At 70.4% G+C, this 56,970-nt stretch carries 52 protein-coding genes and 2 tRNA genes (2 of these 54 only partly in view); 34 read left to right on the top strand and 20 right to left on the bottom strand.

Annotation, left to right across the window (positions count from 1 at the left end):
* The 5 genes from OC490_RS00850 to nudC all read left to right on the top strand — a co-directional run.
* A protein-coding gene (locus OC490_RS00850; protein ID WP_262055795.1) for an MGMT family protein crosses the window boundary here: on the top strand, positions 1–187 show its end. It extends 200 nt beyond the left edge of the window; the window shows 187 of its 387 coding nt (coding positions 201–387); its start codon lies off the left edge, out of view; it ends in the stop codon at positions 185–187.
* A gap of 257 nt (positions 188–444) precedes the next feature.
* Complete coding sequence (locus OC490_RS00845) at positions 445–3,792, top strand: ATP-dependent helicase (protein WP_262055794.1); 3,348 nt, start codon at positions 445–447, stop codon at positions 3,790–3,792.
* A gap of 100 nt (positions 3,793–3,892) precedes the next feature.
* Entirely contained in the window at positions 3,893–7,420 is a 3,528-nt protein-coding gene (locus tag OC490_RS00840; protein ID WP_262055793.1) for an ATP-dependent DNA helicase, read from the top strand.
* A 70-nt stretch (positions 7,421–7,490) separates the two neighbouring features.
* On the top strand, positions 7,491–8,903 hold the full coding sequence (locus OC490_RS00835; protein ID WP_262055792.1) for a dipeptidase: 1,413 nt from the start codon (positions 7,491–7,493) through the stop codon (positions 8,901–8,903).
* 154 nt (positions 8,904–9,057) lie between these two features.
* Positions 9,058–10,002: an NAD(+) diphosphatase gene (gene nudC / locus OC490_RS00830; protein ID WP_019058345.1), complete on the top strand. Its 945-nt coding sequence runs from the start codon at positions 9,058–9,060 to the stop codon at positions 10,000–10,002.
* A gap of 87 nt (positions 10,003–10,089) precedes the next feature.
* On the opposite strand, the gene OC490_RS00825 is transcribed toward nudC, so the two are convergent.
* On the bottom strand, positions 10,090–10,332 hold the full coding sequence (locus OC490_RS00825) for a mycoredoxin (protein WP_019072117.1): 243 nt from the start codon (positions 10,330–10,332) through the stop codon (positions 10,090–10,092).
* Between the two features lie 184 nt (positions 10,333–10,516).
* Here OC490_RS00825 and OC490_RS00820 point away from each other — a divergent pair, with 184 nt between their 5' ends.
* From OC490_RS00820 to OC490_RS00800, 5 genes are all read left to right on the top strand, one after another.
* A complete protein-coding gene (locus tag OC490_RS00820) occupies positions 10,517–12,715 on the top strand; it encodes an ATP-dependent DNA helicase UvrD2 (protein ID WP_262055791.1) in 2,199 nt (732 codons plus the stop codon).
* 168 nt (positions 12,716–12,883) lie between these two features.
* The gene (locus OC490_RS00815) at positions 12,884–13,201 is read left to right on the top strand and encodes a hypothetical protein (protein ID WP_262055790.1); all 318 of its coding nucleotides are present in this window, start codon (positions 12,884–12,886) and stop codon (positions 13,199–13,201) included.
* Between the two features lie 174 nt (positions 13,202–13,375).
* A complete protein-coding gene (locus tag OC490_RS00810) occupies positions 13,376–13,744 on the top strand; it encodes a WhiB family transcriptional regulator (protein WP_019072119.1) in 369 nt (122 codons plus the stop codon).
* On the top strand, positions 13,741–14,070 hold the full coding sequence (locus OC490_RS00805) for a hypothetical protein (protein ID WP_262055789.1): 330 nt from the start codon (positions 13,741–13,743) through the stop codon (positions 14,068–14,070). The genes OC490_RS00810 and OC490_RS00805 overlap by 4 nt, the downstream gene beginning before the upstream one ends.
* A 134-nt stretch (positions 14,071–14,204) precedes the next feature.
* Entirely contained in the window at positions 14,205–14,414 is a 210-nt protein-coding gene (locus OC490_RS00800) for a hypothetical protein (RefSeq protein ID WP_262055788.1), read from the top strand.
* 31 nt (positions 14,415–14,445) lie between these two features.
* On the opposite strand, the gene OC490_RS00795 is transcribed toward OC490_RS00800, so the two are convergent.
* Both OC490_RS00795 and OC490_RS00790 read right to left on the bottom strand, forming a co-directional pair.
* The gene (locus OC490_RS00795; protein ID WP_262055787.1) at positions 14,446–15,819 is read right to left on the bottom strand and encodes an ABC1 kinase family protein; all 1,374 of its coding nucleotides are present in this window, start codon (positions 15,817–15,819) and stop codon (positions 14,446–14,448) included.
* Complete coding sequence (locus tag OC490_RS00790; RefSeq protein WP_262055786.1) at positions 15,812–17,026, bottom strand: TOMM precursor leader peptide-binding protein; 1,215 nt, start codon at positions 17,024–17,026, stop codon at positions 15,812–15,814. Before OC490_RS00790 ends, OC490_RS00795 begins: the two co-directional genes overlap by 8 nt.
* Before the next feature lie 219 nt (positions 17,027–17,245).
* Here OC490_RS00790 and OC490_RS00785 point away from each other — a divergent pair, with 219 nt between their 5' ends.
* The 4 genes from OC490_RS00785 (at position 17,246) to OC490_RS00770 (ending at position 21,062) form a co-directional block, all read left to right on the top strand.
* A complete protein-coding gene (locus OC490_RS00785) occupies positions 17,246–17,842 on the top strand; it encodes a M48 family metallopeptidase (RefSeq protein WP_262055785.1) in 597 nt (198 codons plus the stop codon).
* 114 nt (positions 17,843–17,956) lie between these two features.
* The gene (locus OC490_RS00780; protein ID WP_262055784.1) at positions 17,957–19,597 is read left to right on the top strand and encodes a TerD family protein; all 1,641 of its coding nucleotides are present in this window, start codon (positions 17,957–17,959) and stop codon (positions 19,595–19,597) included.
* Between the two features lie 11 nt (positions 19,598–19,608).
* A complete protein-coding gene (locus OC490_RS00775) occupies positions 19,609–20,289 on the top strand; it encodes an AIM24 family protein (protein WP_093629034.1) in 681 nt (226 codons plus the stop codon).
* A 17-nt stretch (positions 20,290–20,306) separates the two neighbouring features.
* Positions 20,307–21,062: an AIM24 family protein gene (locus OC490_RS00770; protein WP_019072126.1), complete on the top strand. Its 756-nt coding sequence runs from the start codon at positions 20,307–20,309 to the stop codon at positions 21,060–21,062.
* A gap of 55 nt (positions 21,063–21,117) precedes the next feature.
* On the opposite strand, the gene OC490_RS00765 is transcribed toward OC490_RS00770, so the two are convergent.
* Together OC490_RS00765 and OC490_RS00760 are read right to left on the bottom strand one after the other, a co-directional pair.
* Positions 21,118–21,639: an NUDIX hydrolase gene (locus OC490_RS00765; protein WP_262055783.1), complete on the bottom strand. Its 522-nt coding sequence runs from the start codon at positions 21,637–21,639 to the stop codon at positions 21,118–21,120.
* Complete coding sequence (locus OC490_RS00760; protein ID WP_019072128.1) at positions 21,636–23,048, bottom strand: zinc-dependent metalloprotease; 1,413 nt, start codon at positions 23,046–23,048, stop codon at positions 21,636–21,638. The genes OC490_RS00765 and OC490_RS00760 overlap by 4 nt, the downstream gene beginning before the upstream one ends.
* Positions 23,049–23,240: 192 nt before the next feature.
* Between OC490_RS00760 and OC490_RS00755 the strand changes: the two genes are divergently transcribed.
* From OC490_RS00755 to OC490_RS00740, 4 genes are all read left to right on the top strand, one after another.
* On the top strand, positions 23,241–24,353 hold the full coding sequence (locus OC490_RS00755; protein ID WP_019058329.1) for an SDR family oxidoreductase: 1,113 nt from the start codon (positions 23,241–23,243) through the stop codon (positions 24,351–24,353).
* A gap of 113 nt (positions 24,354–24,466) precedes the next feature.
* On the top strand, positions 24,467–24,928 hold the full coding sequence (locus OC490_RS00750) for a molybdenum cofactor biosynthesis protein MoaE (protein WP_262055782.1): 462 nt from the start codon (positions 24,467–24,469) through the stop codon (positions 24,926–24,928).
* Between the two features lie 111 nt (positions 24,929–25,039).
* Positions 25,040–25,204, top strand: a complete 165-nt coding sequence (locus OC490_RS00745) for a hypothetical protein (RefSeq protein WP_169389425.1) — start codon at positions 25,040–25,042, stop codon at positions 25,202–25,204.
* A 65-nt stretch (positions 25,205–25,269) separates the two neighbouring features.
* Positions 25,270–26,367, top strand: coding sequence for a PDZ domain-containing protein (locus OC490_RS00740; protein WP_262055781.1), 1,098 nt, complete (start codon positions 25,270–25,272; stop codon positions 26,365–26,367).
* Between the two features lie 124 nt (positions 26,368–26,491).
* Here OC490_RS00740 and OC490_RS00735 read toward each other — a convergent pair whose 3' ends face one another.
* Positions 26,492–27,034 (bottom strand): PPA1309 family protein, encoded by a 543-nt coding sequence (locus tag OC490_RS00735; protein WP_262055780.1) that lies wholly within the window; start codon positions 27,032–27,034, stop codon positions 26,492–26,494.
* A gap of 174 nt (positions 27,035–27,208) precedes the next feature.
* On the opposite strand from OC490_RS00735, the gene OC490_RS00730 reads away from it, so the two are divergent.
* From OC490_RS00730 to OC490_RS00715, 4 genes are all read left to right on the top strand, one after another.
* Positions 27,209–30,178, top strand: a complete 2,970-nt coding sequence (locus OC490_RS00730) for a UPF0182 family protein (RefSeq protein ID WP_262056279.1) — start codon at positions 27,209–27,211, stop codon at positions 30,176–30,178.
* A 60-nt stretch (positions 30,179–30,238) separates the two neighbouring features.
* Positions 30,239–30,312 (top strand) — tRNA-Met (locus OC490_RS00725).
* Between the two features lie 206 nt (positions 30,313–30,518).
* A complete protein-coding gene (locus tag OC490_RS00720) occupies positions 30,519–32,504 on the top strand; it encodes a tetratricopeptide repeat protein (protein WP_262055779.1) in 1,986 nt (661 codons plus the stop codon).
* 212 nt (positions 32,505–32,716) lie between these two features.
* A tRNA-Met gene (locus OC490_RS00715) sits at positions 32,717–32,790 on the top strand.
* A 48-nt stretch (positions 32,791–32,838) separates the two neighbouring features.
* On the opposite strand, the gene OC490_RS00710 is transcribed toward OC490_RS00715, so the two are convergent.
* The 6 genes from OC490_RS00710 to hisN all read right to left on the bottom strand — a co-directional run bounded on the left by OC490_RS00710 (position 32,839) and on the right by hisN (position 37,622).
* On the bottom strand, positions 32,839–33,981 hold the full coding sequence (locus OC490_RS00710) for an ABC transporter substrate-binding protein (protein ID WP_262055778.1): 1,143 nt from the start codon (positions 33,979–33,981) through the stop codon (positions 32,839–32,841).
* Complete coding sequence (locus OC490_RS00705; protein WP_262055777.1) at positions 33,978–34,841, bottom strand: ABC transporter permease; 864 nt, start codon at positions 34,839–34,841, stop codon at positions 33,978–33,980. Before OC490_RS00705 ends, OC490_RS00710 begins: the two co-directional genes overlap by 4 nt.
* A complete protein-coding gene (locus OC490_RS00700; protein ID WP_262055776.1) occupies positions 34,838–35,605 on the bottom strand; it encodes an ABC transporter ATP-binding protein in 768 nt (255 codons plus the stop codon). Before OC490_RS00700 ends, OC490_RS00705 begins: the two co-directional genes overlap by 4 nt.
* Before the next feature lie 157 nt (positions 35,606–35,762).
* Positions 35,763–36,179 (bottom strand): Fur family transcriptional regulator, encoded by a 417-nt coding sequence (locus OC490_RS00695; RefSeq protein WP_200689012.1) that lies wholly within the window; start codon positions 36,177–36,179, stop codon positions 35,763–35,765.
* Positions 36,180–36,276: 97 nt separating this feature from the next.
* Positions 36,277–36,669 carry a cyclic nucleotide-binding/CBS domain-containing protein gene (locus OC490_RS00690; RefSeq protein ID WP_262055775.1) on the bottom strand — a complete coding sequence of 131 codons (393 nt, stop codon included), beginning with the start codon at positions 36,667–36,669 and terminating at the stop codon, positions 36,277–36,279.
* A 152-nt stretch (positions 36,670–36,821) separates the two neighbouring features.
* Positions 36,822–37,622 (bottom strand): histidinol-phosphatase, encoded by an 801-nt coding sequence (gene hisN, locus OC490_RS00685; RefSeq protein ID WP_019072141.1) that lies wholly within the window; start codon positions 37,620–37,622, stop codon positions 36,822–36,824.
* A 226-nt stretch (positions 37,623–37,848) separates the two neighbouring features.
* Between hisN and OC490_RS00680 the strand changes: the two genes are divergently transcribed.
* Positions 37,849–38,454 (top strand): TetR/AcrR family transcriptional regulator, encoded by a 606-nt coding sequence (locus OC490_RS00680; protein WP_262055774.1) that lies wholly within the window; start codon positions 37,849–37,851, stop codon positions 38,452–38,454.
* A gap of 2 nt (positions 38,455–38,456) precedes the next feature.
* On the opposite strand, the gene OC490_RS00675 is transcribed toward OC490_RS00680, so the two are convergent.
* The 4 genes from OC490_RS00675 to OC490_RS00660 all read right to left on the bottom strand — a co-directional run bounded on the left by OC490_RS00675 (position 38,457) and on the right by OC490_RS00660 (position 42,065).
* The gene (locus tag OC490_RS00675; protein WP_200710829.1) at positions 38,457–38,780 is read right to left on the bottom strand and encodes a DMT family transporter; all 324 of its coding nucleotides are present in this window, start codon (positions 38,778–38,780) and stop codon (positions 38,457–38,459) included.
* Between the two features lie 86 nt (positions 38,781–38,866).
* The gene (gene rsgA, locus OC490_RS00670; protein ID WP_262055773.1) at positions 38,867–39,877 is read right to left on the bottom strand and encodes a ribosome small subunit-dependent GTPase A; all 1,011 of its coding nucleotides are present in this window, start codon (positions 39,875–39,877) and stop codon (positions 38,867–38,869) included.
* A 12-nt stretch (positions 39,878–39,889) separates the two neighbouring features.
* Positions 39,890–41,218 (bottom strand): 3-phosphoshikimate 1-carboxyvinyltransferase, encoded by a 1,329-nt coding sequence (gene aroA, locus OC490_RS00665; protein WP_262055772.1) that lies wholly within the window; start codon positions 41,216–41,218, stop codon positions 39,890–39,892.
* Positions 41,219–41,342: 124 nt separating this feature from the next.
* Positions 41,343–42,065: a M50 family metallopeptidase gene (locus OC490_RS00660; RefSeq protein WP_043674494.1), complete on the bottom strand. Its 723-nt coding sequence runs from the start codon at positions 42,063–42,065 to the stop codon at positions 41,343–41,345.
* Between the two features lie 50 nt (positions 42,066–42,115).
* Between OC490_RS00660 and OC490_RS00655 the strand changes: the two genes are divergently transcribed.
* The 10 genes from OC490_RS00655 to OC490_RS00610 all read left to right on the top strand — a co-directional run bounded on the left by OC490_RS00655 (position 42,116) and on the right by OC490_RS00610 (position 52,109).
* The gene (locus tag OC490_RS00655) at positions 42,116–42,931 is read left to right on the top strand and encodes an SOS response-associated peptidase (protein ID WP_262055771.1); all 816 of its coding nucleotides are present in this window, start codon (positions 42,116–42,118) and stop codon (positions 42,929–42,931) included.
* Position 42,932: 1 nt separating this feature from the next.
* Positions 42,933–43,574 carry an alpha/beta family hydrolase gene (locus OC490_RS00650; RefSeq protein WP_262055770.1) on the top strand — a complete coding sequence of 214 codons (642 nt, stop codon included), beginning with the start codon at positions 42,933–42,935 and terminating at the stop codon, positions 43,572–43,574.
* Between the two features lie 236 nt (positions 43,575–43,810).
* Positions 43,811–44,494: an RNA polymerase sigma factor SigR gene (gene sigR / locus OC490_RS00645; RefSeq protein WP_019058309.1), complete on the top strand. Its 684-nt coding sequence runs from the start codon at positions 43,811–43,813 to the stop codon at positions 44,492–44,494.
* On the top strand, positions 44,491–44,793 hold the full coding sequence (gene rsrA / locus OC490_RS00640; RefSeq protein WP_262055769.1) for a mycothiol system anti-sigma-R factor: 303 nt from the start codon (positions 44,491–44,493) through the stop codon (positions 44,791–44,793). The genes sigR and rsrA overlap by 4 nt, the downstream gene beginning before the upstream one ends.
* Before the next feature lie 115 nt (positions 44,794–44,908).
* Positions 44,909–46,216: an HD-GYP domain-containing protein gene (locus tag OC490_RS00635; RefSeq protein ID WP_262055768.1), complete on the top strand. Its 1,308-nt coding sequence runs from the start codon at positions 44,909–44,911 to the stop codon at positions 46,214–46,216.
* Positions 46,217–46,220: 4 nt separating this feature from the next.
* Positions 46,221–47,471 carry an HD-GYP domain-containing protein gene (locus tag OC490_RS00630; protein ID WP_262055767.1) on the top strand — a complete coding sequence of 417 codons (1,251 nt, stop codon included), beginning with the start codon at positions 46,221–46,223 and terminating at the stop codon, positions 47,469–47,471.
* 104 nt (positions 47,472–47,575) lie between these two features.
* The gene (locus OC490_RS00625; RefSeq protein ID WP_019072153.1) at positions 47,576–48,556 is read left to right on the top strand and encodes a tetratricopeptide repeat protein; all 981 of its coding nucleotides are present in this window, start codon (positions 47,576–47,578) and stop codon (positions 48,554–48,556) included.
* A gap of 148 nt (positions 48,557–48,704) precedes the next feature.
* Positions 48,705–49,355 carry a peptide deformylase gene (gene def, locus OC490_RS00620; protein ID WP_262055766.1) on the top strand — a complete coding sequence of 217 codons (651 nt, stop codon included), beginning with the start codon at positions 48,705–48,707 and terminating at the stop codon, positions 49,353–49,355.
* A 289-nt stretch (positions 49,356–49,644) separates the two neighbouring features.
* Entirely contained in the window at positions 49,645–50,742 is a 1,098-nt protein-coding gene (gene cyc1, locus OC490_RS00615) for an epi-isozizaene synthase (RefSeq protein WP_262055765.1), read from the top strand.
* Positions 50,739–52,109, top strand: a complete 1,371-nt coding sequence (locus tag OC490_RS00610; protein ID WP_262055764.1) for a cytochrome P450 — start codon at positions 50,739–50,741, stop codon at positions 52,107–52,109. The genes cyc1 and OC490_RS00610 overlap by 4 nt, the downstream gene beginning before the upstream one ends.
* A 16-nt stretch (positions 52,110–52,125) precedes the next feature.
* Here OC490_RS00610 and OC490_RS00605 read toward each other — a convergent pair whose 3' ends face one another.
* Positions 52,126–53,088 carry a GlxA family transcriptional regulator gene (locus tag OC490_RS00605; RefSeq protein WP_262055763.1) on the bottom strand — a complete coding sequence of 321 codons (963 nt, stop codon included), beginning with the start codon at positions 53,086–53,088 and terminating at the stop codon, positions 52,126–52,128.
* A gap of 93 nt (positions 53,089–53,181) precedes the next feature.
* Between OC490_RS00605 and OC490_RS00600 the strand changes: the two genes are divergently transcribed.
* On the top strand, positions 53,182–53,340 hold the full coding sequence (locus OC490_RS00600) for a hypothetical protein (protein ID WP_262055762.1): 159 nt from the start codon (positions 53,182–53,184) through the stop codon (positions 53,338–53,340).
* On the opposite strand, the gene OC490_RS00595 is transcribed toward OC490_RS00600, so the two are convergent.
* The 3 genes from OC490_RS00595 to OC490_RS00585 all read right to left on the bottom strand — a co-directional run.
* Positions 53,315–53,776: a hypothetical protein gene (locus OC490_RS00595; protein WP_262055761.1), complete on the bottom strand. Its 462-nt coding sequence runs from the start codon at positions 53,774–53,776 to the stop codon at positions 53,315–53,317. The two genes, OC490_RS00600 and OC490_RS00595, sit on opposite strands and share 26 nt — an antisense overlap.
* A 142-nt stretch (positions 53,777–53,918) precedes the next feature.
* Positions 53,919–56,003 (bottom strand): putative Ig domain-containing protein, encoded by a 2,085-nt coding sequence (locus OC490_RS00590; protein ID WP_262055760.1) that lies wholly within the window; start codon positions 56,001–56,003, stop codon positions 53,919–53,921.
* A 294-nt stretch (positions 56,004–56,297) separates the two neighbouring features.
* Positions 56,298–56,970, bottom strand: the 3' portion of a protein-coding gene (locus OC490_RS00585; protein WP_262055759.1) for a ribonucleotide-diphosphate reductase subunit beta. Its footprint extends 341 nt past the window's final position; 673 of the gene's 1,014 nt are visible here — the last part of the coding sequence; its start codon lies off the right edge, out of view; it ends in the stop codon at positions 56,298–56,300.

The following is a 56,970-nucleotide window of genomic DNA, read 5'->3' as shown; positions in this document are numbered from 1 at the left end:
GTGGTGGCGGGTCGTCCGCGCGGACGGCGTGCTGCTCCCCGGCCACGAACTGGAGGCCCTCGCCCGCTACCGCGAGGAGGGCACCCCTCTGAAGGAGGCGAGCAGGGCCACCGAGGGCCACCTGCCGCGCGTCGACATGAAACGGGCGCGATGGGACGGCGGCGAACGCGCGGACGGTCACACCTGACAGCTTCCGCCATCGGACCCGCCCGGGTGCGGCCTGTGATCCGTACGGGGGAAACGGGGCACGTCCGTGGCATGCCGTACGTTCGAGGGGCGAGGGACACACGGGTCGTGAGAGCCCCGCGGGAAGAGGCGGAAGTCCTGCTCCCGTACGACCCGTCGGCGTAGCGTCGGCTGCACGCGTCCCCCTCACCCCGCTGCCACCGACCTCGACGCGCGGCAGCCTGCCAACCAGTACACCCACCAGGACCGGCGAACCACGTGAGCTCCTCTTTCTCCACCAGGCGCCTGTCGCACCCCCAGGTGCGACAGGGGAACCGTGGCGCTTACCGACTGGTGCGTACCCCGCCGACCCGGCCGACTCCCCCTCACCTGGACGCGCCACAGCGCTCCGTGGTTGACCACCGGGCCGGCCCGCTGCTCGTCCTCGCAGGTCCCGGCACCGGCAAGACCACCACACTCGTGGAGTCCGTCGCGGCACGGATCGCCCGGGGTGGTGACCCCGCGCGGATCCTCGTGCTGACGTTCAGCCGCAAGGCCGCCGTCGAGCTGCGCGACCGCATGGCACTGAGCATCGGCGCCGCCCGCGCGCCCCGGGCCACCACCTTCCACTCGTTCTGCTACGCCCTGGTCCGCGCCCACCAGGACAGCGAACTGTTCGTCGAGCCGCTACGGCTGCTGTCCGGCCCCGAACAGGACGTCGCCGTACGTGAACTGCTCGCGGGCCAGCCCGACCTGGAGCGGCTCGGCCTCGCCCATGTGCGCTGGCCGGACGAACTGCGGGCCTGCCTGACCACCCGCGGCTTCGCCGACGAGGTCCGCGCGGTCCTCGCCCGCAGCCGCGAACTGGGCCTGGACCCCGCGGCCCTGGACGCCTTCGCCCGCCGCATCGGCCGCCCCGACTGGCGGGCAGCCGCCGCCTTCCTCGCCGAGTACCTCGACGTACTCGACCTCCAAGGAGTGCTCGACTACGCGGAACTGGTCCACCGCGCGGTGCTCCTCGCCCACCGCCCCGAGGTCGCCGAACGGCTCGCCGCCCAGTACGACGCCGTGTTCGTGGACGAGTACCAGGACACCGATCCGGCCCAGGTACGACTGCTGCACGCCCTCGCCGGCGGCGGCCGCACCCTCGTCGCCTTCGGTGACCCCGACCAGTCGATCTACACGTTCCGGGGCGCCGACGTGAACGGCATCCTGGACTTCCCGAGCGCCTTCCCGCGCGCGGACGGCAGCGCCGCCCCCGTAGAGGTGCTCCGGACCTCCCGCCGCTCCGGCGCCGGCCTGCTGACCGCCACCCGCCTACTGACCCAGCGCATGCCCCTGACCAGGCTCCCGGCCCAGAAGGTGCGCGCCCACCGCGAGCTGTCCCCGGTGCGCGACGGCGGGCGCGTCGAGGTGTACACGTACCCGACGCCCGGCACGGAACTGGACAACATCGCCGACATCCTCCGCAGGGCACACCTGGAGGACGGCGTCCCCTGGAACGACATGGCCGTCCTGGTGCGCGCCGGCTCCCGGACGATCCCCACGGTCCGCCGCGCCCTCACCGCGGCCGGCGTCCCCCTGGACATCGACGGCGACGACCTGCCCCTGCGCCACGAGCCGGCGGTGGCGCCGCTGCTGACGGCGCTGCGGGCGGTGGCCACGGCCGAGGCCTCGGGGCACACGGAGGACGACGCAGGGGTCGTAGGGGATGATCCCGCAGAGGAGCTCGCCCCTGCTCCCTCCTGGCTCGACACCGAGACCGCCCTCACCCTGCTCGCCTCGCCCCTTGCCGCCATGGACGCCGCCGATCTGCGCCGCCTGGGCCGGGCGCTGCGCGAGGAGGAACGGGCCGGTGGCAACCCCGTGCCACCGCCCTCCGACGAACTGCTCACGCGGGCGCTCGCCGAGCCGGAGCGGCTGGTCGCGCACGACCCCACGTACGCGCGTGGCGCCCAGCGCCTGGGCGCGCTGCTGCGCAAGGCGCGCGAGCGCCTGGCGGGCGGCGGTACGGCCGAGGAAGCGCTGTGGGACCTCTGGCAGGGCACCCCCTGGCCCGGGCGCCTGGAACGGGCCACCCTGCGCGGCGGCGCGGCCGGGCGCAACGCGGACCGGGACCTGGACGCCGTCTGCGCGCTGTTCGCGACCGCGGCCCGCGCGGAGGAGCGCACCGGGGGCCGGGGCGCCCTCAACTTCCTGGAGGAGATCGACGCCGAGGACATCGCCGCCGACACCCTCACCCGGCGTGCCGTGCGACCCCACGCCGTACGCCTGATGACCGCGCACCGCTCCAAGGGCCTGGAGTGGCGCGTGGTCGTCGTGGCCGGTGTCCAGGAGGGCCTGTGGCCGGACCTGCGCCGACGCGGCTCGCTCCTGGAGGCGGACCGCATCGGCCGCGACGGACTCGCCGAACCACTCACCCCGGGAGCCCTGCTCGCCGAGGAACGCCGCCTGTTCTACGTCGCCGCCACGCGCGCCCGTGAACGCCTCGTCGTCACCGCCGTGAAGGCACCCGCGGACGACGGCGACCAGCCGTCCCGCTTCCTCACCGAACTCGGCGTCGAGCCCAAGGACGTCACAGGGCGTCCCCGCCGCCCGCTGTCCGTCGCCGCACTGGTCGCCGAACTGCGCGCCACGACCGTCGACCCGCGCGTGTCCGACACCCTCAGGGAAGCCGCCGCGCGGAGGCTGGCCCGGCTGGCCGCGCTCGCCGACGAGGACGGCCGCCCGCTGGTGCCGTCCGCGCACCCGTACCGCTGGTGGGGCATGTTCGAGCCGACCGAGAGCAAGGTGCCGCTGCGCGACCGCGACCAGCCCGTCGTGCTCTCCGGAAGCGCCCTCGACCAGCTCGCCAACACCTGCGCCCTGCAATGGTTCCTGGGCCGCGAGGTGAAGGCCGACGCCCCCGCGACCGCCGCCCAGGGCTTCGGGAACGTGGTGCACGTCCTCGCCGACGAGGTCGCCTCCGGCCGCACCCCCGCCGACCTGGCCGTCCTCATGGAACGCCTCGACACCGTGTGGAACGCGCTCGCCTTCGACGCGCCCTGGAAGTCGGCGCAGGAGAAGGACAACGCGCGCGTGGCGCTCGAACGCTTCCTGAAGTGGCACGTCGACTCCAACAGCCTCCGCGCCGGCCGCACACCGGTCGCCAGCGAGCACGACTTCGACGTCACCCTCGAAGCGGGCGACTACGAGGTGCGCATCCGCGGCTCCATGGACCGCGTCGAGACGGACCACGAAGGGCGCGCCTACGTCGTCGACTTCAAGACCGGCAAGCAGACGCCGACCGCCCGCGAGGTGGAGCGCCACCCCCAGCTCGCCGTCTACCAACTCGCAGTCCAGGAAGGCGCCGTGGACGAGGCCTTCGACGGGGTGCGCCCCGAACCGGGCGGCGCCGAACTCGTCCAACTGCGCCAGGGCGCCGCCGTACGGGACGGCGGCGAAACCCTGCCCAAGGTGCAGGCCCAGGAGCCCCTGGAGGGGGAGTGGGCCGGTGAACTGCTGGCCACGGCCGCGGGCAAGGTCCTCGACGAACGGTTCTCGCCGAAGGCCGGCCAGCACTGCGCGCACTGCGCGTTCCGGGCCTCGTGCAGCGCGCGGCCCGAGGGACGGCATGTGGTCGAGTAGCGCGCGTGACACATCGCACCACCTGTGCTGACCTGCGCTTCTTCTTCCCCTGAGGGCGATTGGTCCTCGACTGTCAGTGGCCGCCGCTAGCCTCTCCGACATGCCCGCCCGTATCACCGATCCCGATCAGCTCAAGGAGCTCCTCGGCATCCCCTTCACCCCGGAGCAGACGGCCTGCATCATCGCGCCGCCCGCCCCGCAGGTGATCGTGGCCGGAGCCGGGTCGGGCAAGACGACGGTGATGGCGGCCCGCGTGGTGTGGCTGGTCGGCACCGGCCAGGTCGCCCCCGAACAGGTCCTCGGCCTGACCTTCACCAACAAGGCCGCCGGCGAACTCGCCGAGCGCGTCCGCAAGGCGCTCATCAAGGCGGGCGTCACCGACCCCGACGTCATCGACCCGGACAACCCTCCGGGCGAGCCGGTGATCTCGACGTACCACGCCTTCGCGGGTCGCCTCCTGACCGACCACGGTCTGCGCATCGGCCTCGAACCGACGGCCCGCCTGCTCGCCGACGCCACCCGCTTCCAGCTCGCCGCGCGCGTACTGCGCGAAGCCCCCGGCCCCTACCCGGCGCTCACCCGCTCCTTCCCGGACCTCGTCAGCGACCTCCTCACCCTCGACGCCGAGCTCGCCGAACACCTCGTACGGCCCGAGGAGTTGCGCGCGTACGACGCCGAGCTGCTGCGCGCCCTGGAGAGCGTCAGACTCAGCAACCCCGAGCTGCGCAAGGTCCCCGAAGCAGCCGCCGCCCGCCGTGAACTCACCGAACTGGTGGGCCGCTACCGGATCGCCAAGCGCGAGCGCGACCTGCTCGACTTCGGCGACCAGATCGCCCTGTCCGCGACCCTGGCACGCACCCGCCCCGAGGTCGGCGAGATCCTGCGCGACGAGTTCCGAGTGGTGCTGCTGGACGAGTACCAGGACACCTCGGTCGCCCAACGCATCCTCCTGGCAGGCCTGTTCGGCTCCGGCACGGGCCATCCGGTGACCGCCGTCGGCGACCCCTGCCAGGCGATCTACGGCTGGCGCGGCGCGTCCGTCGCCAACCTCGACGACTTCCCCGAGCACTTCGCGCACGCCGACGGCCGCCTCGCCGCCCGCCAGGCGCTCAGCGAGAACCGCCGCAGCGGCGGCCGTCTCCTCGACCTAGCCAACGGCCTCGCGGAACCCCTGCGCGCCATGCACGCGGGCGTGGAGGCCCTCCGCCCGGCCCCCGGCGCCGAGCGCGACGGCATGGTGCGTTGCGCGCTGCTGCCCACCCACGCCCAGGAGATCGACTGGCTGGCCGACTCGATCGCCCACCTCGTACGGACCGGGAGGGCACCCGGCGAGATCGCCGTCCTGTGCCGCACGGCCACCGACTTCGCCGAGATCCAGGGCGCCCTGGTGGCCCGTGACATCCCGGTCGAGGTCGTCGGTCTCTCCGGGCTGCTGCACCTGCCCGAGGTCGCCGACCTCGTCGCCGTCTGCGAAGTCCTCCAGGACCCCGGCGCCAACGCCTCCCTGGTCCGGCTGCTGACCGGCCCGCGCTGGCGCATCGGCCCCCGCGACCTCGCCCTCCTGGGCCGACGCGCCCGACTCCTCGTGGCCCACGCGCGCGTGGGGGCCGACGACGACCCCGACCGCAGGCTCGCCGAGGCCGTCGAGGGGGTCGACCCCTCCGAGGTGATATCGCTCGCCGACGCCCTCGACACCTTCCTGGAGACACCCCTCTACGGCTCCGACGGCGCCGGGGACGACGACGGGCTGCCCTTCTCACCGGACGCGCGCGTGCGCTTCGCCCGCCTGGCCACCGAACTGCGCGACCTGCGCCGCTCCCTGTCCGACCCTCTGATGGACGTCCTGCACCGCGTCCTGGCCGTCACCGGCCTGGAGGTCGAACTCGCGGCGTCCCCGCACGCGTTGGCCGCCCGCCGCCGCGAGACCCTGTCGAACTTCCTGGACGTCGCGGCCTCCTTCGCCGCGGGCGACGGCGAGGCGACCCTGCTCGCCTTCCTCGGCTTCCTGCGCACCGCCGCCCAGTACGAGAAGGGCCTCGACAACGCCCTGCCCGGCGGCGAGAACACCGTCAAGGTCCTCACCGCGCACAAGTCGAAGGGCCTGGAGTGGGACGTCGTAGCCGTCCCCGGCCTGGTCACCGGGACCTTCCCCAGCAGCCAGGGCCGCGAGAAGTGGACCGCCCAGGGCAAGGTCCTCCCGCACGCGCTGCGCGGCGACACCGCCACCCTGCCCGACGTCGTCTCCTGGGACTCCAAGGGCATGAAGGCCTTCCACGAGGCCATGAAGGACCACCAGCACACCGAAGAACTCCGCCTCGGCTACGTCACCTTCACCCGCCCCCGCTCCCTGCTGCTCGGCTCCGGCCACTGGTGGGGCCCCACCCAGAAGAAACGCCGAGGACCGTCCGACTTCCTCCAGGCCCTCTACGACCACTCCGCGGCCGGATACGGCGAGATCGAGGCCTGGGCGGACGAACCCGAAGAGGGTGAGGAGAACCCCGCCCTGCGGACCGCCACCGTCGACCAGGCCTGGCCACTGCCGTTGGACGACAGGGCGATGGCCCACCGTCACAAGGCCGCCAAGCTGGTCATGGACCACCTGGAGCGCCTCGCCTCGCACGACGAGAGCCACCCCGCGGCCACTCACGACCCGAACGCGCACGACGACCCGGACTGGCCCCCGCCACCGGAGGACGACGAGCCGCCCTACGACGAGCCCCTCTACGAGGAAACTCCCCTCGACGCCGAAGGCGGCCTCCTGGAGGACGACCCCGCCGACTGGGACGCCTGGACCACGGACCGCCCGACCGTCCCGCACCAGGCGACGGCCCCGGACCCCGCCGAACACCCCAGCGCGCCGGGGGACGCCCGCCCGCACCCCACGGAACCACCCGGCACCCGCCTCACCCCCGAGGAAGCCCGAGCCATCGCCTCCTGGGACCGCGACCTCGACGCGCTCACTGGGGAGCTTCTGCGTGCCCGCCGAGGCGTCACCGACGTTCCCCTGCCGGCCTCCCTGACCGCCACCCAGCTGCTGCACCTGGCCGCCGACCCGGACGGGCTCGCGCAGGAACTCGCGCGCCCCATGCCGCGCCCTCCGCAACCCGCCGCACGTCGAGGCACCCGCTTCCACGCCTGGGTGGAATCACGCTTCGAAGAGCTGACCCTGCCCATGCTGGAGCCGGAGGAACTGCCCGGCAGCGAAGCCGAGATCGCCGACGAACGAGATCTGGAAGCACTCAAGGACGCCTTCGAACGCACCGAGTACGCCCGGCGCACGCCCTACCGCGTCGAGGCCCCCTTCCAGCTCGCGATCGCAGGCCGCGTCGTACGGGGCCGTATCGACGCCGTCTACAAGCAGGGCGACGGCGACGGGGCGACCTACGAGATCCTCGACTGGAAGACCAGCAGCACCCGCACTGCCGACCCGCTCCAGCTCGCGATCTACCGGCTCGCCTGGGCCGAGCGGCAGGGCGTGCCGCTGGAAGCGGTCACGGCAGCGTTCCTGTACGTGCGCGGCGGCGAGGTCGTCCGGCCGGAGGGCCTCCCGGACCGGGCCGCACTGGAGCGACTGCTGCTGGAGGAGCCGGGCGCGCAGGTGGAATCACCGGGCGCGCAAGGGGAGTAGCCGGCCGCGCAAGCAAACTGTGAGGAACCGCCCACCGAGGATGTCAGCGCGGGCCGATAGGCTCGTGACCATGAGCCACACCGTTGACAGTGCCGTCAGCGCGGTCCGCACGTACATCGAGCAGCACCGCGCAGCCTTCCTCGACGACCTCGCCGAGTGGCTGCGCATCCCGTCCGTGTCGGCACAACCCGACCACGCGCCCGACGTCCGGCGCAGCGCGGACTGGCTCGCCGCCACACTCCGGGAGACCGGCTTCCCGACCGTCGAGGTCTGGCCGACCCCGGGCGCACCGGCCGTCTTCGCCGAGTGGCCCTCCGACGACCCCGAAGCACCTACGGTCCTCGTCTACGGCCATCACGACGTACAGCCCGCCGCCCGCGAGGACGGCTGGGACAGCGAACCCTTCGAGCCCGTCGTCCGCGGAAACCGCCTCTACGCGCGCGGGGCCGCCGACGACAAGGGCCAGGTGTTCTTCCACACGCTCGGCGTCCGCGCCCACCTCGCCGCCACCGGCCGTACCGCCCCGGCCGTGCACCTGAGGCTGCTCGTCGAGGGCGAGGAGGAGTCCGGCTCCCCGCACTTCCGGGCCCTCGTCGAGGAGCGTGCCGACCGGCTCGCCGCCGACGCCGTGATCGTCTCCGACACCGGCATGTGGTCCGAGGACACCCCCACGGTGTGCACCGGCATGCGAGGTCTCGCCGAGTGCGAGATCCGGCTGCACGGCCCCGACCAGGACATCCACTCCGGCTCCTTCGGCGGCGCCGTGCCCAACCCGGCGACCGCCGCCGCCCGCCTCGTCGCCGCGCTGCACGACGAGCACGCGCGCGTGGCGGTCCCCGGCTTCTACGACGGCATCGTCGAACTCACTGAGCAGGAGCGCGAGCTCTTCGCCGAGCTGCCCTTCGACGAGCAGGAGTGGCTGCGCACCGCCAAGTCGTACGCCATCCATGGCGAGGCCGGTCACACCACCCTGGAGCGCATCTGGGCCCGCCCCACCGCCGAGGTCAACGGCATCGGCGGCGGCTACCAGGGCCCGGGCAGCAAGACGATCATCCCGTCCTCGGCCATGGTGAAGCTCTCCTTCCGGCTGGTCGCGGGCCAGGACCCCGACCACATCGAGAAGGTCGTCCATGACTGGGCCGCCGGGCAGGTGCCCGAGGGAATCCGGCAGGAGATCACGTTCAGCGCGGCCACGCGCCCGTGCCTGACCCCGCTGGACCACCCGGCGCTGCAGTCCGTCGTCCGTGCCATGGCCCGCGCCTTCGAGAAACCGGTCCTCTTCACCCGCGAGGGCGGCTCCGGACCGGCCGCCGACCTCCAGGAAGTGCTCGGGGCACCCGTCCTCTTCCTGGGCATCTCCGTTCCCTCCGACGGCTGGCACGCCCCGAACGAGAAGGTCGAACTCGATCTCCTCCTCAAGGGCGTCGAAACCACCGCCCACCTGTGGGGAGACCTCGCCGACACCTGGCGCCGCGCGCCCTGACGAACCCGCGCGATCCGGAACGGCGACGCGTGCGAGGCACACTGGAAGAACCGCCCCGCACACCCGTCCCGCCGGACCCGGTCGCCTCCTGCCGTACGTCCCGCTGAACCGCCCGCCGAAACAATCCGCATTGCCGGGGGAGTTGGAAGCACCCGTGACCACCTGGACCGACCACACAGCCGACCGACCCATCTCGCTCACCGCCCCGAGCGGCATCGACCGAGCCGCCCACCACCGGCTCGACGAGGCCTGGCTCGCCGCGGCGTGGAGCCACCCCACCACCCGTTGCTTCGTGGTCTCCGGCGGTCAGGTCCTCATCGACGAGACACCCGACGGCAAGACCGAACTCGTCATGACCCCGTCCTTCGAGGCCCCCCTCACCGAGGCACACCGCTACTTCCTGGGCACGGACGACGACGGCGTCAGCTACTTCGCCCTCCAGAAGGACGCCCTGCCCGGCCGTATCGACCAGTCGGCACGGCCCGCCGGCCTGCGCGAGGCGGGCCTGCTGCTGTCTCCCCGGGACGTGGGCCTGATGGTGCACGCGGTCGCCCTGGAGAACTGGCAGCGCCTGCACCGCTTCTGCTCGCGCTGCGGCGAGCGCACGGTGATCGCCGCGGCCGGCCACATCCGCCGCTGCCCGGCCTGCGGTGCCGAGCACTACCCGCGCACCGACCCTGCCGTGATCATGGCGGTCACCGACGAGGAGGACCGGATCCTGCTCGGCCGCCAGGTCCACTGGCCCGAGGGCCGCTTCTCGACGTTGGCCGGCTTCGTGGAGCCCGGCGAGTCCATCGAGCAGTCGGTGCGCCGCGAGGTCTTCGAGGAGGCCGGCATCACCGTCGGCCACGTCGAGTACGTCGCCAGCCAGCCCTGGCCCTTCCCGTCCAGCCTCATGCTCGGTTTCATGGCCCGCGCCACCTCGACCGACATCAACGTCGACGGTGACGAGATCCACGAGGCCCGCTGGTTCTCCCGCGAGGAACTGCGCGCCGCCTTCGAGTCCGAAGAGGTGCTGCCGCCCTACGGCATCTCGATCGCGGCCCGCCTGATCGAGCTCTGGTACGGCAAGCCGCTGCCGACGAGAACTTTCGTCTGAGGCCGACAAGCAGAAGCAGACAGCAAGAAGGCGGCCCCTGAGATACCAGGAGCCGCCTTCCGCGGAGCCGCGTGCGTCGATCGTCGATCAGGCGCCGACCTTCTGCTTGACCTGGGCCAGCGAAGGGTTCGTGAGCGTCGAACCGTCCGCGAAGAGCAAGGTCGGGACCGTCTGATTCCCGCCATTCGCCTTCTCGACGAACGCCGCGGAATCCGGGTCCAGTTCGATGTTGACCTCGTTGTACGCGATGCCCTCGCGGTCCATCTGGCTCTTCAGCCGACGGCAGTAACCGCACCAGGTGGTGCTGTACATCGTCACGGTGCCCGACATTCTCTCGCGCTCCTCAACAGCTCAGGGAATAGGTCCACGCAGTGGAGGAAACGTACGCGACGCACCCGCCATTCCCGCCGGGGGTATCCCACGGCACGTGACGCCTGCCGCATTAGTACGACTGCGGATACCTCCCTGTGGACAACCGGCTCACCCGTCTCCGGCGACCTGGCAGCATGGCCGTGTGACAGCAGCAACGCACTCCCCCCTCTTCCCGCAGGTACCGGACTCGGCCGACGCGGTGCTCGAAGGGCTCGACCCCGAGCAGCGCGAGGTGGCGACCGCCCTGCGCGGTCCGGTGTGCGTGCTGGCGGGCGCCGGCACGGGCAAGACCCGGGCGATCACCCACCGCATCGCCTATGGAGTGCGGGCCGGGGTCCTGCAGTCCTCCAGTGTGCTGGCGGTCACCTTCACCAACCGCGCCGCCGGCGAGATGCGCGGTCGGCTGCGCCAACTCGGCGCCACGGGAGTGCAGGCACGTACGTTCCACTCGGCCGCCCTGCGTCAGCTCCAGTACTTCTGGCCGAAAGCGATCGGTGGCGGCATGCCCCGGCTCGTCGACCGCAAGATCCAGCTCGTCGCCGACGCGGCGGCGGCCTGCCGCATCCGACTCGACCGCGGTGAACTGCGGGACGTCACCGCCGAGATCGAGTGGTCCAAGGTCACCCAGACCGTCCCCTCCGACTACGCCGCCGCGGCGGCCAAGGCGGGCCGTGACGTCCCCCGCGCGCCCGCCGAGATCGCTCAGCTCTACGCCGCCTACGAGGACGTCAAGCGCGACCGCGCGGTCATCGACTTCGAGGACGTCCTGCTGCTGACCGTCGCCGTGCTCCAGGATCGGCACGACATCGCCGAACAGGTCCGCTCGCAGTACCAGCACTTCGTGGTCGACGAGTACCAGGACGTCAGCCCGCTCCAACAGCGCCTCCTGGAGTTGTGGCTCGGCGATCGCGACAATCTGTGCGTCGTCGGCGACGCCAGCCAGACGATCTACTCCTTCACCGGGGCTACCCCCGACCACCTCCTCGACTTCCGCACCCGCCACCCCGGCGCCACAGTCGTCAAGCTGGTCCGCGACTACCGCTCCACGCCTCAGGTCGTGCACCTCGCCAACGGCCTGCTCTCCCAGGCCAGAGGCCGGGCCGCCGACCACCGACTGGAGCTGATCTCCCAGCGCGCCGCGGGTCCCGAGCCCGTCTACGCCGACTACACCGACGAGCCCGCGGAGGCCGAGGGTGCCGCGCGCCGCATCCGTGACCTGATGGCAGCGGGCGTGCCGGCGAGCGAGATCGCGATCCTGTTCCGCACGAACTCCCAGTCCGAGACCTATGAACAGGCCCTCGCCGACGCCGGAGTCCCCTACCAACTGCGCGGCGCCGAGCGGTTCTTCGACCGCCCGGAGGTCCGCAAGGCCGGCGTCGCCCTGCGCGGCGCGGCCCGCTTCGGAGGCAACGACTCCCTCCTGGACGACGTCGTCGACCTGCCCTCCCAGGTCCGTGCCGTCCTCTCCGGCGAGGGCTGGACCACCGAGCCACCGGCCGGCTCCGGAGCGGTCAGAGAGCGCTGGGAGTCCCTGGCGGCCCTGGTCAACCTCGCCCAGGACTTCGCCGCGGCCAGACCCGGAGCCACCCTCGCCGACCTGGTCGCCGAACTCGACGAGCGCGCGAACGCCCAGCACGCCCCGACCGTCCAGGGCGTCACCCTCGCCTCCCTGCACTCGGCCAAGGGCCTGGAGTGGGACGTCGTCTTCCTGGTCGGCGTCGCCGAGGGCATGATGCCGATCAGCTACGCGAAGACCGACGAACAGATCGAGGAGGAGCGCCGCCTCCTGTACGTCGGGGTCACCCGCGCCAGGGAGCGGCTCCACGTCTCCTGGGCCCTCGCCCGCTCACCCGGCAGTCGCCCCAACCGCCGCCCCAGCCGTTTCCTGGACGGCCTGCGCCCCGGCTCGACCGGTGCCGCGGGCAGACCCGGCCTGGTCGCCCCCGGCGGCATCGAGCGCGGCTACACGGGCACCGGCCCCACAGTCGTCCCACGGAGGACACAGCGCACCGTGGCCCGCTGCCGGGTCTGCGGTCGCACGCTCACCGACGCCGGCGAGATGAAACTGATGCGCTGCGAGGACTGCCCCTCCGACATGGACGAGGGCCTCTACGAGCGGTTGCGCGAGTGGCGGGAGGTCCAGGCGCAGCGCAGCGGCCAGCCGGCGTTCTGCGTCTTCACCGACAAGACGCTGATGGCGATCGCCGAGACCGTCCCCGACGACGAGGGCGAACTCGCGCGGATCCCGGGCGTCGGAGTGCGCAAGCTCAACCGCTACGGGGCCGATGTCCTGGCCATCTGCGGCGGTCAGGAGCCTGCGGAGGGTGCTGCGGGGGACTGATGAAAACTCGTCGGAAAAATAGTTTGCGCATGCCCCAGCGATCCCCATAGGTTCTAAGCCACGGGAACAGAAGGCCTTCTCGGAGGCCCTGATTCCGTGATGTACTTGCATATCCGAAGGATCGGGCTCACCCCCGGTCCCCCGAGACGCCGAGAGGAGGCGATTCCAGTGATCAGCATCAACACCAGCTCCGCCAGCACCGTGAAAATGACCGATCCCTCGGTCGTCTCCCTGTGCATGCTCGGCGTTTCGAACCTGGGCACCGGTCTGTCCGGCATTTCTGCCGCCCGTCCGGCGTCCGCCGTGTCTCTCGCGGTTCTTCCCATCCGTGAGCGCAATGAGCGACCGACCAAGGCACTGGAAGCAGTAGGAGCACAGGCGCAGGCCTATGCCTTTGCGCCCGGTGCCGGAAGCCGGAAGCAGACGACGCAGCACCACCAGATGTGGGCCTTCCGTGGGCCAGAACCCTGGAGTGATCCAGCCTGATTGATCAGGCCGGCGCCTTCAGGGCCGCGGAACCCCATCCGGGATCCGCGGCCCTTCTGTTTGTCCCCGAACGGGGATGACGGAGCGAAGGGGCCTCGGGACAAGAAAAGAACCCGGTACCAAGCCGACACCCGGCCCAACAGGGCCGGACCGACCAGACGAGGAAGAACAACCGTGCAACTCGAAGCGCACGCCCCGTCCGTACCGCCTTCCGAAACGATCCCCCCGCCCGGCCTCACGGAGGACTCCACCTTGACTCCGCTCACTGCGCTCACCGCGCTCGACGACGCCATCGAGAACCTCGGCGTGCCCGTCCCCTGCCGTTCCTACGACCCGGAGGTCTTCTTCGCCGAGTCGCCGGCCGATGTCGAGTACGCCAAGTCCCTCTGCCGCACCTGCCCGCTGATCGAGGCCTGCCTCGCCGGCGCCAAGGAGCGGCGTGAGCCCTGGGGCGTCTGGGGTGGCGAGCTCTTCGTCCAGGGTGTCGTCGTGGCCCGCAAGCGGCCGCGTGGCCGTCCGCGCAAGAACCCGGTCACGGCATGAACACCATCTTCGGAACGATCGACCGCCCCCTCACGCACGACCCCAAGAAGCAGGCCCCGATGAAGCCGTCCACTCCCAGCGAGCCCGCGGGCTCCGCGATCCCAGACTTCACCACCACCGGTGCGACCGAGTCGCGCCAGAACAGGACCCGAGAGATGCAACTCATCCCAGAAGCCCTGGCCCGTGCGCATATGCACGAGCGCCTGCAGGAGGCCGAGCGGGAACGGCAGGTCACCCACCTGCTGGTCGCTCGCCGGATGCAGCGCAGAGCCGAGCGTGCCTCGATGCGCGCCCGCCGTGCGCTCGCCGCGGCCGTCATGCAGTAATCGATCACACCTGAAGCGGTGGCCTCCCCAGCCCGGGAGGCGAATGCTCCCCGCGGGGGCCGGTCCGTCCGAACGGACCGGCCCCCGCGGTGCGTTCCGCCCCCGATCCCCGGACGCGGCGATATCGTCGCCGCGTGACGAGTCTTCCCGGAGGCAGTGACACCAGCGCCTCCACCGCGGAGCCCCAGCCCCTCGTGTGCGCCCGCTGCGGCACCCGGTCCGAAGATCCCCAACCCACCTGGACCTGCTCCGTGGAGAACGGAACCCGGCACTACTTCTGCGACACCTGCGCCAGGGAGAACCTCAGGGCGATCGAGGGTCGGTTGGACTCCGACTGGTGGTAGGCCCCACTCGCGCCTGTCCTCGCGGTGGGGCTCAGGCCTCCGCCGCCGGTTCCTCCTCGTACTCGTCCGGCTCCTCCGGCACGAACCCCGGCAGCCACTCCTCCAGCTCCTCGCGCAGTCGCACCGTCGCACCCAACTGACACAGAACGCCGATTGTGCTCAATGTCACTCGGTGTATCAGGAGGTACGCCGGAGGAAGGTTGAGCTGCTTGCCCAACTGGTGGGCAGGGGAACGGGGATCCGCGATACGGGCGGCCTGACTGCGCATCCAGCCGCGGGTGAAGGTGAACTCGTCGACCTGGGCCGGCTCGATGATCGGCACCAGGTAGTCGAGAACGGCGTCCGGGTCCAGCTCTATCGAATCCTTGACGAAGCCCTCTGTGCACAGGAGCTCGTAGACCGCCTCGGCGTCGCCGTCGAGTGTCATGCGCAGGGAATCGCCGATAGGGGTCGGCAGACCACCGGGCAGCCGGTCGACCGTGCCGAAGTCCAGAACCCCCAGGCGCAAGTCATCCTTGCCGTCCGGGTCGGCGGGCAGCAGACGGAAGTTGCCCGGATGGGGGTCCGCGTGGAGGAGGCCAGTACGGGCCGGGCCGGAGAAGAGGAAGCGGGCCAGGAGCTGGCCTGCCCGGTCGCGCTGTTCCTGGGTGCCGTCGGCGATCACCTCCGACATGGGAATCCCGTCGATCCACTCCGTGACCAGAACCTGGTCGCACTGGTGGACCACGGCGGGCACCACGACATCCGGGTCGCCCTCGAACTCCTCCGCGTGCACCCGCTGGGCCTGCGCCTCCAGGCCGTAGTCCAGTTCCTCGGAGACCCGGTCGCGGAGCTCGGCGATGAGGGGCTTGATGTCCATCCCGGGGATGAGCGGGCCCAACAGGCGGGCGAAACGGCTCAGTTGGGTCAGGTCGGAGAGGAGGGCCTCGCCGGCGCCCGGGTACTGCACCTTGACCGCGACCTCGCGGCCGTCGTGCCACACAGCCCGGTGCACCTGGCCGATCGACGCCGCGGCCGACGGCTTGTCCTCGAACTCCACGAACAACTCGCGCCAGTCCTCGCCGAGCCGCTCCGTCAGCACACCGTGCACGGTGCGCGTCGGCATCGGCGGCGCCGCCTCCTGGAGCTTGGTCAGCGCGGCACGGTAGGGACCGGCGACCTCCTCGGGCAGCGCCGACTCGAAGACGGACAGCGCCTGCCCGAACTTCATCGCCCCGCCCTTGAGTTCGCCGAGCACCTTGAACAGCTGCTCCGCCGTGCGCTGTTGCAGCTCACGGCTGACGATCTCCGCGGACTCGCCCACGATCCGTTTCCCGAGCCCCCACGTGGCTCTCCCGGCGAAGCCGAGCGGGAGCGCGGCGAGCTTGGCGGTACGGGTGACCGCCTTGCGGGGAAGATCAGACATGCGCCCTCCAAGTCCCAGCCGGCCGGGCCGAGTCTGCCTTACGGCGCACATCCCTCGACGGCCGGTCCTCTGCCATTGTCGCGTGTCGATCCTCGTCCGTAGAGGTGTGTCCCTCCTCACCTTTCTCCGCGGCTCCGCAAGGGCATGCGGAATGCGCCCAGACCGGCCGCGCGTGCCAGTGCAGACCGGGCAGCGAGACCTCCCACCGGGCGCCCGCGCTCGACGGCGACTGCCCGTCCAGGAAGGCGAGCGCATGGGTGGCCGCCAGCCCGGCAACGGTCGTGGCCAGCGCCAGATCGCAGGGCCGTACCCGGGGCTGCTTGCCGGAACGCCACTGTGCGACCAGCCGGGGCCAGGTCGGGTCACGGTCGGTGCGCGCATGGTGCAGACAGCCCGCGCAGGCCGACTCGCCGGGCAGCACCAGCGGGCCCACCGTTCCCGTGCCCTCCACGACACCGGCGTACAGATGAGGGGTCCCCGAGGCGATCAGGTCGGCAGCGGCGGACGGGTCCGGCGCGTGCACGGCGACATCGTCGCGGGGAGTGAGGATCACCAGGGAGAAACCGGGGTCGCTCTCCTCCCGTGCGGTCCCCGAGGTCCGGCGCGGCGGACGGTCCGGGGCGGCCCGGCGTACCGCGCGCCGCGCTGCCTCGTCCCGGCGCTCTCCGACGGCCTCGGCGGGCAGCCCGCCCGGAGCGACGTCCCAGGGCTCGGTGTGACCGCCGTCGCGCACGTCGATCTCGCCGACCCCCGCGCCCGACAACAGCGCGGCCAGCACCGCGCCCACCCGGCCCGCGCCTCTCACCTGCACGCGCAGTTCGCGACGCGCCGCCAGTCGGCCCATCGCCGCGCCCGGCTCGCAGGTTGTCAGGGAGAGCGACGCGAGGTCCGGGCGCAGCCGGTCCAGGACGTCCTTCTTCGCGCGGAGCGCGTCGGCCGCGGGACCGCCCCCTTGCGCGTCGTCGAGCAGACCCGCGTGCGCGAGCCCCTTCACCAACTGGTCGACATGGCCCTCGGGCAGATCCATCCGGTGCCCCTCCTCACGCAGCAGCGGCAGTCCGCGCGTGCCGTTGAGCAGGTCCAGGAAACTGCCTGTGGCCGTATCCATCGGGCCGAGCGTCATCGCGTGCGCCGGTGTCATCCCGAACTGCACGGTGTTGAGATCACGCCAGCCGCGCCGCAGCGCGGGCTTCACCATCGGATGCATGACAGGCCCCCGTAGCCGTAGGAAGTACGTCCCGTGTGCCGGTGGAGCTGGTCGGTGCTCCGCCGGTGGTGCCAGCCTGCCCGGCCCGGCCGTCGGTCGCCGAAAGTTGTCCACAGGTAGTGGGGATTCGTCGTACGAATCAAACGCTTGGTGGGGGATCGACACCGAAACCGTCCCGGAGTCGGGACTTCCCGCGTGTGCAGAGGGTAACGTCATGGCGTGCCCGCCGACCCACTGCACAGCGCCGGAAAACCACAGCGCAGTACGACGAGCCAGCCGCCAAGCGGCTCGGGGGCGAGCGCGATCGAGGTTCGCAGGAGTGCGCGTCGGCGCAGAACGGTCTCCGCGTACCGCGAGGGCGATCGCACCGTCGTGCTGATCCCCGCCCGCATGTCCGAGGCGGAGGAGAAGCGCTGGGTCACCGTCATGCTCGACAAGCTGGCCGCGCAGGAGAGCAAACGCGTGCTCGGCGACGCGGAGCTGTCCGAGCGCGCCGAGCGCCTGTCGGCCCAGTACTTCGACGGCCGTGCCCGGCCCACCTCGGTGCGCTGGGTCACCAACCAGAACACGCGCTGGGGATCCTGCACGCCCTCCGAGGGCAGCATCCGGCTCTCCCACCGGCTGCAGGGCATGCCCGAGTACGTCGTCGACTACGTGCTGCTGCACGAGCTCGCGCATCTCCTGGTGCCCGGGCACGGGCCGCGTTTCTGGCGGCTCCTGGAGGCGTATCCGCGCACCGAGCGCGCCAAGGGGTACCTCGAAGGCGTGGTCGCGGCCGAGCGGCTGCCCAATCCTCCGGGCGCCCGCGACGAGTGACCGTCCCCTGTGGGGGATTGTGTACCGGGTCTGTACCGACTTACTCCGGTGTCGGAGATTGCCGTTAGCCTGACGCGACGCACATCGCATCGGGATGGGGGACGGTCGTTACGCATGGCCAGGGAATTCCAACGCGGCCACAAGGCCAAGATCAGTGACCTCACCGCGGGCACCGATCTGTACGTAGGCGTACAGATCACCGGCCCCGGACTCACGTTCGACATCAGCTGCTTCGGTCTCGACGCCGAGGAGCGGCTCTCGGACGACCGGTACTTCGTGTTCTTCAACCAGCCGAAGTCCCCCGAGGAGTCCATCCAGCTCCTGGGCGCCCAGGCGGGCGACGCCGAGTCCTTCCGGATCACGCTCGACAAGATCCCGCCGCAGATCCACAAGCTGGCGTTCACGGCCACGCTCGACGGCGCCGGACAGATGTCCCAGATCGCCCCCGGGTACGTCCGGATCGTCGCGGGCGGCGAGGAAGTGGCCCGCTACTCGTTCAACGGTTCGGAGTTCACCACCGAGCGGGCCGTGATGCTGGGCGACTTCTACCTGAAGGACGTCTGGCGGTTCGCAGCCGTCGGCCAGGGCTTCGACGGTGGCCTCGAAGCGCTGCTGAAGAACTTCGGCGGCGAGGTCATGGAGGAGGAGGCCCCGGCCGCGCCGCAGCCGCAGTCCGGCGCCACCCCGGGCTTCGCCCCGCCCCCGCAGACCTCCGCGCCGCCCGCGTTCGGCGCCCCGCCCGCCCCGGCACCCGCGCAGGGCTTCACGCCCCCGCCGGCCCCGGCACCCGCACCCTCCGTGCACGCCGCGCCGACGATCATCGCCCCGATGACCCCGCCCGGCCCCGGAACCGTGCCGCCCCCGGGCCCCGCTCCCGCCCCCTACGGCCAGCCCCCGCAGCCGTACGGGCAACAGGCGCCCGGCCAGACCGCGCCGCCGCCTCCCGGGTACGGCCGGCCACCACAGGCACCGCCGCCCCCGCCCGGCTACGGCCAGCCGCCTGCGCCGCCCGGTTACGGGCAGCAACAGCCTCCCTTCGGGCAGGTCCCGGGCCAGGCCGCCGGCTATGGAGTGCCCTCCGGCGCTCCCCAGGGCGCCGGTGTGTCGGCCGCGCTGCAGAAGTTCAAGGAGACGCCCACCGGGCAGCGCTGGACGCAGCAGAACAAGAAGCTGATCCGCGTCGACCTCGGCATCGGCGGCCAGCCCGTACTGGCCCGTCAGGGCAGCATGGTGCTCTACCAGGGCAAGGTCGACTTCGGCTACAAGGGCGCCGGGTTCGCCGGCCGGATCGTCGGCAACGCGACCGGCCAGGAGATGCAGCTGATGCGCTGCACCGGCCAGGGACAGGTGTTCCTCGCCGAGAACTCCACCAACCTGCACCCCGTCGAGCTCCAGGGCGACGCGATCTGCGTCTCCGCCGAGAACGTCCTCGCCTTCGACGAGAGCCTCCAGCACGAGGTCAGACGCATCGAGGGACACGGCATCCCCGGGGGCGCGCTGTTCACGATGCAGTTCCAGGGGACCGGCACCATCGTCGTGAAGACCCACGGCGAGCCCGTCGTCCTGCCGGTCACGCCGACCACGTTCGCCGACTGCAACGCGGTCGTCGCGTGGTCCGCCGCCGCCCAGGTGATCGTCTCCAGCCAGGTCCGGATGCGCCGCAACGCGTACCCCGGAGACACCGGGGAGAGCGTCAACCTGCAGTTCCGGGCCGCCCCCGGCAACTTCGTCGTCGTCCAGCCTTACGAGGTCTGAGGGAGCCCGTCATGAACCAGCCGCTCGCGGGCTACGCCCCCGCACCCGTCACCGCCCGTATGGAGAACCACGGCAACAACATGCTGAAGGTCGCCATGCAGACCGGAAGCGACCTCTTCGCGCGCGTGGGCTCGATGATCGCCTACGAAGGCTTCATCCAGTACGAACCCAACCCGCCGGCCGTGCGCCAGATCGCACGCGACTGGATGACCGGTGAGGGCGCTCCCTTGATGAAGTGCTCCGGGGACGGACTGCTCTACCTCGCCGACTACGGCGCGGACGTTGTCGTGATCAACCTCAACGGCGACGGGATCTCCGTCAACGCCACCAACCTGCTCGCCTTCGACACCTCCCTCACCTGGGGTGTGGAGCGGGTCAAGGGACTGGCCAAGTTCGCCGGGCAGGGCCTGTGGAACACCAAGATCAGCGGCCAGGGCTGGGTCGCGCTGACCTCCCGCGGCAAGCCGATCGTCGTCGACTGCGGCGGCGGCGATGACGAGACCTACGTCGACCCGGACGCGCTCGTCGCCTGGTCCCCGAACCTCAAGGTGAAGGGCAAGCGCAGCTTCAAGGCGCAGTCGCTGATCGGCCGCGGCAGCGGCGAGGCCTACCAGATGGCCTTCTCCGGGCAGGGCATCGTCGTCGTCCAGCCCAGCGAGGACAGCACCGACCGTCTCCGGTTCCGGGGCTGAGGGGGGAACACGACACCATGCAGAGCCCGCTTTTCGCGTTCAACGACTCGCAGTCCCAGGACCGCTACAGCCTCCAGAACAAGCAGATGCTGCGCATCGTCCTGGAGGGCCACGACGACATCCTCGCCCGTAAGGGCACCATGGTCGCCTACCAGGGGCTCGTCGAGTTCGACGCCGAGTACCAGAACACCCAGCAGGCCTACGCGCGTGCGGCCACCGGCGAGGGCCTCAGCCTCATGCGCTGCCACGGGCAGGGCACGGTCTTCCTCGCCAACCTCGCCCAGCACATCCACGTAGTGGATGTGGAACAGGACGGCCTCACCGTCGACAGCAGCTACGTCCTCGCGATGGACTCCTCGCTGCACCACGAGGTCATCGCCGTGGACAGCCAGTACGGCATCTCCGGTTCGGGGAAGTACCAGCTCAACATCACCGGCCGCGGCAAGGTCGCCCTGATGACCTCGGGCGCGCCGCTGATGATGCAGGTCACGCCCGACAAGTACGTCAACTGCGACGCCGACGCGATCGTCGCCTGGTCCACCGGCCTGCGCGTCCAGATGCAGGCCCAGACGCACTCCTCGGGCGTGTGGCGGCGCCGCGGCAACACCGGCGAGGGCTGGGAGCTGAGCTTCATGGGCAGCGGCTACGCGCTCGTCCAGCCCAGCGAACTCCTGCCACCGCAGAACGCCGGGATCGGCCAGGGCCTCGCCGCGCAGTACGGCATGGGCCAGCACGGCGCCCACGCCCAGAACCAGGGCAACGCCTGGAGCTGAGCGTCCAGTAGTCGAACGTAAGGGGCGCCCGCAAGTGCGGGCGCCCCTTACACGTTCACAGCCCGGCGCGCGTCGCCTCCAGCAGCCGCACGACCGACTCGTCGGCTACGGCCGCCACCTCGTCGTACGCGAACCAGCGCAGCTCCAGGGACTCGTCGCTGATCTCCTGGACGGCGCCGGGGGGTGCCACGACCGCGTACTGGACGTCGTAGTGGAAGTGGCACGGTGCCGGGATGGGATGGAGGTCGAGGCGGACCGGGCCGCCCGGCAGCAGGGTCAGTCCGGTGATGCCGGACTCCTCCCTGGCCTCGCGCAGGGCCGCCGCCTCCAGGGAGATGTCCTCCGGCTCGCAGTGGCCGCCCATCTGGAGCCACATCCGCAGCTTCTTGTGCAGGGTCAGCAGAACGCGACCCTGCACAGGGTCGATCACCAGGGCGCTCGCCGTGACATGTCCGGCGTGGCAGGACTTCCACATGCCGTCCGGGTGAGCGGCCAGGTGGTCCAGGTAGGCCTGGCGCAGGTCCGTCTGGTCCTCGTAGCTCTTCAGTACGAGGACCGCGTCGTCGTACAGGCTCACTCGGTGTCGTCGTCCTTCTTCAGGTCAGGCTTCTCGGCCGCCTCGCCGAGCAGCTTGTCCAGCTCGGAGAAGTCCAGCTGCTCGCGGTGCACGAAGCCGTCCGGGTCGTCCAGGTCGGAGGCCGTCGGCAGCATGTCCGGGTGGGCCCACAGACCGTCACGGCCGTCGACACCGCGCGCGTCCGTGAGCGAGGCCCACAGCCGGGAGGCGTCGCGCAGCCGGCGCGGGCGCAGCTCCAGGCCGATCAGCGTGGCGAACGTCTGCTCGGCGGGACCGCCCGTCGCACGACGGCGCCGCAGGGTCTCGCGGAGCGCGTCGGCCGACGTCAGACGCGGCTTCGCGGCGGCGTGGACCACCGCGTCCACCCAGCCCTCGACGAGCGCCAGAGCCGTCTCCAGACGGGCCAGAGCGGCCTTCTGCTCCGGTGTGTCCTCCGGCTGGAACATGCCCTGCTGAAGGGCGTCCTGCAGCTGCTCCGGGTTCTGCGGGTCGAACTGGCCGACCACGTCCTCCAGCTTGGCGGTGTCGACCTTGATCCCGCGCGCGTACCCGTCGACCGCGCCGTACAGGTGCGAGCGCAGCCACGGCACGTGTGCGAACAGGCGCTGGTGGGCTGCCTCGCGCAGGGCGAGGTAGAGCCGCACCTCCTCCTGCGGAATGCCCAGGTCCTTGCCGAACGCCTCGATGTTCAGCGGCAGCAGCGCGGCCTTGCCGACCGGGCCGAGCGGCAGGCCGATGTCGGTCGAGCCGACGACCTCGCCCGCGAGCACGCCCACGGCCTGCCCGATCTGGGTGCCGAACATGGCGCCGCCCATGGAGCGCATCATGCCGATCAGCGGGCCCGCCATGGCCTGCATCTCCTCCGGCAGGACGTCACCCATGGCCGCGCCGACGCGCTCGGCGACCGGGTCCACGAGCTCCTTCCAGGCAGGCAGGGTCGCCTCGACCCACTCCGCGCGGGACCACGCCACGGCGGAGCCGGCACCGGACGGCAGCGAGGTCGCGTCGTCCAGCCACAGGTCGGCGAGGCGGACGGCCTCCTCGACGGCGCTGCGGTCGGCGGGGCCGATGCTCGCGTCCTTCGTGCCGTCCTGAGTGCCCTGGGAGACCGTCTGGCGGGCGATCTGCTTGGCCATGTCCCAGTTCACCGGACCGCCCTCGTACGAGAGCATCTGCCCCAGCTGCTGGAACGCGGCGCCCAGGTCGTTGGGGTTCAGCGAACCGAACATGGCTGCGAGCGGATTGTCCGCACCGGGGCCGCCAAAGCCCCCGGCACCGGGCAGCCCGCCAAAACCGAACGGGTTGGCCGGTCCCTGACCACCACCGCTCTCCTGGTCCTTCTTCTTGCCCTCGTCGCCGTCGTCCGGCTCCTCCGGCGGAAGGCCGAATCCGAATGGGGTGTCACTCACGGGATTCCTCGGCTGTTAAGGCCGCCGGTTCTCTCCGACGGCACGACTGCCCTTCAACACCACCCAGCGTAGACACCGCGGGCCGATCGGGCCTCGGTGCTTCGCCAAGACCTGGCCTGCGGCAGGATGGATGCCACCTGGTCCGGACGCGTCACGCGCGTCCGTACTGAAGACAACCGCTGGAGACGCCCGGTGAGTTCCCCAGATCCGCAGGTTCGCGCAGCGCGAAACCACTCAACCAGTCCCGCCGTGCGCGGGCCCGTCGTCGCGGTCACCGGCGCCGCGTCCGGGATCGGGGCGCTCCTCACCGAGCGGCTCGCCGCCTCCGAGGAGATCAAGCAGGTCATCGCCATCGACGAGCGGCGCGGCGAGTGCGCGGCGGCCCAGTGGCACATCCTCGACGTACGGGATCCGGCCATCGCGGAGAAGCTGCGCGGCGCCGACGTCGTCGTACATCTGGCGCTGGACCTCGATCTGGAGACCGACCCGGCCGCCCGTTCGGCGTACAACGTGCGGGGGACGCAGACCGTGCTGACGGCTGCCGCGGCGGCCGGTGTCCACCGGGTCGTGCTGTGCACCTCGGCGATGGTCTACGGAGCGCTGCCCGACAACGAACTGCCGCTCTCGGAGGACGCCGAGCTGCGGGCCACCGCGGAGGCCACCGGTGTCGGCGACCTGCTGGAGGTCGAGCGGCTCGCGCGGCGCGCGCCCCGGGCGCATCCCGGGCTCAATGTCACCGTCGTCCGCCCCGGAGTCCTCGTCGGCGGCACCGACACCGCGCTGACCAGGTACTTCGAGTCGCCGCGACTGCTGGTGGTGGCCGGGTCGCGGCCCGCCTGGCAGTTCTGCCATGTCGAGGACCTGTGCAGCGCCCTGGAGTACGCCGTCCTGGAGAAGGTCGAAGGGGAACTCGCCGTCGGCTGCGACGGCTGGCTGGAGCAGGAGGAGGTCGAGGAACTCAGCGGCATCCGGCGCATGGAGCTGCCGTCCGCGGTCGCGCTCGGCGCGGCGGCCCGCCTGCACCGGATCGGACTCACCCCGTCCCCGGCCGGCGACCTGGCGTACACGATGTACCCCTGGGTGGTCAGCGGGAGCCGGCTGCACGACGCGGGCTGGCGGCCCCAGTGGACCAACGAGGAAGTGCTCGCGGAGCTCCTGGAGGAGGTCGCCGGGCGGCACACGGTCGTCGGGCGACGGCTCGGCCGCAAGGACGCGACGGCGGCGGGTGCCGCGGGCGCGACGGTCGCACTGCTCGGCGCGGCGGCGGTCGTACGACGGGCACGGAAGGCCCGGCGCCGGATCTGAGCAGCGCAAGCCGCTAAAACACGTGCTCCTGTAGGACGCTCCAAACATGCACGCGCGCGTGCTTGGTGAAAGTGCTATTCCGCGCTGTCGGCGGGGTGCGGCACGATGGAGGCATGGCACCCACGATCGACCACCCCGGTGAGCAGGCCGCGCAGGATCCCGTCAAGCTGATCGGGATCCGGGAGACGCCGCTCTCCGTGGACGAGGTCTTCCGGGCCGTCGGGGACGACGCGGCCGGTGGGACGGCGCTGTTCGTCGGAACCGTGCGCAATCACGACGGCGGTGCCGACGTCGATCGGCTGGGGTACTCGTGCCACCCCAGTGCCGAGGCCGAGATGCGGCGCATCGCCGAGAAGGTCGTCGCGGACTACCCGGTGCGGGCGCTGGCCGCCGTCCACCGGGTGGGGGAGCTCGGGATCGGGGACCTGGCGGTCGTCGTCGCCGTGTCGTGTCCCCACCGGGGCGAGGCCTTCGAGGCCTGCCGGAAGCTGATCGACGATCTCAAGCACGAGGTGCCGATCTGGAAGCACCAGCAGTTCTCCGACGGCACCGAGGAGTGGGTCGGCGCCTGCTGATGGGCGCTCACCGGTTGCGTAACCGCACCCCTGGCACGAGCGTTGTCAGTGGGGCTGGCTAATCTGCTGATCAGTCGGTTGAGTTCACTCGTCCGGGGTTGGGAGGTCGGCATGGCGGCACTCGCCTGGTTGTTGATTCCGCTGGTGGCCGCGATAGGCGCCGGCCTGTGGGGCAGTTGGGCCAACCGGACCCGCAAGGTACGCAGCGACGGTCCGGAGCTGGACGGCTATGCGCGGTTCCGCGAGGCCATGGAGAAGTCCCACTCGGGCACGTGAAGGGAAGCGTGACCGGAGGGCGGCCCTGACGGTGCGCTGACAGAAGCGTCCCGTACTGTCGTGCCATGCCACGCCGCACCGCGACGATGCTCGCCTCCACCCTGATGCTGATCGCGCTCCTGTGCGCGGGAGTCCTCATCAACGTCCCGTATGCGGAGATGTCACCGGGCCCGACGGTGAACACGCTCGGGGACCACGACGGCGAGCCGGTGCTGCAGATCACCGGGCGCAAGACCTACCCGACGACCGGTCACCTGAACATGACGACGGTCCGGGTCACCAGCGCCGACTACAACATGAACCTCATCGAGGCCGTGTACGGCTGGCTCGCCCACGACGACAAGGTCGTCCCGCACGACACGCTGTACCCGGACGGCAAGACGGAGCAGCAGTCGACCCAGGAGAACGCCGAGGAGTTCAGCCAGTCCCAGGAGAGCGCCAAGGTCGCCGCTCTGGACCAGCTGGGCATCCCGGTGAAGTCCTGGGTGATCGTCTCGACGGTCCTCAAGGACTCCCCGGCCGAGGGCAAGCTGCACGCCGGTGACGTGATCAAGGCCGTCGACGGTACGACGGTGAAGCAGCCCGACGACGTCGCGAAGCTGGTCACCAAGCACAAGCCGGGCGAGAAGGTCGTGTTCACCATCGTGTCGGCCAAGGACCAGGCCGCCGCGGTGAAGGCGAACAAGACGGCGACCGCGACGAAGGACATCACGATCACCACGGCGACCTCCGACGACACCGGTGCCAAGCGCGCCATCGTCGGCATCTCCGCCGGAACCGATCACACGTTCCCGTTCAGCATCGACATCAAGCTGGCCGACGTCGGCGGCCCGAGCGCCGGCCTGATGTTCGCGCTCGGCATCTACGACAAGCTGACCCCGGGCGACCTCACCGGCGGCAAGTTCGTGGCCGGCACCGGCACCATCGACGACACCGGCAAGGTCGGCCCGATCGGCGGTATCTCGATGAAGACCGTCGGCGCGCGCAGCAAGGGCGCCCAGTACTTCCTGACGCCTGCCGAGAACTGCGCGGAGGCCGCCAAGGACACCCCCAGTGGCCTCAGGCTCGTCAAGGTGAACACCATCAAGGACGCGATCAGCGACCTCAAGCTGATCAACAGCGGCAAGACCGCCGACCTCCCGAAGTGCACCACCAAGGGCTGAACAAGCCTCTTCTTTAAGAAGACCTCGCTTTAAGAAGACCTCGCGTACGACTCCGGGGGCGCCCTTGAACCAAAGGGCGCCCCCGGAGTCGTACGAGAAGAACCGGAGCCGTAGGGGGAGGACGTCAGTCCTCGAAGGTCGCCGACAGGGCCTCCGCGAGGCCCGGGACGAGGGCGCCGCCGGTGAGGACCTCCGTGGGGGAGTCCTTCTCGCGCAGCCGCAGGGCCGAGTCGCGGGTGCCGTTGCGCAGGACCGCGACCGTCATCCGGACCTCCTGGCGGTCCGGGTGCTCGGCGACCCACTGGGTGAGTTTCTTCTCGCTGAGCCCTTCCGGGACGGAGGCCTCGGCGGACGGCGGCAGCATCAGCCGCTCGACGGTGAGTGCGCAGCCGGCCACCGCGTCGGGCCAGGCGATCGTGCCGAGGAACTCGTCCAACGGCTTTCCGGCCGGGATCTCCTCCTGCTCGATCGGGGTGAGACCGGTGGTCTCGGGCTCGTCCCGCAGGCCGAGTTGGGCCGCGAGACCGGGCTCCTGGGCCCGCAGTCGCGCGGTGTCTACGAGGGCGAAGAGGCGAGCGGGCTGGTCCCAGCCGAGGCCGGAGGCGTACTCGTCGATCTCCAGTACGGCCCGGGTGAGGGGGTTCGCTGCCATGGGAGTGTTGGACATGGTCACAATCCTGCCTCGTTCATGGCCGGAATCGGGAACCGAGTAAACGGTGAGTAAGTTGCATAGGTGTGGGCCCGCGATCACGCGGGGCTACGGACGGTCCGCGAACCCGGGGGCCTGACGCAACGACAGCGACCAACAGCGAACTTCGAGGTGCGCACCTTGGCTTTCCAGATGCCGGACCGCGGCGGAGGCCCGCAAGGGCCGCGGATCAGAGTGGGCCGCCCGTCCCGGCGTGTCCGGACTTTGCTCATGACACTGGGCGTCCTTGCCGTACTCGGCATGGCGTTCACGATGTTCGCGGGCTTCTGGACGGACTGGCTCTGGTACCGGTCGGTGCATTACTCGTCCGTGTTCACCACCACCCTGTCGACCAAGATCGGCCTGTTCTTCGTCTTCGGCCTGCTGATGGCGGCCGCCGTGGGCGTGAACATCTGGCTGGCGCACCGCCTGCGCCCGCCGCTCAGCGCCATGTCGATGGAGCAGCAGAGCCTCGACCGCTACCGCATGGGCATCGCGCCGTACAAGAAGTGGCTGCTGCTGGCGATCACCTCTCTTGTCGGGCTGATCGCGGGCGCCTCGGCGTCCAGCCAGTGGCGGGTCTGGCTGATGTGGGTCAACGGCGTGCCCTTCCACCAGAAGGACCCGCAGTTCCATCTCGACGTCTCCTTCTACGCCTTCGACCTGCCCTGGTACCGCTTCCTGCTCGGCTTCGGCTTCGCCGCCGCGATCCTCTCGCTGCTCGCCGCCGCGCTGACGCACTACCTGTACGGCGGCCTGCGGATCACCAGCCCGGGCGCGCGCGCCACGGCCGCCGCCACCGGCCATCTGTCGGTGCTGCTCGGCATCTTCGTCGCCCTCAAGGCGGTCGCCTACTGGCTCGACCGCTACGGACTCGCGGTCAAATCCAGCGACTTCAAGGCGACCGGTGACTGGACGGGTCTCAGATACGTCGACGCGAACGCGTATCTGCCGGCCAAGACGATCCTGTTCTGCATCGCCGTCATCTGCGCGCTGTTGTTCTTCGCCACCCTGTGGCGGCGCACCTGGCAGCTGCCCGTCATCGGCTTCGGCCTGATGGTGCTCTCCGCGATCCTCATCGGCGGCCTGTACCCGGCGATCGTCCAGAAGTTCACGGTCCAGCCCAACGAGCAGGCCAAGGAAGCCCCGTACGTCCAGAAGAACCTCAAGGCGACGCGCGAGGCCTACGGCATCGACGACACCAAGGTCACGGAGTACTCGGGGACGAGCACCACCAAGGACAAGACCAAGCTCCGCGCGGACGTCGACTCCACGGCGAGCATCCGGATCGTGGACCCGAACGTCGTGTCGCCCACGTTCCAGCAACTCCAGCAGATCAGGAACTACTACGCGTTCCCGACCAACCTGGATGTCGACCGCTACACCGAGGACGGCAAGGACCAGGACACGGTCATCGGGCTGCGCGAGCTGAACCTCAACGGCATCCCGAAGAACAACTGGATCAACGACCACTTCCGCTACACGCACGGCTACGGCGTGGTCGCCGCCAAGGGCACCGAGGTCGACTCCGAGGGGCGTCCGGTCTTCACCGAGTCCGACCTCCCGTCCTCGGGTGACCTCGGCAAGTACGAGCAGCAGATCTACTACGGCGAGAAGACCACCACGTACTCGATCGTCGGCGGTCCCCAGAAGGAGATCGACTACTCCGACGACAGCGGCGAGAAGACCACCAGTTACACGGGCAAGAGCGGGGTCAACCTCTCCAACCCGCTCAACCGGGCCGCGTACGCGGTGGCGTTCAACGAGCCGCAGATCCTCTACTCCGGTGCGATCGGCGAGGGTTCGCGGATCCTGTACAACCGCACGCCCAAGGAGCGCGTCGAGGCGGTGGCGCCCTGGCTGACCATCGACGGCGACGCCTACCCGGCGGTCGTGGACGGCCACATCCAGTGGATCGTCGACGCGTACACCACCAGCAACGGATACCCGTACGCCTCCCGGACGACCCTCGGGGACACCACGGCCGACTCGCTCACCGCGACCAACAACAACCGCGCGGTGGTGGCCCAGCAGAACCAGGTCAACTACATCCGCAACTCGGTGAAGGCGACCGTCGACGCGTACACCGGTCAGGTCAAGCTCTACCAGTGGGACACCGAGGACCCGGTCCTGAAGACCTGGATGAAGGCGTTCCCCGGCACGGTCGAGCCCAGGACGGACATCTCGGCCTCGCTGATGGCCCATCTCCGGTACCCGCAGGACCTGTTCAAGGTCCAGCGCGAACTGCTCACCCGCTACCACGTGACGGACGCGCAGACGTTCCTCAGCGGCAGCGAGGTGTGGCAGGGGCCGGACGACCCGACCAACAAGTCGGGCAGCGCGGTGCCGCCGTACTACCTGAGCATGAAGATGCCCGACCAGAGCTCGCAGGCGTTCTCCCTGACGACGACGTTCACGCCGAACGGGAGAGACAACCTCAGCGCCTTCATGGCGGTCGACTCCGAGGCGGGCAGCCCCGACTACGGCAAGATCAGAATCCTGAAACTGCCGACCAGTACGACCGTCGGCGGCCCTAAACAGGTGCAGAGCGCCTTCAACTCCCAACAGGACATCGCCGAATCCATCAAGCTGCTCAAGGGCGGCGACTCCGACATCGAGTACGGCAACCTGCTGACGGTGCCGCTCGACGGAGGACTGCTCTACGTGGAGCCCGTCTACGTACGCGGTGGTGGACTCAAGTACCCGCTCCTGCGCAAGGTGTTGGTGGCCTACGGCAACAAGACCGCCTTCGAGGACACGCTGGACGAGGGGCTCAACAAGGTCTTCGGAGCGGAGACCACGACCACGCCACCGGATACCGGCACCACCACTCCACCGACATCCAGCAATCCAACGGTCCAACAGGCCCTGACCGACGCCCAGAAGGCCTTCGACGCGGGGCAACAGGCCCTGAAGAAGGGCGACTGGGAGGCGTACGGGCAGGCGCAGAAGGATCTGCAGGCCGCGCTGAAGCGGGCCGAGGCCGCGCAGGCCGCGGCGGCCAAGGGCAAGAGCACCACGAGCCCGAGCAGCAGCCCGAGTCCGAGCAGTAGTCCAAGTACCAGTAGTAGTCCAAGTACCAGCAGTAGTCCGAGTCCTAGCGGCAGCACCGCCAGCGGGTAGCACCGTCGGCCGACAGGGAAAAAGCCCACCTCACGCCGTGGTACGGTTGCAACACAACGGCGCGGGGTGGAGCAGCTCGGTAGCTCGCTGGGCTCATAACCCAGAGGTCGCAGGTTCAAATCCTGTCCCCGCTACTGATCGCGAAGGCCCGGATCCTTTCAAGGATCCGGGCCTTCGCGCTGTGCGAACGCATGTGCCGACGAGGGTGACGGCCGTGGCGCCGGGGGGACTTGGTGAAACCGTGTTTCGCTTGTCTCTCTGTGGGCATGTCGACAAAACGCTGTAGAGACCTCACTGGCTGCGGTATACCAGGTGTACCCAGGTTGCAGGTGGTGCGACGATGGACGTTATGGGGGACAAGGCAACTCTGTTGGATACAGGGCGTTTTGTGCAGCCTTCCGGCCGGGACGAGACCGGTGAGGGGGAGGCTGTCGACGAGGCACGTACACGGCTCGCCGCGCAGGCCGGCGAAGTCGAGGCGATGAGTGTCCTCGGAGCGATGCTGCTGCGCCGCGGTGATCTCGACGGAGCCGAGCCCCTGCTGCGTGCCGCCACCGCCGAGGGCGACCGGGCCGCGGCCAACAACCTGGGCGTCCTCCTCCACCAGCGCGGATACACCGACGACGCCGCCGGCTGGTGGCGGATCGCCGCCGTGGCCGGTTCCGCCGCCGCCGCGCACGCGCTCGGCCGGTACCACCGCGAGCGCGGCGACGAACCCGCCGCCGAGTACTGGCTGCGCCAGTCCGCCGAGCAGGGCCACGCGCTCGGCGCGTACGCGCTCGCCGACCTGCTGGAGCACCGCGGGGACACCGCGGCCGAGCAGTGGATGCGGTCCGCCGCGGAGCGCGGACACCGCGAGGCCGCGTACCGGCTGGCGCGCGTCCTCGATCGGCGGGCGCCGCACGAGGACGAATACGGGGACGGGCACGGGCTCGGAGACGGTCACGGGTATGGCGAGAGGGCCGGTGGTCGGCGCCGGATCGAGGATGAGGAAAAGGCCGGCGGCGGGAACAGGGCCGGCGGTCGGAGCGGCGGCGAGGGCGGGAGTGGGGCTGACGGCGGTGCCGGATCGGCCTCCGGAGGCCCCGCGGTCTCCGAGGCCTCCGCGCCCCCGGTTCCCGGCGACGAAGCCGAGCAGTGGTACCGGCAGGCCGCCGCGCGTGGGCATCAGCGGGCCGCGCTGCAACTCGGGGCGATCCTGGAGAAGCGGGGCGAGCTCAAGGAGGCCGGGCGCTGGTATCTGACGTCCGCCAAGGACGGCGAGGCCCGTGCCGCCTGCGCGCTCGGGTTCCTGCTGCGCGACGCCGGCGACACCGAGAGCGCCGCCGTGTGGTGGCTGCGCGCCGCCCAGGACGGCGACGGCAACGCGGCCAACGCGCTGGGCGCGCTGCACGCCGAGCGCGGCGAGACACAGACCGCCGAGCGGTGGTACCGGGCCGCGATGGACGCCGGTGACGTGAACGGCGCGTACAACCTCGGTCTGCTCTGCGCCGAGCAGGCGCGTACCGCACAGGCCGAGCAGTGGTACCGGCGCGCGGCCTACGCCGGGCACCGCGAGGCGGCCAACGCGCTCGCCGTGCTGCTGCTCCAGGGCGGCGACGCGACCGGTGCCGAGCCGTGGTTCTCCAAGGCCGCGGAGGCCGGCAGCGTGGACGCGGCCTTCAACCTCGGGATTCTCTTCGCCGGGCGCGGCGCGGAGGCGGTCGCGCTGCCCTGGTACGAGCGGGCTGCTGCGGCCGGGCACACCGAGGCGGCGCTGCAGGTCGGGATCGCCCGCCTGCGGGACGGCGACGAGCGGGAGGCCGAACGGCATCTGCGGTGCGCCGCAGGCGGGGGGAGCGCGGAGGCGGCGTACCGGCTGGCCTCGGTGCTCGACGCGCGGCGACCGCCGACGCCCGCGCACGAACTGGGTGAGCAGGTGCACGAGAAGACCGAGTGCGAGGAGTGGTACGAGCGGGCGGCCTCCCAGGGGCACCGGCGTGCCCAGGTGCGGGTCGGGATGCTGTCCGCTGCGCGCGGCGATGTGGTCGAGGCGGCCCGGTGGTACCGGGAGGCGGCCGAGGCCGGGTCGCGCAACGGTGCCTTCAATCTCGGGCTGTTGCTGGCCCGGGAGGGGAGTGAGCCGGAGGCGGCGGTGTGGTGGGCGCGGGCCGCTGACGCGGGGCACGGGCGGGCGGCGTTGCGGCTGGCCCTGGTTTACGCGCGTCGCGGGGAGCTGGCGGAGGGGCAGCGGTGGGCCGATCGGGCCGTGTCCCTGGGGCCCTCTGAGGTGTCGGAGCGGGCAGCTCGGCTGCGGGATGCCTTGCGGCAGGAGCTGACGGCGTAGGGGTGGGCGTGTTTTTCGCCCCCGCCGCCCCTATCCGTCCCGTCCCTGGGGGCTGCCGCCCCCAGACCCCTGCTTCGGCCTGGACGGCCTCGTCCTCAAACGCCGGACGGGCTGGGCGGTGCCGGACCGGGCTGCGAAGTGAAGGGCGCTGACCTGCGCTGTTAAACGATTTGCTTCTTGCTGTACCGCTGACGTAACGTTGCATTCAACGGCGCGGGGTGGAGCAGCTCGGTAGCTCGCTGGGCTCATAACCCAGAGGTCGCAGGTTCAAATCCTGTCCCCGCTACTGAAGGCCGAGGGCCGGAATCCGAAAGGGTTCCGGCCCTCGGTGTTTCTACGGCTGGTGGCCCACCGCCTCCTCGTACAGCGAGCGGTCCACGGTCCGTGACTCCGGGAGTGCAGCTCCCTTCGACACCCCTGCTGCCTTGTAAGCGGCCTGCAATCGTGTCGTCGTTCCCGCGCGGATCTCCCAGTCCATGGTGAGCGACGGGGTCGACTTCAGGACCGTCTCGTCCGTCTTCAGGAGCTTCGCGAGGTACGCGACGAAGGTGGGGTCGCTCTTGTAGTCGCCCGCGAAGTACGTGTTCACCGTGCGGATGTAGGCCCGGAGGAGGGCCACGCCGGCGTCCACGTCGTCGTGCAGGAGGCTGCGGCCGTACAGCATGCCGCCCAGGGGCTCGCCGAGGGGCTGGCCGCCCAGGAAGGCGTACTGGGGGTTGCCGTCGACCTTGCGCCAGACCGGGTCCAGGAGCCAGGCGGAGTCGACGCCGCCGTTCTGGAGGGCGGTGAGGACGTCGGCCGAACCGAGCTGTTGGTACCGGATCTTGTCGAGGCCGCCGCCGTGGGTCGCGAGGGCCTTCTCCATGGGGTATGCGATCACCGAGCCCTTGCCGATCATCGTGCCCATCCTGCGGCCCGCCATCCGGACGTCCGCCGCCGCCTCGCCCTTCTTCAGCTTCACCCACAGACCGCTCTTCGACCCGGGGCCGGGTGAGAAGTTCCCGGCGACCCACTTGATGTCGAAGCCGCCCTCGACGCCGTTCATGACGGCCGCCTCCGGGGCCGCCCACATCGCGTCGATGTCCCCCTTTGCGAGAAGGGGGAGCGCGTCCGGGGTCGGCAGCACCTTGAGCGTGACGTCCAGGCCCTCCTCCTTGAACTCGCCCTTGTCCAGGGCGACTTCGAGCGGGGCGACATACTCCGCGCTCAGTGTTCCGGTCGCGATCGTCACCTTCCGGGTCTTGGGGAGGGGCTGCGCGGAGGGGGCGAGCGGCAGACAGCGGGCCGGGACGCGGGTGGGGGAGAGGTCCGCCGGGTCCGTCCAGGACGACTTGCCGCAGCCCTCCACGGGCTTGATGGCGCGGTTGCCCACGGTCGCGCCCGAAGCCCCGGAGTCGTCCGAGTACTTCGACGAGCAGCCCGCCGACACCAACACCGCCGCCACGACGACCACCGCACCGTACGCACGCCTGCTCATGACTGCCCCCGTCCACGGTCCCGCGGTGCCCACGGTGTGAGCAACCGGCCTGCCACACGCACCAGTTCGGAGAAGACGACACCCAGGACCGCGACGCACACGATGCCGACGAACATCACGTCGTTCTCGAACAGCGCGCGGGAGTCGAAGATCAGATGGCCCAGGCCGTTCGTCGCGGCGATCTGTTCCGAGGCGACGATGACCAGGACGGCCACGCCCGCCGCGATCCGCGCGCCCACCAGGACCGCGGGGAGGGAGGCGGGCAGCAGGACATGGCGGAACATCTGCCAGGGGGAGACGCCGAAGACCTGGCCCGCGTCGCGATGTCCGGAGGGGATCGCGATGACCGCCGACATCGTCGAGATCCACACGAAGAAGAACACCGTGGCGGCCACCAGGGCCAGTTGGGGGCCCTCGCCCAGGCCGAACATGTTCAGGAAGATCGGCAGTAGAGCCAGTTTCGGTACGACGTACAGGGCGTCCAACAGCGGTTCCAGCGCGGCCCGGACGAGGGAGAGGGAGCCCATCAGCAGGCCGAGGGCGTAGCCGGCCGCCGTACCGATCGTGTAGCCGCCCAGGACGCGCCGGGTGGTGGCCCACACGTCCGGCCACAGGTCGCCGGCGGTGGCCCGGTCCCAGCCGTCGGAGAGGATCGTGGAGGGGGCCGGGTAGACGCGGGGGTCGATCCAGCCCTGGGTGGCGGCCAGTTGCCACCACAGGATCAGGGCGAGCGGTACGGCCACGGCGAGGGACAGTTCCAGTGCGCGCCGCCGACGGTGGGTGCGTATCGGATGGAGTTCGTGCGGGCCGGGGCGGCGGACCAGGACCGATTCCTCGCGGTCGGGGGCGATCGTGGTCATGCGGGCACCGCCTCCTTGCGCAGCAGTTCCCACAACTCGCTCTTCAGGGCGGTGAATTCGGGGGTGTCGCGGATGTCGCCGGTGCGTGGGCGCGGGAACGGCGGACGGTGTTCGGCGATGATCCGGCCCGGGCGCGCGGACATCACCAGCACGCGGTCGCCGAGCACGAGCGCCTCCTCCAGGCTGTGCGTGATGAAGAGGGTCGTGGTGCGCAACGCCTGGGTGATCTCCAGCAGTTCGTCCTGGAGGATCGTGCGGAGCTGGGCGTCGAGGGCGGCGAACGGCTCGTCCATCAGCAGGAGTTCGGGTTCTACGGCGAGTGCGCGGGCGATGGCGACCCGTTGGCGCATGCCGCCGGAGAGGGTCGCGGGGTAGGCGCGCGCGAAGTCGTCGAGGCCCATGCGGGTCAGCCACTCGTCGGCACGGGCGTTGGCCTCGCGGCGCGGGACGCGCTGGATGTCCAGGCCGAAACGGACGTTGGCGCGGACCGACTTCCAGTCGTAGATGCCGTAGTCCTGGAAGATCATGGCCGCCGGGCGGGGGCTCTTCGTGCGGATCTCCAGGGTGCCCGTGCTGGGGCGCAGCAGGCCCGCGGCGATGCGGAGGAGGGTGGATTTTCCGCAGCCGGACGGACCGACCAGGCAGACGAACTCGCCGGGGGCGACGGTGAGTTCGAGCGGGCCGAGGGCGTGGACCCGGTGCGGGGCGCGGCCGAAGGCGCGGGTCAATTGGGTGGCGTGGAGTTTTGGGTGCGGGGCTCCCACGGTTGCTCCTTGCGGAGTTCGGTACGGGTGTCAGTACGGGTGGGGGTGGGGGGTGCCGCACGACGATATGACGGACCGTCAGTTTCGGGAAGCCTGTAGACAGCACAAAGCCCCGGCGTCCGTGTCGAACGGATGCCGGGGCCGGTGGGAGGACGTGCTATGCGCTCGCGCAGTTCGGGCACAGCCCGCGGTATGTCACCTCGACGTCCGAGACCGTGAAGCCGAAGCGCTCCGAGTCGGGGAGGTCGGCGAGGGGGTTCCCGCCGGGGTGGACGTCACGGATCTGGCCGCAGTTGGCGCAGACCAGGTGGTGGTGCGGGCTGTGCGCGTTCGGGTCGTAGCGCTTGGCCCGCTTGTCCGTGGCGACTTCGAGGACCTCGCCGAGGGAGACCAGCTCGCCGAGGGTGTTGTAGACCGTCGCCCGGGAGATCTCGGGCAGCTTGGCCACGGCGCGGGAGTGGACCTCGTCGGCGGTCAGGTGGACGTGGTCGCCGTCGAGCACTTCGGCCACGACGCGCCGCTGTGCGGTCATCCGCCATCCGCGTCCGCGCAGCCGCTCCAGAAGGTCACTCATGCAGGCCAGCCTAACAGCAACGTGACCAGTTCCCGAATGGGTGTGACTTTGGAGTTCTGCTGGATTTGGACTGGATCCAACCGGGCTGGCGCGGTCGTCAGGCCGGTACCTGCTGCCGTGCGGGCGCCCAGCAGCGGATGATGTCGCGGACCGAGACGATGCCCGCGGGCTCGGCGCGTTCCAGGACGATGAGATGGCGGAAGCCGCCGTGGGCCATCGCGCTCGCCGCGTCCTCCAGGGTCCAGGCCGGGGTGGCGAACACGACGTCGGTGGTGGTGTGGGCGTGGGCGCGCTCGGTGTCCGGGTTCTGGCCCTTGCCGAGCGAGTTGAGGATGTCCCGTTCGGTGAGGATGCCGATGCCGCCGGCGTCCGGATCGAGGACCACGGCCGCGCCGACATGGCGCGAGGACATCAGGGCGGCTGCCTGGCGGAGGGTGTGGGCGGGGCCGATGGTGAGGACCACCGTGCTCATGGCGTCGCGGACCAGCATGGGATGAGGCCACCTCCTAGGGAATCCGGGTCCGATAGTTACCGGATTCACAAGTTCACAAGTGGGGGGACTCTCAGAGTCGCAGGTAAAGCACGGGTCAACAAGAGGGCGCGCGCGCTCGGTTGGGGGCGTGTGCAGGCGTCCCGTGGTGCTCAGTAGCGCATGTTGAGATACCCCAGGAACTCGTCGTGCAGGATGCCGTTCGACGCCGCCGCGTTGCCGCTGTGCGGGCCCGGGCGGCCGTCGAGGCCCGTGAAGGTGCCGCCGGCCTCGGTGACGATGATCGCGTTGGCGGCCATGTCCCACAGGGAGAGTTCGGGTTCGGCGCAGATGTCGACGGAGCCCTCGGCGACCATCATGTAGGGCCAGAAGTCGCCGTACGCGCGCGTGCGCCACACCTCGCGGGTCAGGTCCAGGAAGCCGCCGAGGCGGCCCTGGTCCTCCCAGCCGGTGAGCGAGGAGTACGCGAAGGAGGCGTCCGTCAGCTTCGAGACCTGGGAGACGCGCAGCCGGGACGCGGAGGACAGGCTGCGCCCGGTGTAGGCGCCGTGGCCCTTCGCGGCCCACCAGCGGCGGCCCAGCGCGGGCGCGGAGACCAGGCCGACGACGGGCTGGTAGCCGCCCTCCGCCGCCTCCGTCAGGGAGATCAGCGTGGCCCACACCGGGACGCCGCGCACGTAGTTCTTGGTGCCGTCGATCGGGTCGATCACCCAGCGGCGGGGGCCGGTGCCCTCGACGCCGTACTCCTCGCCGATGACCGCGTCACGCGGGCGGGCGCGCTGCAGATGGCCGCGGATGAGTTCCTCGGCGGCCTTGTCCGCCTCGCTGACCGGAGTCATGTCCGGCTTGGTCTCGACCTTGAGATCGAGCGCCTTGAACCGGGCGGTCGTCGCGGCGTCGGCGGCGTCCGCGAGGACGTGGGCGAGGCGCAGGTCATCGTGATAGTCGGCCATGCGTGAACCGTATCTTCAGGGGTCGGCGCGGGGCTACAGGGTCCGGTGGGCGAAACGGGAGGTGGGAGCCTCCAGGAGAGCGCCCCGGCCGGCCCCGACCCACGGCGACCGGCCCAACTCCCGCGCGCAATGGCCGAAGTGCGCCCCCCGGCGCAGCCGCGAACCCTTGACAGTGCTCCCGTGCGCGTCAAATCTGGGCGCAGAGCCGCTCGTCCCCGGGAGGCGAATGATGCCTGCAGCGCGGGAATCCCTGTTGGACGCCGCCTATACGGCGCTGGCACGCAGGTCCTGGTCCACCGTACGGATGGTGGACGTGGCCGCCGCGGCCGGAGTGTCCCGGCAGACGCTGTACAACGAGTTCGGCAGCAAGGAGGGGCTCGCGCGAGCGCTGGTCAGAAGGGAGGCCGACGGCTATCTCGTCGGCGTCGACCGGGCCCTCGGCGCCCATGCCGACGCCCGTGAGCGGCTGACCGCGACCGCCGAGTGGACCGCGTCGGCGGCCCGCGAGAACGCGCTGGTACGGGCCATGCTCACCGGCTGCTGGAGCGAACGGCTGCCCTCACCGACCCTGTCCGCGGTGCCGTCCTCCTCCGCCGTACCGGCACAGCGCCGGGCGGACGGACCGCTGCCCTCGCCCGGTGACTTCGTGGCCGTCGTCCGCGACCGTGCCGTGGCCGCGCTCGCGGGGCCCGGCCCGGCCCGGCCGGACACCGCCGACCTGACCCGCTCCTGCGAACTCGTCGTGCGGCTCGCCCTGTCCTGCGTGGCGGCGCCACCTGGTGAGGGCGGCGTCGGCGAACTGGTGCGCAGCGCGCTGGGCGCGGCCAAATAGCCTCAGTGCGCGGAACCGGACAGCTGGAGTCCGATCACGCCGACGATGACGAAGCTGATCGACACGAGCTTCAGCGTCGACACCAGGTCGCCGAGGAAGACCATGCCGTAGATCGCGGTACCGGCCGCGCCGATGCCGGTCCACACGGCGTAGGCGGGGCCCACGTCGAGCTTCCGCAGCGAGAGGGTGAGGAGACCGAAGCTGCCCAGGGCGAAGGCGCAGAAGGCGACCGTCGGCCACAGGCGCGTGAAGCCGTGCGACAGCTTCAGGCACACGGCGAACCCGGTCTCCAGAATTCCGGCCACGACAACCAGCAGCCACGCCATGTGCTGTCCTCCCGTTTGTCCGGCTCGGTGCGATTATGCACTTACCGAACTTGAGTCCCCACAAACACGCGGTGGTCAGCCGGTGATCAGTCGCCCTCGGTCCGCTCCCGGGTGGCCAGCAGCCGCCGTAGCGAATAGAGCCGCTGCGGGTCCGCGTGGCCGTCGGCCACCCACTGGTCCAGGGCGCAGTCCGGCTCGTCGTGGCTGCACGCGCGCGGGCAGTCGACCGTGCCGGGCTCCAGGTCGGGGAAGGCCTTGATGACCCGGGACGGGTCCACGTGGTGCAGGCCGAAGGAACGCACGCCCGGGGTGTCCACGACCCAGCCCGAGTCGTCCGGCAGCGGGATCGCGCGTGCCGAGGTCGTGGTGTGCCGGCCGCGCCCGGTGACGGCGTTGACGATGCCGGTGCTGCGCCGCCGCTCCAGCGAGACCAGCGCGTTCACGAGGGTCGTCTTGCCGACACCGGAGTGCCCGACGAACGCGGTGATCTTGCCGTCGAGCTGCTTGCGCACCCGCTCCACCGCGCTGCCGTTCTCCAGCTCCTCGCGGCTCGTCACGACGTACGGGACGCCCAACGCGCCGTACAGCTCAAGGAGTTCGTCGGGCGACGCGAGGTCCGACTTGGTCAGGACGAGCAGCGGGTCGAGGCCGCCGTCGTAGGCCGCCACCAGGCAGCGGTCGATGAGGCGCGGGCGCGGCTCGGGGTCGGCGAGGGCCGTGACGATGGCCAGCTGGTCGGCGTTGGCGACGACCACGCGCTCGTACGGGTCGTCGTCGTCGGCCGTGCGGCGCAGCACGGAGGTGCGCGGCTCGATGCGGATGATGCGGGCGAGGGTGTCCTTGTCGCCGGACAGGTCGCCGATGATGCCGACCCGGTCGCCGACCACCGCCGCCTTCCGGCCCAGTTCGCGGGCCTTGACCGCCATCACGACCCGGTCCTCGACCAGACAGGTCAGGCGGCCCCGGTCGACGGTGAGGACCATGCCCTCGACCGCCTCCTCGTGCTTGGGGCGGATGTTCGTACGCGGCCGGTTGCCCTTGCGGTTCGGGCGCTGGCGGATGTCGTCCTCGTCGGTGTTCTTGCCGTAGCGGCGCATGGCGTGAGTCCCCTACGCCCCATCGCTCCCGAGCATCCCGGTCCACAGGTCGGGAAAGTCCGGGAGGGTCTTCGCGGTCGTCGCCACGTTCTCGATCTGCACACCCTCGACCGCGAGGCCGATGATCGCCCCGGCCGTCGCCATCCGGTGGTCCTCGTAGGTGTGGAAGATCCCGCCGTGCAGGCGGCGCGGGCGGATGTGCAGACCGTCGGCGGTCTCGGTCACATCGCCGCCCAGCTCGTTGATCTCCTTGGTGAGCGCGGCCAGCCGGTCCGTCTCGTGCAGCCGGAGATGCGAGACGCCCCGGAGCGTGGACGGCGAGTCCGCGAGGGCGGCCACGGCCGCGATGCCCGGGGTCAGCTCGCCGACCTCACTCAGGTCCACATCGATACCGTGGATCGCACCCGAACCGGTGAACTCCAGCCCGTACTCGGTGAGTTCGCAGGAACCACCCATCTCGGTGAAGATCTCCCGCAGCCGGTCACCGGGCTGCGTCGTCCGCGTCGGCCAGTCCGGTACGACGACCTTGCCGCCGGCCACCAGCGCCGCCGCGAGGAACGGCTGCGCGTTGGACAGATCCGGCTCCACCGTCAGGTCCCGGCCCAGCAGCGCGCCCGGGGTCACCCGCCAGACGTTCGGCTCGCCGCCCGACTCCGGAGTGTCCACCTGGGCGCCGACCGCGCGCAGCATGTCGACGGTCATGCGGATGTGCGGGAGGGAGGGCAGCGAGGAACCGATGTGGCGGACCTCGACGCCCATGTTGAAGCGGGGGCCCGAGAGAAGGAGCGCCGACACGAACTGCGACGAGGACGACGCGTCGATCTCCACCGGGCCGCCGTCCAGCGCGCCCCCGCCGTGCACCGTCAGGGGCAGCGCGCCCCGGCCGTCGTCGTCGATGCGGGCGCCTAGTACGCGCAGGGCGTCGATGACGCCGTTCAGGGGGCGTTCGTACGACCTCGGGTCGCCGTCGAAGCGGATGGGGCCGTCGGCGAGCGCGGCGACGGGGGGGAGGAAGCGCATCACGGTGCCCGCGTTGCCGACGTCTACCGTGGCCGGGCCGTGCAGGCCCGAGGGGATGACCCGCCAGAACTCGCCGGAGCCCTTTTCCGTCCCTACGCCTTCCTCGATGCCCACGCCCATCGCGCGCAGGGCGCCGGCCATGAGGAGGGTGTCCCGGGAGCGGAGGGGGCGGCGCAGCCAGCCCGGTTCGCTGGCGAGGGCGGCGAGGACCAGGGCGCGGTTGGTGACGGACTTGGACCCCGGGACGTGAACCGTCGCGTCGACGGCTCCGCGCGCGTGGGGAGCGGGCCAGAGGGCGGTTTGGTCGTTGTTCGGGGCCATGTGACCCACTGTATAAGTAGGCCGTCTTTCGGGTGCTGCGCCGTCGTGGCTGGTCGCGCCCGCGCGGCGGAGCCGCAAATAGACACAGCCCCGCGCCCCTGGTGACGTGCCCCTCCGGGGCTTGTCACAATTCCAACAACCACCTGCCGCCGCCTATCAGCGAGCACAGGGATACCAGGTGGAAGAGGAACAACCACAAGCCCGCCGGTACGTGCGTCAGCCGCGCCAGTTGATCCGCGTCCGAGTCGCCCGCGCCGCCCCTTGACCTCTTCGCCTGCAACTCGAACGCGGGACGCACGCCGCCCAGCAGCAAGAACCACACCACCGCATACGCGAACGCCGCCTGCACCTGGGGACCCGTCAGCCACGACACGAGCAGGAAGGCCGCGCCGCTCAGGATCACCGTGAGGGCGCCGTACGCGTTGCGGATCATCACCAGCATGGCGATCAGCAGGAGGGTCGACAGCCACAGCAGGAGGGTGATGTGGCCGGCGCCCAGGAGGGCCGCGCCGCCCAGGCCCAGGAGTGGGGGAGCGGTGTAGCCGGCGGCTGCCGTGAGGATCATGCCGAGGCCGTGCGGCTTGCCCCGGCTGACGGTGAGGCCGCTGGTGTCGGAGTGCAGGCGGATGCCGGTGAGGGTGCGGCCGGTGAGGAGGGCCACCAGGCCGTGGCCGCCCTCGTGGGCGATGGTGATGGCGTTGCGGGAGAGGCGCCACAGTCCGTGCGGGACGACCACGGCGAGCGCGGCGACCATGGTGGCGATCACCACCCACAGATCCGGGTCGGGCTGGCTGCCGAAGACCTCGTCCCAGAGGGCGGGTATCGAGGCGATTGCGGTGCTGTCCATGGGTGGCGGAGGCTCCCGTGCTGGTCGTCGAATCTGGCAGTCTGGCACGTATGTGCGGACGGTATGCAGCGAGTCGTGGGCCCGAGGATCTCGCAGGAGTCTTTGAGATCGAGAAGTGGGAGCCCGAGGAGGTTCTGGCCCCCGACTACAACGTGGCCCCGACCAAAGAGGTCTATGCAGTCCTCGACCGTCCACTTAAGGACGCGGACAGCCCGAAGCCGGTTCGCCAGCTGCGGAAGCTGAAGTGGGGACTCGTGCCGAGCTGGTCGAAGACCCCGGAGGGCGCCGCCCGGATGATCAACGCCCGCGCGGAGACCGTGCACGAGAAGCCGTCGTACCGTCGCGCCTTCTCGACCCGGCGCTGCATCATCCCCGCTGACGGCTACTACGAGTGGGTCACGGCCAAGGACGAGCGGGAGCTGGAGGTCGAGGGCAAGAAGAAGCGGCAGCGGAAACAGCCGTATTTCGTGCTGCCCGCCGACGGGTCGGTGTTCGCGATGGCCGGGCTGTACGAGTTCTGGCGGGACCGGACGCTGCCCGACGACCATCCGCTGTCCTGGTGGGTCACCTGCTCGGTGATCACCACCGAGGCGGAGACGACCCCGCTCGCGGTCGCCCCCGCCGACGGGCCGTACGCGCTCGCCGACATCCACCCGCGGATGCCCCTGATGCTCACCCCGGACCGCTGGGACGCCTGGCTCGACCCGGCCCGCACCGAACCCGACGAACTGCGCGAGCTGCTCGCCCCGCCGCCCGCCGGGCTGCTGCGCGCCTACCCGGTGTCCACGGCCGTCAGCAATGTCCGCAACAACGGACCGGAGCTGCTGAAGGAACTGGAGGGGCCCGAGGAGGGCACACTCTTCTGACGTGACTTCCAGCGAGATCATCGAGATCGTCGAGACCGACGCGGGGGACGCCCGCATCACCTGGCACCCGGCCGAGAAGGCGCGGCTCGTCCTCGCCGTCAGCCATGGGGCCGGCGGTGGCATCGAGGCGCGTGACCTCCAGGCCCTCGCGACCGTCCTCCCCGCGCACGGCGTGACCGTCGCGCTGGTCGAGCAGCCGTGGCGGGTGGCGGGCAAGAAGGTGGCGCCCGCGCCGAAGACGCTGGACGTGGGGTGGCGGGGGATCTGGCCGGCCGTCGCGAAGCCCGGCCTGCCCGTGGTCTCCGGGGGCCGTAGCGCCGGAGCGCGCGTGGCCTGTCGTACGGCTACGGAGCTGGGCGCCGCCGCGGTCCTCGCCCTGAGCTTCCCGCTGCATCCGCCGGGTAAGCCGGAGAAGTCGCGGGCCGGCGAACTGCTCGGGGCCGGGGTGCCCACGCTCGTCGTCCAGGGTGGCAACGACCCCTTCGGGAAACCGGCGGAGTTCCCGGAGGGCGACTTCGAGCTGGTCGAGGTGCCGTACGGCGATCATGGGTTCGCGGTGCCGAAGCGGGCGGAGATCGGTCAGGACAGGGCTCTGGAGATCATCACGGGGCGCGTGGTGGAGTGGACTCGAACGGTCGGGTAACGGGCGGGAATGCCGGGACCCTTACCACTGTTGTGAAGGGCACAGAGAGTCGTAGAAAGGAAGTCCGCCGCATGGGTTCGACCTTCTGCCCGGCCCGTAGCAGCCGCTCCGACCTGGACTGGTCGGTGCTGCACGCGACCAAGGCCACCCCCATTGGGGCGGCGGGCGGACCGGATCGTCGTCTATCCTCCGATTCTGGTGGCATCGGCTTCGGTGCTGCCCGGAATCTTGAGGAGGTGGGTCCGGTTCCCGGTACCGACGCAGGGACCGAACACGGCCAGGCGGAGCAGCCCGAGGGCCAGGGCACGAGCACGGAGTCCACGACGGAGCGCAGTGCGCGCTTCGAGCGGGACGCGCTCGAATTCCTCGACCAGATGTACTCGGCCGCGCTGCGCATGACCCGCAACCCGGCCGACGCCGAGGACCTGGTGCAGGAGACGTACGCCAAGGCGTACGCGTCCTTCCACCAGTTCCGTGAGGGCACCAACCTCAAGGCGTGGCTGTACCGGATCCTCACCAACACGTTCATCAACTCGTACCGCAAGAAGCAGCGTGAACCCCAGCGCTCCGCGGCCGAGGAGATCGAGGACTGGCAGCTGGCGCGTGCCGAGTCGCACATGTCGACGGGTCTGCGCTCCGCCGAGTCGCAGGCGCTCGACCACCTGCCCGACTCGGATGTGAAGGAAGCCCTCCAGGCCATCCCGGAGGAATTCCGTATCGCCGTGTATCTCGCTGACGTAGAGGGCTTTGCGTACAAGGAGATCGCGGACATCATGGGGACACCCATCGGTACGGTGATGTCCCGGCTGCACCGGGGCCGCCGTCAACTGCGCGGCATGCTCGAGGACTACGCGCGTGACCGCGGGCTGGTCCCGGCCGGTGCCGGAGAGTCGAATGAAGCGAAAGGCTCGGGCTCATGAGCTGCGGTGACCATCACGAGACGGACTGCAGTGAAGTCCTGGCGCATCTCTACGAGTTCCTGGACCGGGAGATGCCGGACGCGGACTGCACCAAGTTCGAGGTGCACTTCGAGGAGTGCTCGCCGTGCCTGGAGAAGTACGGCCTCGAACAGGCCGTGAAGAAGCTCGTGAAGCGGTGCTGCGGGCAGGACGACGTGCCGTCGGACCTCCGCTCCAAGGTGATGGGACGCCTGGAGATGATCCGGTCCGGGCAGGTCGTGCCCGAGCATGATGTGGCGGCTTCCCCGCAGGAGTCCTGAACGGGCTGTCGTCACTCGAATGTGCTAATCCGCGGGTGATACGGCCGCGCCCTCCCCCTGATCGCCCTAGGCTCCTCGGCCTGGACAGGCATGGTCGGGGGGAAGGGCGTCAGCCATGGAGGCGACACCGGCACGGGCACGTGCGTACGTCCTCTGTGTCGTCCTCTGCGCCCTGTTCTGTCTGCTTCCGCTGCCGGCCGTCCACGCACCCTGGTGGGCGGTCGCGCTGTTGGCGGCGCTCTACGCCGGCTGCGAGCAGATCGCCCGGCGCCGCTTCGCGGGCACCTTCTACCCGGTGCTGCTCGCCGCCGCCTTCCTCCTGCCGCCGCCCGCCGCCGCGCTCGTACCGCTGCCCGGCGCGCTGTTCTCCCACGTCGACGAGGGCTCGCCCTGGCTGCGGCGGACCTGGCGGGCCGCGCAGCTCGCGCTCGCCGTGTGGTCGGCGGCCCGCGTGCACTGGGCGCTGGGCGGCCGGAACGCGGTCGTCGCCTCCGACTTCCCCTACGCCCTGCTGCCCGCCCTGGCCGCCGTCCTCGCCTTCTGCCTGGTCCTGACCGTCCTCGACGGCGGGATCCTCGCGCTCGCCGAGCGGATGCCGCTACGGCGGGCCTGGCGCGGTCTGTTTCTACGGTCCCTGGCGCCCATCGGCGTGCACGGGCTCGCCGGGCTGATGATGGCCGTCCTGTGGCGCAGCCCCTACGGCCCGGTCGCCGCGCTGCTCGTGCTGCTGCCGATGGGGGTGTCCTGGTGGGTGTTCGCCCAGTACCACCGGGAACACGCCGCCCACCAGGCCACCATCCGCGCCCTCGTCCAGGCCGTCGACATCAAGGACGGGTACACCCGCGGCCACAGTGAACGGGTCGGACAGGCGTCGATGATGATCGCGCGGGAGCTGGGGATGGACGACTCGCGGGTGGAGGTCCTCCGCTTCGCCGGGATCCTGCACGATGTCGGAAAGCTGGGCGTGCCCACGCGGTTGCTGCGCAAGGACGGGCCGCTCACTCCCGAGGAGCGGCGGGTGATCGAACTGCATCCCGAGTACGGCCACGAGATCGTGCGCGGGATCGGTTTCCTCGGGGAGGCCAGGGCGGCGGTCCTGCACCACCACGAACGGCTCGACGGCAGCGGGTATCCCTACGGACTGCTGGGCAGTCAGATCCCGGAGTCCGCGCGGGTCGTTGCCGTGGCCGACGCCTTCGACGCGATGACGTCGACCCGGTCGTACCGACGGGCCCGGCCGGTGTCCGTCGCGCTGGAGGAGCTGTCGCGCTGTGCCGGTACGCAGTTCGACCCCTTGATGGTTCGCGCGTTGGTCCGGGCCCTCGGCCGGTGCGGATGGCACCCCTCCGTGACCGCCGACGAAGCCCAGTCCCCCATCCTCTTCCCACCCGGCCCGCCCGTTTCCAGTGCGATGAGGAGTTGACGACATGCCGCTGCCCCGACTCCCTCTCCTCCTCATCCACACCTCCGCCGCCCTCCTCGCCACCACCTCCCTCGCCCTCACCCTCTGGACCGGCCTCGAAGAACGCGGAGTCGCCCTCGCCTTCGGACTCCTCGTCGCCGTAGGGGAGTTGAGCCGCTGGACCGGCACGCCCGGGCTCGGGCTCCGGGAGACCGCCCCGCTCGGCGCCGCCGGTGCCCTCTCCTACGCGCTGCTCGGCGCCGACGCCGGGCAGCCCACCCACCACGGCGTCTTCCAGGTCGTCACCGTGGTCGTCGCCGCCTCCCTCGTGGGCTGTGTGCCGCACATCGCGCGCGGCCAGAGCCGTATCCCCGACCACCTGGCGCGCCGCGTACTGACCGTCGGCTTCGCCGCCGTCTGCTTCCAACCCCTTTACAACCAAGGGGTGTTCGGGCACTGGGGCGGCCCCGCCTACGCCCTCCTGCTGCTCGCGCTGCTCTCCCTCACCGCGCTCTGCGACGCCGTGCTCGCCGCCGCGCTCGCCCACTCCCGCACCCGCTGGCCCTTCGGCCCGCTGCTCCGCGACGAGTTGCGGGGCATGCTCGGCATCGGGTCCGCCGTCTGCGCGACCGGCGCGGTGATGGCGCTCGCGGTCGCCGTCGTGGGGCTGTGGGCGCTGCCCGTCTTCTCCGTGCCGCTCCTGCTGACCCAGCTGTCCTTCCGGCGGTACGCGGCCGTACGGGACACGTACCGGCAGACCATCACCTCCCTCGCCCGCTCCACCGAGATCGCCGGATACACCCCGGCCGGGCACGCCCGCCGGGTCGCCGCGCTCTGTCAGGCGGTCGGGCGGGACATGGGACTGTCCGAACCCCACCTCACCGTCCTGGAGTACGCAGCCCTGATGCACGACATCGGCCAGCTCAGCCTCGTCGACCCGGTACCGGCCGGCGCCACCGCCGTACTCCCCCTGACCGAGCAGCGGCGGATAGCGCTGCTCGGCGGGGCCGTCGTACGGCAGACCGGGGTGAGTCCTCAGGTGGCGGCCGTCGTGGAGCGGCAGGCCGACCCGTGCCGGGAGCAGCCGGTCTCCGCGCGGATCGTCCGGGCGGTGAACGCGTACGAGGAGAAAACCCGGGCAGGAGGCCCCGGCGGGCCCCTCCAGGCGCTGGAGGAGCTGCGCCTCGGGACCGCCGGGGACTACGCTCCCGAGGTCGTGGAAGCGCTGGCCCGGGTGCTCTCCCGGGGCTGTCTGACCTTGCCCTCGGCTGGGTAACCCATGGGTAATGAGCGCCCTCCCAGCCGTACGTGGTTGGATGCGAAGAAGAGGGTGTCCGGGGGCAGAGCCAGCCCACTGAACGGAACTGGCAGGCGGGAATCGTGAGGATCTTCGGCAAGGGACGGCACCGGCCCTCCGCCTCCTGGCGGCAGGCCACAGACCGCGCGTTCACGCTGATCGGCGACGGTCGCTACGAGGACGCGGGCGCGTTGCTGACACGTGCCGCCGATCTTGAACCCTGGCTGTCCGAGTCCTGGTTCAACCTCGCCCTGCTGCACAAGTTCCGGCACGACTGGGAGCAGGCCCGGGCGGCCGGGCTGCGGGCCGTCGCGCTGCTGGAGCGGGAGGCCGGCGCACCTGACTGGTGGAACGTGGGCATCGCGGCCACCGCCCTCCAGGACTGGCCGCTGGCCCGCCGGGCCTGGCAGGCGTACGGGCTGCGGGTGCCGGGCGGGGTCACCGCCGCGGGCGAACCGGCCGGGATGGACCTCGGCAGCGCGGCCGTACGGCTCTCTCCCGAGGGGGAGGCCGAGGTGGTGTGGGGGCGGCGGCTGGATCCGGCGCGGATCGAGGTGCTGTCCATTCCGCTTCCCTCGTCCGGGCGACGCTGGGGTGAGGTCGTGCTGCACGACGGGGTGCCGCACGGTGAGCGGACCACCGCCGCCGGGCACTCCTACCCCGTGTTCGACGAGATCGAGCTGTGGGCGCCGTCGCCCGTGCCGACGTGGGTGGTGCTGCTGGAGGCTGCCGCCGAGGCCGACCGGGACGCGTTGGAGCAGTTGGCGGCGGACGCGGGGTTCGCGGCGGAGGACTGGTCGTCGTCCGTGCGGTTGCTGTGCCGGATGTGTTCGGAGTCCCGGATGCCTTCCGACGAGGGCGACGGGGAGCATCTTGATCCGCATGACCACAGTGAGCCCGGGCACCCTGGGCCGCTGGGGCATCGGACCGATGGGCAACTGTGGGTGCCGGAGCGGGAGTGTGGGCTTGCGGCCCCGGCTTCGCTGGTTCGGGGGCTGTTGGACGGGTGGGTTGCCGACAGCCCCGACTCCCGGGACTGGCGGGATTTGGAAGAGGTCTGCTGAGGTCGTTCTTCGGCTGCGGGTCCGCTGTGGCCGGTCGCGCCCCGCGGCGGAGCCGCACATGTGCACAGTCCCGCGCCCCTGAAGGGGCGCTGCACGTACGCTGTATCAGCAACTCACCCCCTTGGTTTTGAGGAAGGCGTTCGTCGGCATGGCGCAGCAGGACACCGATCAGCAGCACGTGGGCGTGCTTCCCGTGGACGACGAGGGGTTTGTCGTCGATACCGAGGAGACCGGGGAGCGTGAGGCGGCCTGGCGGGAGCGGGGGACCTCGCGGGCGATCACGGTCGTCGGGAATCCGGTGCTGCACAAGGAGTGCGCGGACGTCACCGAGTTCGGCGCGGAGCTGGAGACGCTGGTGGCGGACATGTTCGCCTCGCAGCGCACCGCCGAGGGCGTCGGCCTCGCCGCCAACCAGATCGGCGTCGGCCTGAAGGTCTTCGTCTACGACTGCCCGGACGACGAGGGCAAGCGGCACGTCGGTGTCGTCTGCAATCCCAGGCTGGTCGACCTGCCCGCCGACAAGCGGCATCTGGACGAGAGCAACGAGGGGTGTCTGTCGGTGCCCACCGCGTATGCGCCGCTCGCCCGCCCGGACTATGCCGAGGTGACCGGGCAGGACGAGCGGGGCAACCCGATCAAGGTCCGCGGCACCGGCTACTTCGCTCGGTGTTTGCAGCACGAGACCGATCACCTCTACGGCTACCTCTACATCGACCGGCTCTCCAAGCGCGACCGCAAGGACGCGCTGCGGCAGATGGCCGAGAACGAGCCCCGCTACGCCGTGGTCGCCAACGACTGAGTCCCAGGGACGATCACAACCCCCTTACGTACGGCGTCTGTTCAGGTGCAACTCCCTGACCAGGCGCCGTTCGCATGTCCGTCGCACATTCGATCGTTTCTGCTCTTGTAGTGATCCAAAATCAGTCACACAAGGATGGATTCTCGGCACTTGGGGGTAGTGAAGGAAGCAAATCCGTTCCCAGAACGGTCAGTTGTGGTGCTGAATGGGAAGTGCGGGGATACGCAACGGCGCACGCCCGGCACAGCGGGAGGGGCGTGTGCAACTGGCTGCTGAGAGGGGTTTGTTCGTGCCTGCTTTCTCGTACAGCACCACAACGGCATCGTCGCCGGCATCGACGGCGATCGCGGTTCCACCATCGCTCTCTCTCCCGGTGATCGAGGCGGCGTTTCCCCGGCGACTGCACCCGTATTGGCCGAGGCTCCAGGAGAAGACACGCGGCTGGCTGCTGGAAAAGCGTCTCATGCCGGCGGACAAGGTACGCGAATATGCCGACGGTCTTTGCTACACGGACTTGATGGCCGGGTACTACTTGGGCGCACCGGACGAGGTGCTCCAGGCGATAGCGGACTACAGCGCGTGGTTCTTCGTCTGGGACGACCGTCATGACCGGGACATCGTGTACGGCAGGCCCGACGCCTGGCGGCGGCTGCGGTTCCGGTTGCACGCCGCACTGGACTCACCACGCCACCACCTGCTTCACCCGGATCCCCTGGTCGCCGGGTTCGCCGACAGCGTGATGCGGATCTACTCGTTCCTCCCCGCCACCTGGAACGCGCGGTTCGCCCGGCACTTCCACGCGGTGATCGAGGCCTACGACCGGGAATTCCGCAATCGCTCCGAGGGGAAGATCCCCACGGTCGAGGAATACCTCGCACTGCGCCGGCTCACCTTCGCGCACTGGATCTGGACGGATCTGCTGGAAACGAGCGCGGGCTGCGAACTCCCGGCCAGCGTAAGGAAACACCCGGGATTTCGACGGGCGGCACTGCTCAGTCAGGAATTCGCCGCCTGGTACAACGACCTCTGCTCCCTCCCCAAGGAAATCGCGGGCGACGAGGTCCACAATCTCGGAATAAGCCTCATCAAACACGAGGGGCTGACTCTTGAGGAAGCGGTCGCCGAAGTGAGGTGCCGCGTCGAGGAATGCATAAAAGATTTCCTCGACGCGGAACAGGAAACCTTACGACTCGCCGACCGTCTCGACGACGGCACCGTACGGGGAATGGAACTGAGCGCCGCCGTACGGGCCTGTCTCGGAAATATGCGGAACTGGTTCAGTTCCGTCTACTGGTTCCACCACGAGTCCGGCCGTTACATGGTCGACAGCTGGGACGACCGGTCCACACCCCCGTACGTCAACAACGAAGCGGCAGGTGAGAAATGACCGTCGAGTCTGTGAAGCCCGCTCCCCCCGAACTGCCGGAACTGCTGGAGCCGCCCGTCGCGGGCGGCCGGGTCCCGCTCCTCGGCCACGGCTGGAAACTGGTCCGCGACCCCCTGGCGTTCATGGCCCGACTCCGCGACCACGGCGACGTCGTCCGGCTCCGCCTCGGCCCCAAGACGGTGTACGCCGTCACCGCGCCGGCCCTCACCGGGGCCGTGGCGCTGAGCCCCGACTACATCATCGCGGGCCCGCTGTGGGAGTCCCTGGAGGGACTGCTCGGCAAGGAGGGGGTGGCCACCGCCAACGGGCCCACCCACCGGCGCCAACGGCGCATCATCCAGCCCGCGTTCCGGCTCGACGCGATCCCCGGCTACGGGCCGATCATGGAGGAGGAGGTGCACGCGCTCACCGAGCGCTGGCAGCACGGCGGGACGATCGACTGCACCTCCGAGTCCTTCCGGGTCGCCGTGCGGATCGCGGCCCGCTGTCTGCTGCGCGGCGACTTCATGGACGAGCGCGCCGAGCGGCTGTGCACCGCCCTCGCCACCGTCTTCCGGGGCATGTACCGGCGGATGGTCGTCCCGGCCGGACCGCTCTACCGGCTGCCCCTTCCGGCCAACCGCGAATTCAACCGGGCGCTGGCCGATTTGCATCTCCTCGTCGACGAGATCGTCGCCGAACGCCGGGCATCTGGTCAAAAGCCGGACGATTTGCTGACAGCGCTGCTGGAGGCGACCGACGAGAATGGCGACCCGATCGGGGAACAGGAGATCCACGACCAGGTCGTCGCGATCCTCACCCCCGGAAGTGAAACCGTGGCGTCCACGATCATGTCGCTGCTCCAGGTCCTGACGGAACACCCGGAACACGCCGACAAGGTATGTGCAGAGGTTGAATCCGTGACGGGCGGACGCCCGGTGGCATTCGACGACGTCCGTCGGCTCACCCACACGAACAATGTCCTCGTCGAGACCTTGCGGCTGTGGCCCGCCGTATGGATATTGACGCGGCGGGCGGTCACGGACACCGAACTGGGCGGCTATCGGATTCCGGCCGGGGCCGACATCATCTACAGCCCCTACGCGATCCAGCGCGACCCGCGATCGTATGCGCGCAACGAGGAGTTCGACCCCGACCGCTGGCTTCCGGAACGGTCCAAGGACGTACCGAAGTTCGCCATGAGCCCGTTCAGCGTGGGCAACCGGAAGTGTCCCAGCGACCACTTCTCGATGGCCCTGCTGAGCCTGGTCACGGCGGCGGTGGCGACGAGGTACCGCTTCGAGCGGGTGTCCGGCTCCTACGACACCACCCGCGTCGGCATCACCCTCCACCCGCACCGGCTGATGCTCAGGCCGATCCCCAGGTGAGGCGACAGGCGTGCGTTCAGGCGGCTTCCGGGCCCCTGAACGTGCGTCGGTAGGCGTTCGGGGTGGTGCCCAGGGCACGGACGAACTGATGGCGCAGGGCGGGTGCGGTGCCGAAGCCGGCACGCCAGGCGATCGCGTCCATCGTCTCGTCCGTCCCCTCCAGCAACTGCTGCGCCAGCAGCACCCGTTGACGCAGGATCCAGCGGTACGGCGTGGTCCCGGTCTCCTGCTGGAAACGGCGGGCGAAGGTCCGCGGCGACATGAGGGCGCGGGCGGCGAGCTGTTCGACGGTGACCTCCTGGTCGAGGTGCTCCGCCATCCACACCAGCACCTCGCCCACCGTGTCGCACTGCGAGCGCGGCAACGGCCGCTCGATGTACTGCGCCTGCCCGCCGTCGCGGTGCGGCGGTACGACCATCCGCCGGGCGATGGCGTTGGCGACCTCCGGCCCCTGCTCCTTGCGCACGATGTGCAGACAGGCGTCGATACCGGCCGCGGTGCCCGCCGAGGTGATCACCGGGTCCGCGTCGACGTACAGCACATCCGGTTCTACGACGACCTTCGGATACCGCCGGGCCAGCAGCTCGGCGTGATGCCAGTGCACCGCGCACCGCCGCCCGTCCAGCAGCCCGGCAGCGGCCAGCACGAACACCCCCGAGCAGACGCTGAGCACCCGGGCACCCCGGTCCACGGCCCGCCGCAGCGCGTCGAGCAGTTCCTCCGGGTACTCCCGCGCCGCATAGGTCGCACCGGCCGGTACGGCGATCAGGTCCGCGGTCTCCAGCCGCTCCAGGCCGTGCTGGACCGCCAGCGAGAAGCCCGCGTGGGTGGTGAGCGTCGGCCCCTCGGCCGAGGCGACCGCGAAGTCGTAGACCGGCAGGCCCTCGTCGCTGCGGTCGAGGCCGAACACCTCGCAGACGACGCCGAGTTCGAAGGGATGGACTCCGTCGAGCAGGACCACGGCCACGTTTCTCAGCATGCTGCCAGTGTGCGCCCGATGTGGCAGTAAATCGAGGGTGTACGGCAGTTCTGCCACTCACGGTAAGGAGTGTAAGCCGCGACACTGGTGTCTATGAACGCAGCCATGGACAACCTCATCGCCCTTCTGACCGTCCTCGGTGTCCTCGTCGCCGTGACCTTCCCGTCGCTGCTCGGCATCGCGCACGACCGGCGCATCGACCGTCAGATCCGGACCGCCCACCGGATCATGACTTCGACACCACGACGGTGACCGACCACTCCTGAATGCCCTTGCACGAGATCTTGTGCGGGGCGGTCGCACACAGCGGCCGGGACGACGTGAGCTTCACGGTCCCGGCCGAGACCGCCTTGAACGCGTTGCTCGCGTCCCCGGGCCGGATCAGGATCCCGCTGTTGGTGGCCTCCAGGCCGCTGCCGGCGGTCTTGACCTGCGCCCACGGCCGGGACGCCGTCCCGTCCAGCAGGATCCGGACCGTGCTGCCGGTGGTCAGACAGAACGTGCCGTTGCTGTCGGTGGCGGCGAGGGTCTCCTTCGCGGTGCAGGCCGACTTGCTCTTGCCGGGTGTGGGGGACTGGGACGGCGACACACTGCTGCTGCCGCTGTCGGACTTCGTGCCGCCGCAGCCCGTGAGGGCCAGTGCCAGGGTGGCGACGGCGAGGGACGGAGCGAGGATGGATCGGCGCATGGGGGGGCCTCCTTGCCCCTTTGACGTGTCACGGACGCATCCGGATCCGCCGTGAGAAGTGAAGTATTCGTGGACATGACACCCTCGGGCATGACAGAGCCCCGGCCGCTGCGAGACGGCCGGGGCTCAGCTCATGAGGAGGTCAGCTGGTCGTGACGGCGGTGTCGTCGACGACGAAGCTGGTCTGGAGCGAGGAGTCCTCGACTCCGCTGAACTTCAGGGTGACGGTGGTACCGGCGAAGGCCGACAGGCTGAAGGACTTCGCGACGTACCCGGTGGCCGCGTTGAGGTTGGAGTAGGTGGCCAGGGTGGTCGATCCGGCGGTGACCGTCAGCTTGTCGTACGCCGTGCTGGTGCTGGTCTCCGCGGTGTCGACGTGCAGGTAGAAGGTGAAGGTCGTGCCCGTGCAGCCGCTCGGGACCGTCACCGACTGGGACAGCGTGTCGGTGTGGGTCGAGCCGTAGCCGTCGAGCCAGGCCTTGTACGAACCGGTGCGGGCCGCCTCACCGGTGTCGTTCGTGATGACCCCGCTGCTCGCGGTCCAGGTCGTGTTGCCCGACTCGAAGCCCGCGTTGCCCAACAGCTGCGTCGAGGTGCAGGAGCCGCCGCCGGAGGTGCTGACCGTCCAGGTGAAGGAGGCCGAGCCGGAGGCGCCGGTGGAGTCGGTCGCGGTCACCGTCACGGCGTAGGTGCCGGCGGTGGACGCGGTGCCGGAGATCAGTCCGGTCGAGCTGCTGATCGACAGGCCGGTCGGCAGCCCGCTCGCGCTGTAGGTGAGGGTCGCGCTCGCGCTGTCCGTGGCCGAGATCTGCAGGCTGGCCGTGGAGCCGGTCGCGGTGGACTGGCTGCCCGGGTTGGTGACGGTCACCGTGTTGCCGGTCGTGGTGCCGGCGGTGAAGGCGGCGGTGCCGTCGGGGGTGCCCCAGCCGGTCGGGCCGTCGTAGCCGGTGCCCGCGGTGCAGAAGTACGAGGTCGAGCAGGTGCCGTTGTTGCCGCTGGTGACGTCGTACAGGTTGCTGGTGTGGGAGTAGGGGTACTTCGCCGGGTAGTCACTGGAGCCGGGGGTGCCGGCCAGCGCGTAGACGCCCGCGATGATCGGGGACGAGGCGCTGGTGCCGCCGTAGACCGCCCAGCCGGAGCCGCCGTAGGTGTCGTAGACGGCCACGCCGGTGGCGGGGTCGGCGACGGCGGAGACGTCGGCCTCCATGCGCTTGGTGCAGCCCGTGTCGGTCTGCCAGCTCGGCTTCGCGTCGTAGGCGGAGCAGCCGGAGCCGCCGCCCTCGGTGCTGCTGGTCTTCCACACGGACTCGGTCCAGCCGCGGGTGTTGGACGACGTGGACAGCGCGGTGCCGCCAACTGCCGTCACGTACTGGGACGTTGCCGGGTACTCGGCACCGTAGGCCTCGTCACCGGAGGAGACGGTGATCGCGACACCCGGGTGCTTGAAGTACGAGGTGTCCTCGCTGGTCTGCGAGGAGGACTCGGAGCCGCCCCAGCTGTTGGAGACGAACTTCGCGCCCAGGGCGACGGCCTCGTTCTCGGCGGTGCCGAGGTCCGAGTCGGTCGCCGAACTGGCCTCGACCAGAATGATGTTGCAGTTCGGGCAGACCGCGCTGACCATGTCGATGTCGAGCGCTTCCTCGCCCGCCCAGCCGGTGTCGTTGGTCGGCAGGGACGTGGTCGAGCCGGTCTGGCTGACCTGCTTGAAGCAGCCGCTGGCCACCGTGCAGGCCGACAGGCCGAAGTTGGAGCGGTAAGTGGCCAGGTCCGAGGCCGCGTTGGGGTCGTTGTACGCGTCGACCACCGCGACCGTCAGGCCGGAACCGCCGGTCGAGGGAAGCGCGTACGCGCTGTGCAGGTTGGCCGGGCTCAGCCCGGACACCGCGGCGGCGGCGTCCGCGTGCACGGTGGAGGCCAGCTGCTGCTTGATGTCGGTGCGCCGCTGGGCGAAGCAGGCCGCGGAACCGGGGGCCGCGGTCGCGCACAGGTGCTCGGTCGGCACCTTCTGCCCGGCCTTGCCGGTGGAGTGGACGGCCTGGGCGGCGGGGGCGGTCAGGGCCTTGGCGTTCTGGGTGACCTTGGAGACCTGGGCGGACTGGGCGGTGGCGTGGGGGACCGTCTGCGCACCGGCGGGTGTCGCGGCCACCAGGCCGAAGACGCTCAGGGTGAGGGCGGGTATGGCGGCGGTCAGTAGTCTTCGCAGGCTTCGTCTGGGCTTCTCACGCATGGGGGTACTGCCTCCGTCGAGTCGATTGGAGTGGGGTTCCTCGGCGTGGTGGCAGGCCTGTGACGCGCGTAGCGGCGGCGTTGAACGTCGTCATGGGCATGACACTTGGAGCGTTCTGTGATGCCGATGTGCATGACATGGACAGGACGGGCAGAACGTAACCGGGGTGGCGCGACCGCGAACAGACGCACCACATGAACTTTGCCGCTCCATAGAAACTCCATGGACGGCCCATGGAAGCTCCATGGGCCGTCCGCGAAGTAAGAGGCAGATAAAGGGTGTCCGGGGCGGGGGCTAGAAGTCCTCGTCGAGGTCGACCGTGCCCTCCACCGCCACCTGGTACGCCGACGGGCGGCGCTCGAAGAAGTTGGTCAGCTCCTGCACGCCCTGCAACTCCATGAAGGAGAAGGGGTTTTCGGAGCCGTACACCGGGGCGAACCCCAGCCGCTGGAGGCGCTGGTCGGCGACGCACTCCAGGTACTGGCGCATCGAGTCGGTGTTCATGCCCGGCAGACCCTCACCGCACAGGTCGCGCCCGAACTGCAGCTCCGCCTCGACGGCCTCCTTCAGCATGTCCGTCACCTGCTGCTGGAGTTGGTCGTCGAAGAGCTCCGGCTCCTCCTTGCGGACGGTGTCGACGACCTCGAACGCGAAGCTCATGTGCATGGTCTCGTCGCGGAACACCCAGTTGGTGCCGGTGGCCAGACCGTGCAGGAGACCCCGGCTGCGGAACCAGTAGACGTACGCGAACGCGCCGTAGAAGAACAGCCCCTCGATGCACGCGGCGAAGCAGATCAGGTTGAGGAGGAAGCGGCGGCGGTCCGCCTGGGTCTGGAGGCTGTCCAGCTTCTCGACCTCGTTGATCCACTTGAAGCAGAACTCGGCCTTCTCGCGGATCGAGGGGATGTTCTCCACCGCGTCGAAGGCGGCGGCCCTGTCCTCCGGGTCCGGGAGATAGGTGTCGAGG

This window comes from Streptomyces sp. STR69, from assembly GCF_024519455.1.
GTDB lineage: Bacteria > Actinomycetota > Actinomycetes > Streptomycetales > Streptomycetaceae > Streptomyces.
The sequence above is the reverse complement of the archived record's forward strand: the minus strand, read 5'-3'. Positions and strand labels throughout refer to the sequence as shown.

Bases quoted from the DNA above. Each gene is read 5' to 3' on its own strand.
- rsgA (WP_262055773.1), bottom strand. From the start codon at position 39,877: ATGCGCCGCTACGGCAAGAACACCGACGAGGACGACATCCGCCAGCGC.
- OC490_RS00660 (WP_043674494.1), bottom strand. From the start codon at position 42,065: ATGGACAGCACCGCAATCGCCTCGATACCCGCCCTCTGGGACGAGGTC.
- OC490_RS00605 (WP_262055763.1), bottom strand. From the start codon at position 53,088: ATGCTGAGAAACGTGGCCGTGGTCCTGCTCGACGGAGTCCATCCCTTC.
- OC490_RS00690 (WP_262055775.1), bottom strand. From the start codon at position 36,669: ATGCTGGTCCGCGACGCCATGAGCACGGTGGTCCTCACCATCGGCCCC.
- OC490_RS00695 (WP_200689012.1), bottom strand. From the start codon at position 36,179: ATGAGTGACCTTCTGGAGCGGCTGCGCGGACGCGGATGGCGGATGACC.
- OC490_RS00705 (WP_262055777.1), bottom strand. From the start codon at position 34,841: ATGACCACGATCGCCCCCGACCGCGAGGAATCGGTCCTGGTCCGCCGC.
- OC490_RS00610 (WP_262055764.1), top strand. From the start codon at position 50,739: ATGACCGTCGAGTCTGTGAAGCCCGCTCCCCCCGAACTGCCGGAACTG.
- OC490_RS00825 (WP_019072117.1), bottom strand. From the start codon at position 10,332: ATGTCGGGCACCGTGACGATGTACAGCACCACCTGGTGCGGTTACTGC.
- aroA (WP_262055772.1), bottom strand. From the start codon at position 41,218: ATGGCCCCGAACAACGACCAAACCGCCCTCTGGCCCGCTCCCCACGCG.
- OC490_RS00790 (WP_262055786.1), bottom strand. From the start codon at position 17,026: ATGCATCCGATGGTGAAGCCCGCGCTGCGGCGCGGCTGGCGTGATCTC.
- OC490_RS00600 (WP_262055762.1), top strand. From the start codon at position 53,182: ATGAACGCAGCCATGGACAACCTCATCGCCCTTCTGACCGTCCTCGGT.
- rsrA (WP_262055769.1), top strand. From the start codon at position 44,491: ATGAGCTGCGGTGACCATCACGAGACGGACTGCAGTGAAGTCCTGGCG.
- OC490_RS00780 (WP_262055784.1), top strand. From the start codon at position 17,957: ATGGCCAGGGAATTCCAACGCGGCCACAAGGCCAAGATCAGTGACCTC.
- hisN (WP_019072141.1), bottom strand. From the start codon at position 37,622: ATGGCCGACTATCACGATGACCTGCGCCTCGCCCACGTCCTCGCGGAC.
- OC490_RS00740 (WP_262055781.1), top strand. From the start codon at position 25,270: ATGCCACGCCGCACCGCGACGATGCTCGCCTCCACCCTGATGCTGATC.
- OC490_RS00680 (WP_262055774.1), top strand. From the start codon at position 37,849: ATGATGCCTGCAGCGCGGGAATCCCTGTTGGACGCCGCCTATACGGCG.
- OC490_RS00835 (WP_262055792.1), top strand. From the start codon at position 7,491: ATGAGCCACACCGTTGACAGTGCCGTCAGCGCGGTCCGCACGTACATC.
- OC490_RS00805 (WP_262055789.1), top strand. From the start codon at position 13,741: ATGAACACCATCTTCGGAACGATCGACCGCCCCCTCACGCACGACCCC.
- OC490_RS00635 (WP_262055768.1), top strand. From the start codon at position 44,909: ATGGAGGCGACACCGGCACGGGCACGTGCGTACGTCCTCTGTGTCGTC.
- OC490_RS00735 (WP_262055780.1), bottom strand. From the start codon at position 27,034: ATGTCCAACACTCCCATGGCAGCGAACCCCCTCACCCGGGCCGTACTG.
- OC490_RS00655 (WP_262055771.1), top strand. From the start codon at position 42,116: ATGTGCGGACGGTATGCAGCGAGTCGTGGGCCCGAGGATCTCGCAGGA.
- OC490_RS00710 (WP_262055778.1), bottom strand. From the start codon at position 33,981: ATGAGCAGGCGTGCGTACGGTGCGGTGGTCGTCGTGGCGGCGGTGTTG.
- OC490_RS00595 (WP_262055761.1), bottom strand. From the start codon at position 53,776: ATGCGCCGATCCATCCTCGCTCCGTCCCTCGCCGTCGCCACCCTGGCA.
- OC490_RS00720 (WP_262055779.1), top strand. From the start codon at position 30,519: ATGGACGTTATGGGGGACAAGGCAACTCTGTTGGATACAGGGCGTTTT.
- OC490_RS00840 (WP_262055793.1), top strand. From the start codon at position 3,893: ATGCCCGCCCGTATCACCGATCCCGATCAGCTCAAGGAGCTCCTCGGC.
- OC490_RS00675 (WP_200710829.1), bottom strand. From the start codon at position 38,780: ATGGCGTGGCTGCTGGTTGTCGTGGCCGGAATTCTGGAGACCGGGTTC.
- OC490_RS00590 (WP_262055760.1), bottom strand. From the start codon at position 56,003: ATGCGTGAGAAGCCCAGACGAAGCCTGCGAAGACTACTGACCGCCGCC.
- def (WP_262055766.1), top strand. From the start codon at position 48,705: ATGGCGCAGCAGGACACCGATCAGCAGCACGTGGGCGTGCTTCCCGTG.
- OC490_RS00795 (WP_262055787.1), bottom strand. From the start codon at position 15,819: ATGTCTGATCTTCCCCGCAAGGCGGTCACCCGTACCGCCAAGCTCGCC.
- OC490_RS00775 (WP_093629034.1), top strand. From the start codon at position 19,609: ATGAACCAGCCGCTCGCGGGCTACGCCCCCGCACCCGTCACCGCCCGT.
- OC490_RS00750 (WP_262055782.1), top strand. From the start codon at position 24,467: ATGGCACCCACGATCGACCACCCCGGTGAGCAGGCCGCGCAGGATCCC.
- OC490_RS00730 (WP_262056279.1), top strand. From the start codon at position 27,209: ATGCCGGACCGCGGCGGAGGCCCGCAAGGGCCGCGGATCAGAGTGGGC.
- OC490_RS00745 (WP_169389425.1), top strand. From the start codon at position 25,040: ATGGCGGCACTCGCCTGGTTGTTGATTCCGCTGGTGGCCGCGATAGGC.
- OC490_RS00770 (WP_019072126.1), top strand. From the start codon at position 20,307: ATGCAGAGCCCGCTTTTCGCGTTCAACGACTCGCAGTCCCAGGACCGC.
- OC490_RS00630 (WP_262055767.1), top strand. From the start codon at position 46,221: ATGCCGCTGCCCCGACTCCCTCTCCTCCTCATCCACACCTCCGCCGCC.